Source organism: Vibrio rhizosphaerae, assembly GCF_024347095.1.
Lineage (GTDB): Bacteria > Pseudomonadota > Gammaproteobacteria > Enterobacterales > Vibrionaceae > Vibrio > Vibrio rhizosphaerae.
In genome coordinates this window covers 3,458,325-3,506,364 of sequence record NZ_AP024903.1, presented here as the reverse complement: position 1 = coordinate 3,506,364, position 48,040 = coordinate 3,458,325, and the positions used below count along the sequence as shown (strand labels likewise).

Annotated in this window: 42 protein-coding genes, 4 tRNA genes, 3 rRNA genes and 1 riboswitch (1 of these 50 running past the window's edge); of the genes, 44 read left to right on the top strand and 5 right to left on the bottom strand. The window is 45.9% G+C overall.

The features are described 5' to 3' along the window. Positions 1–397: 397 nt before the first annotated feature. The 10 genes from OCV37_RS15265 (at position 398) to OCV37_RS15220 (ending at position 8,347) form a co-directional block, all read left to right on the top strand. Positions 398–1,147 carry an amino acid ABC transporter substrate-binding protein gene (locus tag OCV37_RS15265; RefSeq protein ID WP_038180450.1) on the top strand — a complete coding sequence of 250 codons (750 nt, stop codon included), beginning with the start codon at positions 398–400 and terminating at the stop codon, positions 1,145–1,147. A gap of 167 nt (positions 1,148–1,314) precedes the next feature. Next, complete coding sequence (locus OCV37_RS15260) at positions 1,315–1,986, top strand: amino acid ABC transporter permease (RefSeq protein WP_038180452.1); 672 nt, start codon at positions 1,315–1,317, stop codon at positions 1,984–1,986. Next, positions 1,983–2,720 (top strand): amino acid ABC transporter ATP-binding protein, encoded by a 738-nt coding sequence (locus OCV37_RS15255; RefSeq protein WP_038180455.1) that lies wholly within the window; start codon positions 1,983–1,985, stop codon positions 2,718–2,720. The genes OCV37_RS15260 and OCV37_RS15255 overlap by 4 nt, the downstream gene beginning before the upstream one ends. Positions 2,721–3,016: 296 nt before the next feature. Then, a complete protein-coding gene (gene rpmH / locus OCV37_RS15250) occupies positions 3,017–3,151 on the top strand; it encodes a 50S ribosomal protein L34 (RefSeq protein ID WP_005378825.1) in 135 nt (44 codons plus the stop codon). A 45-nt stretch (positions 3,152–3,196) separates the two neighbouring features. Then, entirely contained in the window at positions 3,197–3,520 is a 324-nt protein-coding gene (rnpA, locus tag OCV37_RS15245) for a ribonuclease P protein component (RefSeq protein WP_051680481.1), read from the top strand. Then, positions 3,487–3,744: a membrane protein insertion efficiency factor YidD gene (gene yidD / locus OCV37_RS15240; RefSeq protein WP_074374016.1), complete on the top strand. Its 258-nt coding sequence runs from the start codon at positions 3,487–3,489 to the stop codon at positions 3,742–3,744. The genes rnpA and yidD overlap by 34 nt, the downstream gene beginning before the upstream one ends. Before the next feature lie 2 nt (positions 3,745–3,746). Next, on the top strand, positions 3,747–5,375 hold the full coding sequence (gene yidC / locus OCV37_RS15235; protein WP_038180461.1) for a membrane protein insertase YidC: 1,629 nt from the start codon (positions 3,747–3,749) through the stop codon (positions 5,373–5,375). A 133-nt stretch (positions 5,376–5,508) separates the two neighbouring features. Further along, positions 5,509–6,870: a tRNA uridine-5-carboxymethylaminomethyl(34) synthesis GTPase MnmE gene (gene mnmE, locus OCV37_RS15230; RefSeq protein ID WP_038180463.1), complete on the top strand. Its 1,362-nt coding sequence runs from the start codon at positions 5,509–5,511 to the stop codon at positions 6,868–6,870. 417 nt (positions 6,871–7,287) lie between these two features. Next, positions 7,288–7,854 (top strand): hypothetical protein, encoded by a 567-nt coding sequence (locus tag OCV37_RS15225; RefSeq protein ID WP_038180466.1) that lies wholly within the window; start codon positions 7,288–7,290, stop codon positions 7,852–7,854. Position 7,855: 1 nt separating this feature from the next. Further along, positions 7,856–8,347 (top strand): hypothetical protein, encoded by a 492-nt coding sequence (locus tag OCV37_RS15220; protein ID WP_038180470.1) that lies wholly within the window; start codon positions 7,856–7,858, stop codon positions 8,345–8,347. A gap of 64 nt (positions 8,348–8,411) precedes the next feature. Here the strand turns inward: OCV37_RS15220 and OCV37_RS15215 are convergent, their stop codons facing one another. Both OCV37_RS15215 and OCV37_RS15210 read right to left on the bottom strand, forming a co-directional pair. Further along, positions 8,412–8,906, bottom strand: a complete 495-nt coding sequence (locus OCV37_RS15215) for an Hcp family type VI secretion system effector (RefSeq protein ID WP_038180473.1) — start codon at positions 8,904–8,906, stop codon at positions 8,412–8,414. Positions 8,907–9,147: 241 nt separating this feature from the next. Continuing rightward, on the bottom strand, positions 9,148–9,324 hold the full coding sequence (locus tag OCV37_RS15210) for a hypothetical protein (protein WP_157634943.1): 177 nt from the start codon (positions 9,322–9,324) through the stop codon (positions 9,148–9,150). 728 nt (positions 9,325–10,052) lie between these two features. On the opposite strand from OCV37_RS15210, the gene mioC reads away from it, so the two are divergent. The 15 genes from mioC to glmU all read left to right on the top strand — a co-directional run bounded on the left by mioC (position 10,053) and on the right by glmU (position 24,014). Continuing rightward, positions 10,053–10,493 carry an FMN-binding protein MioC gene (gene mioC / locus OCV37_RS15205; protein ID WP_038180546.1) on the top strand — a complete coding sequence of 147 codons (441 nt, stop codon included), beginning with the start codon at positions 10,053–10,055 and terminating at the stop codon, positions 10,491–10,493. 747 nt (positions 10,494–11,240) lie between these two features. Further along, on the top strand, positions 11,241–13,136 hold the full coding sequence (gene mnmG, locus OCV37_RS15200) for a tRNA uridine-5-carboxymethylaminomethyl(34) synthesis enzyme MnmG (protein ID WP_038180476.1): 1,896 nt from the start codon (positions 11,241–11,243) through the stop codon (positions 13,134–13,136). A gap of 1 nt (position 13,137) precedes the next feature. Then, a complete protein-coding gene (gene rsmG, locus OCV37_RS15195; protein ID WP_038180480.1) occupies positions 13,138–13,770 on the top strand; it encodes a 16S rRNA (guanine(527)-N(7))-methyltransferase RsmG in 633 nt (210 codons plus the stop codon). 15 nt (positions 13,771–13,785) lie between these two features. Beyond that, positions 13,786–14,559, top strand: coding sequence for a ParA family protein (locus OCV37_RS15190; protein ID WP_038180483.1), 774 nt, complete (start codon positions 13,786–13,788; stop codon positions 14,557–14,559). Positions 14,560–14,579: 20 nt separating this feature from the next. After that, positions 14,580–15,473 carry a ParB/RepB/Spo0J family partition protein gene (locus OCV37_RS15185; protein ID WP_038180487.1) on the top strand — a complete coding sequence of 298 codons (894 nt, stop codon included), beginning with the start codon at positions 14,580–14,582 and terminating at the stop codon, positions 15,471–15,473. A gap of 148 nt (positions 15,474–15,621) precedes the next feature. Then, positions 15,622–15,990 carry an ATP synthase subunit I gene (locus OCV37_RS15180; protein WP_038180488.1) on the top strand — a complete coding sequence of 123 codons (369 nt, stop codon included), beginning with the start codon at positions 15,622–15,624 and terminating at the stop codon, positions 15,988–15,990. 12 nt (positions 15,991–16,002) lie between these two features. Then, on the top strand, positions 16,003–16,785 hold the full coding sequence (atpB, locus tag OCV37_RS15175) for a F0F1 ATP synthase subunit A (RefSeq protein ID WP_038180491.1): 783 nt from the start codon (positions 16,003–16,005) through the stop codon (positions 16,783–16,785). A gap of 50 nt (positions 16,786–16,835) precedes the next feature. Beyond that, the gene (gene atpE / locus OCV37_RS15170) at positions 16,836–17,078 is read left to right on the top strand and encodes a F0F1 ATP synthase subunit C (protein WP_038180493.1); all 243 of its coding nucleotides are present in this window, start codon (positions 16,836–16,838) and stop codon (positions 17,076–17,078) included. A 71-nt stretch (positions 17,079–17,149) separates the two neighbouring features. Beyond that, a complete protein-coding gene (gene atpF, locus OCV37_RS15165) occupies positions 17,150–17,620 on the top strand; it encodes a F0F1 ATP synthase subunit B (protein WP_038180496.1) in 471 nt (156 codons plus the stop codon). 14 nt (positions 17,621–17,634) lie between these two features. Then, on the top strand, positions 17,635–18,168 hold the full coding sequence (gene atpH / locus OCV37_RS15160) for a F0F1 ATP synthase subunit delta (protein ID WP_038180498.1): 534 nt from the start codon (positions 17,635–17,637) through the stop codon (positions 18,166–18,168). 13 nt (positions 18,169–18,181) lie between these two features. Further along, a complete protein-coding gene (gene atpA, locus OCV37_RS15155) occupies positions 18,182–19,723 on the top strand; it encodes a F0F1 ATP synthase subunit alpha (protein WP_038180549.1) in 1,542 nt (513 codons plus the stop codon). Between the two features lie 44 nt (positions 19,724–19,767). Next, on the top strand, positions 19,768–20,634 hold the full coding sequence (gene atpG, locus OCV37_RS15150; protein ID WP_038180501.1) for a F0F1 ATP synthase subunit gamma: 867 nt from the start codon (positions 19,768–19,770) through the stop codon (positions 20,632–20,634). Positions 20,635–20,668: 34 nt separating this feature from the next. Next, positions 20,669–22,072 carry a F0F1 ATP synthase subunit beta gene (gene atpD / locus OCV37_RS15145; RefSeq protein ID WP_038180504.1) on the top strand — a complete coding sequence of 468 codons (1,404 nt, stop codon included), beginning with the start codon at positions 20,669–20,671 and terminating at the stop codon, positions 22,070–22,072. A gap of 18 nt (positions 22,073–22,090) precedes the next feature. After that, on the top strand, positions 22,091–22,513 hold the full coding sequence (locus OCV37_RS15140; protein WP_038180507.1) for a F0F1 ATP synthase subunit epsilon: 423 nt from the start codon (positions 22,091–22,093) through the stop codon (positions 22,511–22,513). Between the two features lie 142 nt (positions 22,514–22,655). Then, positions 22,656–24,014, top strand: coding sequence for a bifunctional UDP-N-acetylglucosamine diphosphorylase/glucosamine-1-phosphate N-acetyltransferase GlmU (gene glmU, locus OCV37_RS15135; protein WP_038180510.1), 1,359 nt, complete (start codon positions 22,656–22,658; stop codon positions 24,012–24,014). An 89-nt stretch (positions 24,015–24,103) separates the two neighbouring features. On the opposite strand, the gene fadA is transcribed toward glmU, so the two are convergent. Together fadA and fadB are read right to left on the bottom strand one after the other, a co-directional pair. After that, positions 24,104–25,273, bottom strand: coding sequence for an acetyl-CoA C-acyltransferase FadA (gene fadA, locus OCV37_RS15130; RefSeq protein WP_038180551.1), 1,170 nt, complete (start codon positions 25,271–25,273; stop codon positions 24,104–24,106). A 4-nt stretch (positions 25,274–25,277) separates the two neighbouring features. After that, complete coding sequence (gene fadB, locus OCV37_RS15125; RefSeq protein WP_038180512.1) at positions 25,278–27,461, bottom strand: fatty acid oxidation complex subunit alpha FadB; 2,184 nt, start codon at positions 27,459–27,461, stop codon at positions 25,278–25,280. 198 nt (positions 27,462–27,659) lie between these two features. On the opposite strand from fadB, the gene OCV37_RS15120 reads away from it, so the two are divergent. From OCV37_RS15120 to thiH, 19 genes are all read left to right on the top strand, one after another. Then, positions 27,660–28,289, top strand: a complete 630-nt coding sequence (locus OCV37_RS15120; RefSeq protein ID WP_038180517.1) for a YigZ family protein — start codon at positions 27,660–27,662, stop codon at positions 28,287–28,289. Positions 28,290–28,311: 22 nt separating this feature from the next. After that, positions 28,312–29,769 (top strand): TrkH family potassium uptake protein, encoded by a 1,458-nt coding sequence (locus OCV37_RS15115; protein ID WP_038180521.1) that lies wholly within the window; start codon positions 28,312–28,314, stop codon positions 29,767–29,769. 11 nt (positions 29,770–29,780) lie between these two features. After that, positions 29,781–30,308, top strand: coding sequence for a menaquinone-dependent protoporphyrinogen IX dehydrogenase (gene hemG, locus OCV37_RS15110; protein WP_038180524.1), 528 nt, complete (start codon positions 29,781–29,783; stop codon positions 30,306–30,308). A gap of 487 nt (positions 30,309–30,795) precedes the next feature. Then, positions 30,796–32,337 (top strand): 16S ribosomal RNA (locus OCV37_RS15105). Positions 32,338–32,439: 102 nt separating this feature from the next. Continuing rightward, positions 32,440–32,515 (top strand) — tRNA-Glu (locus OCV37_RS15100). Positions 32,516–32,532: 17 nt separating this feature from the next. Then, a tRNA-Lys gene (locus OCV37_RS15095) sits at positions 32,533–32,608 on the top strand. Positions 32,609–32,637: 29 nt separating this feature from the next. Then, a tRNA-Val gene (locus tag OCV37_RS15090) sits at positions 32,638–32,713 on the top strand. A 493-nt stretch (positions 32,714–33,206) separates the two neighbouring features. Next, positions 33,207–36,095: ribosomal RNA gene (locus OCV37_RS15085) — 23S ribosomal RNA — on the top strand. An 85-nt stretch (positions 36,096–36,180) separates the two neighbouring features. Further along, positions 36,181–36,296, top strand: a 5S ribosomal RNA gene (gene rrf, locus OCV37_RS15080). Together the 16S, 23S and 5S rRNA genes with 4 tRNA genes alongside form the textbook arrangement of a ribosomal RNA operon. A gap of 163 nt (positions 36,297–36,459) precedes the next feature. Continuing rightward, positions 36,460–36,536 (top strand) — tRNA-Asp (locus tag OCV37_RS15075). Between the two features lie 782 nt (positions 36,537–37,318). Next, positions 37,319–38,734, top strand: coding sequence for an MFS transporter (locus OCV37_RS15070; RefSeq protein ID WP_051680841.1), 1,416 nt, complete (start codon positions 37,319–37,321; stop codon positions 38,732–38,734). Between the two features lie 11 nt (positions 38,735–38,745). Further along, on the top strand, positions 38,746–39,687 hold the full coding sequence (locus OCV37_RS15065) for a glycoside hydrolase family 43 protein (RefSeq protein ID WP_038185294.1): 942 nt from the start codon (positions 38,746–38,748) through the stop codon (positions 39,685–39,687). A 446-nt stretch (positions 39,688–40,133) separates the two neighbouring features. Then, positions 40,134–40,517, top strand: a complete 384-nt coding sequence (crcB, locus tag OCV37_RS15060) for a fluoride efflux transporter CrcB (protein ID WP_038185297.1) — start codon at positions 40,134–40,136, stop codon at positions 40,515–40,517. A gap of 44 nt (positions 40,518–40,561) precedes the next feature. Next, a riboswitch (TPP riboswitch) is annotated at positions 40,562–40,660 on the top strand. 150 nt (positions 40,661–40,810) lie between these two features. Continuing rightward, a complete protein-coding gene (gene thiC / locus OCV37_RS15055; RefSeq protein ID WP_038185298.1) occupies positions 40,811–42,772 on the top strand; it encodes a phosphomethylpyrimidine synthase ThiC in 1,962 nt (653 codons plus the stop codon). A 34-nt stretch (positions 42,773–42,806) separates the two neighbouring features. Then, entirely contained in the window at positions 42,807–44,324 is a 1,518-nt protein-coding gene (thiE, locus tag OCV37_RS15050) for a thiamine phosphate synthase (RefSeq protein WP_261888107.1), read from the top strand. Further along, complete coding sequence (locus OCV37_RS15045) at positions 44,308–45,237, top strand: HesA/MoeB/ThiF family protein (protein WP_038185301.1); 930 nt, start codon at positions 44,308–44,310, stop codon at positions 45,235–45,237. The genes thiE and OCV37_RS15045 overlap by 17 nt, the downstream gene beginning before the upstream one ends. Position 45,238: 1 nt before the next feature. Then, positions 45,239–45,445 (top strand): sulfur carrier protein ThiS, encoded by a 207-nt coding sequence (gene thiS, locus OCV37_RS15040; RefSeq protein ID WP_038185304.1) that lies wholly within the window; start codon positions 45,239–45,241, stop codon positions 45,443–45,445. Between the two features lie 4 nt (positions 45,446–45,449). Beyond that, entirely contained in the window at positions 45,450–46,250 is an 801-nt protein-coding gene (locus OCV37_RS15035) for a thiazole synthase (protein ID WP_051680846.1), read from the top strand. A gap of 1 nt (position 46,251) precedes the next feature. After that, the gene (thiH, locus tag OCV37_RS15030; RefSeq protein WP_038185310.1) at positions 46,252–47,364 is read left to right on the top strand and encodes a 2-iminoacetate synthase ThiH; all 1,113 of its coding nucleotides are present in this window, start codon (positions 46,252–46,254) and stop codon (positions 47,362–47,364) included. Between the two features lie 354 nt (positions 47,365–47,718). Here thiH and choV read toward each other — a convergent pair whose 3' ends face one another. Continuing rightward, a protein-coding gene (gene choV, locus OCV37_RS15025) for a choline ABC transporter ATP-binding protein (RefSeq protein WP_038185321.1) crosses the window boundary here: on the bottom strand, positions 47,719–48,040 show its 3' portion. The gene runs 893 nt beyond the window's last position; 322 of the gene's 1,215 nt are visible here — the last part of the coding sequence; the start codon falls outside the window, past its right edge; it ends in the stop codon at positions 47,719–47,721.

The following is a 48,040-nucleotide window of genomic DNA, read 5'->3' as shown; positions in this document are numbered from 1 at the left end:
TGTTCCCTCACTCTGATTAGATGATCGATAAAGACTGGCAATTCTACCTGTTGATCTTCAAGATCTCCAGTAATTGATCGTCAATCCTGTAAACTAGATCCAAGTTATTCACAATTTTTGGCCATTTTATTCTTGGATCATCCCTAAATGTCCCTGATTTACCCACACAGACATCCACAAAACAAAGATCTTACAAAGTTATCCCCAGATTAATATATTGTCGCTTCAATGGGGAATGACGGATAAATTGAGTCAGATAAAAAGCATAGCAAAGAAATAAACCATATGAGTATAGACACACATAGTGATGATAGGTTATGACCCATAACTTATGGTTATTTCTTTTGTTATGCTATATATCATTAAAATAAGCGCCTGATAGATTTTGGAGATCAACATGAAGAAATGGTTTATTGCTGCAATTGCGGCCCTCGCTTTTACAACAATTAACGTCCATGCAGCAACCGAAGTGAAAGTCGGTATGTCTGGCCGCTACTTCCCGTTCACGTTTGTCAAACAGGATGAACTCCAAGGGTTTGAAGTTGATCTATGGAAAGAAATAGGCAAACGTAATGATTATCAAGTGAAATTCGTTACAGCCAGCTTTTCCGGGCTGTTTGGCCTGCTGGAAACCGGACGCATCGATACCATATCGAACCAAATCACCATCACAGACGCCCGTAAACAGAAATATCTCTTTTCTGCACCGTATGTCATTGATGGCGCACAAATCGCCGTACGTAAAGGCAACAATACCATTCACAATTTAGAAGATCTGAAAGGCAAAACCGTTGCCGTTAACTTAGGATCAAACTTTGAACAGCTGTTGCGTCAGCACGATAAAGACCATCAGATCAACATCAAAACTTATGACTCAAGCTTTGAACAGGATGTTGCTCTGGGTCGGATCGATGCCTTTGTGATGGATCGTCTTTCGATTCTGGAAGTGATTCAAAAATCAGGGTTACCGCTTCAACTGGCAGGAAAACCATTCGAAACTATTGAGAATGCCTGGCCTTTCCTCAATAATGAAAAAGGTAAGAAGCTTCAGGGTGAAGTGAACAAAGCGCTTGCAGCGATGCGTGCCGACGGCACACTGAGTAAAATTTCACAAAAATGGTTCGATACCGATATCACTCAAAGATAACGCACGATCGCCATGAGACCTGAGGGTTCATGACAACATTTTAAGCCCACTGTCCAGATCGCACAGTGGGTTTATTTTTAAATACACACCAATGCATTGACACCAATATTCAGGAATCACTGCCGTTGTCGGTTCTTGATTCCCAGATAAAAAAGAAGACATACATTATGGGTTTTGATTTTCAATATATGCTGGGGCTGATGCCAATTCTGCTCAAATACCTCAGCATTACCATCGAGTTAGCCTGTTGGGGCATGGTGCTTGCCATCATTTTATCGGTCATCATTGCGAATATTCGCGTCTTCCGCATTCCTGTTTTTGATCAGATTTGCCAACTTTATATCAGCTATTTTCGAGGCACCCCGCTGCTGGTTCAGCTGTTCCTCTTTTATTATGGCTTACCGCAGATTTTCCCCGTGATGACCGGTATGGACGCATATAGTGCTGCGATTCTTGGTCTGGCTCTTCACTTTTCGGCCTATATGGCAGAAACCATTCGCGCTGCGATTACAGGGGTAGACCGAAGCCAAATGGAAGCAAGTCTGTCCATCGGCATGACCACGGTGCAATCGATGCGCCGGATTATTCTGCCGCAAGCCAGCCGAATCGCCTTACCCTCGCTGATGAACTATTTCATCGATATGATTAAATCTACTTCATTGGCATTTACACTCGGGGTTGCTGAAATCATGGCGAAAGCACAAATGGAAGCCTCTTCCAGCTTTCATTATTTTGAAGCTTTCCTCGCCGTCTCTTTCATTTACTGGGGAATCACCATTATCCTGACCCGAATTCAGAGCTGGGCAGAACACAAACTCAATAAGGCGTATATGAGATGATCAAGTTAACTAATATTCATAAACGTTTCGGAAAGAGTGAAGTACTCAAAGGGATTGATCTTCAAATCAATCGCGGGGAAATCATTGTCATCATCGGATCGAGTGGCACCGGTAAATCAACGTTGTTGCGCTGTGTCAACTTTCTCGAGAGTGCCGACCAAGGCACGATTACCATTGATAATGTCAGTGTCGATAGTACTCACCCAAATAAAGAAGATGTTCTGGCACTGAGACGCAAAACCGGATTCGTGTTTCAAAACTATGCCCTGTTTGCTCATCTCACCGCAAAACAGAACATTGCAGAAGGGTTGATCACTGTCCGGGGCTGGAAAAAAGATCAGGCTTACGAGCGTGCTCAGCAGATTCTCAATGATATCGGGCTTGGGGATAAAAGTGATCAGTATCCGGCATCACTTTCCGGCGGTCAGCAACAGCGTGTTGGGATCGGGCGGGCCATGGCGCAGGAACCAGAACTGCTGTTATTTGATGAACCAACATCGGCGCTCGACCCAGAGTGGGTGGGCGAAGTGCTGAGTTTGATGAAGAAATTGGCCCAGGATCATCAGACCATGCTGGTGGTCACCCATGAAATGCAATTTGCCAAAGAAGTCGCAGATCGTGTGATCTTTATGGCTGAAGGAAACATTGTTGAACAAGGATCTCCACAGGATATATTCGATAATCCACAGGATATCCGCTTGCAAAAATTCTTAAATCAGGTTGGGATCGAATAAGGATCCTTGAGATTTTATCCGTACAACGTATAATCGCCCGACCAAATTGAAATGAAGCATGACATCCTGCCAATTTACTTCTATGTCGGTCGGCAAAACCGAAATAAAAGGCAATTGATAAGCCAGAGATTCAGGGGCTTCGTTTCCCCAATTATTGACACCTTCGGTGGCAGTGATTACAATTCCGCCTCTTTGTTGCAAGGCGTCGGAATTTTTCCTCTTGAAAAAGAGGCAGACAGAACCCAACGCCGGGTTTAACAAGAACCTAGAAACTACTGATCAGTAAGGTAAAAACAATGAAACGCACTTTTCAACCTACAGTTCTGAAGCGCAAACGTACTCACGGTTTCCGTGCTCGTATGGCAACTAAGAACGGTCGTAAAGTAATTAACGCACGTCGTGCGAAAGGCCGTGCACGCCTGTCAAAATAATCTGAATTTATTTTGAACAAGTACGCTTTTCGTCGGGAGTTACGTTTGTTAACTCCCGAACACTACCAACACGTATTCCAGCAAGCCCATAGTGCTGGCTCGCCTCACTTTACCATCATTGCCCGTAAAAACGCTCTTTCCCACCCAAGACTGGGATTAGCCGTTCCGAAAAAACAGATAAAAACTGCCGTTGGCCGCAATCGTTTTAAGCGACTTGCACGGGAAAGTTTTCGCCTGAAGCAGCACGAATTACCACATAAAGACTTTGTCGTGATTGCCAAAAAAAGCGCTCAGGAACTCAGCAATGAGGAAATAACAAAGCTGTTTGATAAACTATGGCAACGCCTGTCTCGCCCTTATCGTGGTTAGTCATTGGACTGATTTATCTCTACAGGTGGCTGATTAGCCCTCTGTTAGGACCACGTTGTCGCTTTACACCAACCTGCTCTCGATATGCGATTGAAGCATTGAAAGCTCACGGTTTTGTAAAAGGATGTTGGTTATCAGGCAAACGTCTATTAAAATGCCACCCTCTGAATGAAGGGGGCTATGACCCCGTTCCACCTAACCCAAGACAAGACAGAGATAAATAACGATGGATTCTCAACGTAATATCCTGTTAATCGCTTTGGCGCTGGTTTCTTTCTTACTGTTCCAGAAATGGCAAGTAGCACAGAACCCTGCCCCAACTGCGGTTGAGCAGACACAATCAAGTAGTTCAGTCCCTGCTGCTCCTCCAGGCTCAGATGAGTTTGAACCGGTATCAACGCAGGATGTTGCAGGAAAAATAGTGACCGTGAAAACGGACGTCCTCACTCTTGCCATCAATACGGTCGGTGGTGACGTTATCTCTGCGAAACTGAATAAATACTCTAAAGAGCTGAATTCAGACCAACCTTTTGCGCTGCTGAAAAAGAACAATGATTTTCAGTTTATCGCGCAAAGCGGCCTGATTGGCCCACAAGGGATCGATAAGAGCAATAGTCGTCCGACTTATCAAGTTGCCCAAAGCAGTTATCAACTGACTGATGGTCAAGACGAAGTTCGTGTCCCGTTGACTTATCAAGCGAACGGCATTACCTACACCAAAACATTCACCCTGAAACGGAACAGCTATGCGATTGATGTTGATTTCAATGTCAATAACCAGTCAGGCCAGAATGCTGCTGTCGGGATGTATGCACATCTGCGTCAGACTCTGGAAGCGACCGGTAGTAGCTTTGCCATGTCAACTTATCACGGTGGTGCTTACTCGACCGAAGAGACCCGCTACAAAAAATTCAGCTTTAGTGACATGAAAGATCACGCTCTGAACCTTACCTTAAACAATGGTCAAGGCTGGGCAGCGATGATCCAACACTATTTTGCTGCAGCATGGATTCCGCGTCAGGCACCGGATACCAAACTATTTTCTCGGGTAATGGCTAACCGTAATCTCGGTGACATCGGTATCCGCGAACCAAACCGGACCATCGCAACTGGCGAAAGCACCGACTTCAATGCCACTTTATGGGTTGGCCCGAAACTGCAAGACCAAATGGCAGCGACGGCACCAAATCTGGATCTCGTTGTGGATTACGGCTGGTTATGGTTTATTGCCAAACCACTGCATAGCCTGCTTTCCTTCATTCAGAGCATTGTCTCTAACTGGGGTATCGCAATTATCTGTCTGACCTTTATTGTTCGTGGTGTGATGTATCCGCTGACTAAGGCTCAGTATACTTCCATGGCTAAAATGCGCATGCTGCAACCGAAATTGCAAGCAATGCGTGAACGCATTGGTGATGACCGCCAACGCATGAGTCAGGAAATGATGGCTCTCTATAAATCAGAGAAAGTGAACCCGCTGGGCGGCTGTTTCCCGATTCTGCTGCAAATGCCGATCTTCATCTCGCTCTACTGGGCTCTGATGGAATCTGTTGAGCTCCGCCACCAGCCGTTCTTTGGCTGGATTCATGACTTATCTGCCCAAGACCCATACTACATCCTGCCACTTTTAATGGGTGCCAGTATGTTTATGTTGCAGAAAATGAGCCCGACAACAGTGACCGATCCGATGCAACAGAAGATCATGACCTTTATGCCAGTCGCATTTACGGTCTTCTTCCTGTTCTTCCCATCCGGTCTGGTCCTGTACTGGTTGGTCTCAAACATCGTCACTCTGATCCAGCAAATGTTGATCTACAAAGCGCTGGAGAAGAAAGGTTTACACTCGAAGAAGTAGACCAGAGTCATGAGAAAAGAGGCGGCCAAAGGGTCGCCTTTTTATTAGCGGCTGATTACAATGCGCATCATACGATCCATCATGACAGTCCATGATGAATATTGCCTTTTTTGACTGAACAGACCAATTCACTATGACTACAGACACAATCGTTGCACAGGCAACACCGACAGGCCGTGGTGGTGTCGGAATTATTCGAGTATCCGGACCGAAGGCGGCTGACGTCGCCCAAGCGTTGACCGGCAAAACCCTCCGGGCCCGATATGCAGAATATCTTCCCTTTCAGGATGAAGACGGTACCCAGTTAGATCAGGGCATTGCTTTGTTTTTCCCCAACCCTCATTCATTTACCGGTGAAGATGTACTGGAACTGCAAGGCCATGGGGGCCCTGTTGTCATGGATATGCTGATTCGCCGGATTCTGACCATTCCCGGCATTCGCACTGCACGCCCGGGAGAGTTCTCCGAACGCGCGTTCCTCAACGACAAACTGGATCTCGCACAGGCAGAAGCCATTGCCGATTTAATCGATGCCAGTTCAGAACAGGCCGCCAAATCCGCATTACAATCGCTGCAAGGGCAATTCTCGACCCGAATTCATACCTTGGTTGAGTCATTAATCCATCTGCGAATCTATGTCGAAGCTGCGATTGATTTCCCAGAAGAAGAGATCGACTTTCTGGCAGATGGGAAAGTCGCCGCAGATCTGCAAACGATTATTGATAACCTAAACATGGTCCGGCGGGAAGCCAGCCAAGGCGCTCTGATGCGTGAAGGTATGAAAGTCGTCATTGCCGGACGACCCAATGCCGGCAAATCAAGCCTGCTCAATGCACTCTCCGGTAAAGAGTCCGCGATTGTCACAGATATCGCCGGAACCACCCGGGACGTGCTGAGAGAGCATATCCACATTGACGGTATGCCACTGCACATTATCGATACCGCAGGGCTGCGGGAAGCATCCGATGAAGTCGAACGCATCGGGATTGAGCGCGCCTGGGATGAAATCAAACAAGCGGATCGCGTTTTGTTCATGGTGGATGGCACCACAACCGACGCAACCGATCCGAAAGAGATCTGGCCAGATTTCGTTGATCGTCTCCCGGAGAACATCGGAATGACCGTGATCCGTAATAAAGCCGATCAAACCAACGAACCGATGGGGATCTGCCACGTCAATGCACCCACATTGATCCGCCTGTCAGCCAAAACCGGCGAAGGGGTCGAAGCCCTGAGAAGCCACCTGAAAGACTGCATGGGATTCACCGGTAGCCAAGAAGGCAGCTTCATGGCCCGCCGCCGCCACCTCGATGCCTTAGATAAAGCCGCCGAACACCTCGCCATTGGTCAGCAACAACTCGAAGGCTACATGGCCGGAGAAATCCTCGCCGAAGAACTGCGCATCACCCAGCAGCATCTCAATGAGATCACCGGTGAGTTTAGTTCTGATGACTTACTGGGACGGATCTTTTCGAGTTTCTGTATCGGGAAGTAAAGTCGCTTTTTAATCAGAGAAACGAGTAAAACCCTTCACAACAAATCAAGCCAATTATGGTCATTTTGGAATTTTGTTTATGAATCGGTTTTACTCCCTTTTACATACCTTTGCTTCATGCCTTGTTGCTTGCTATTCATGCCCAGTCAAAAAGTCCCATTACAAACAATTAAAAACTATCTATTCAATAAAATTAGAGCATTCTCCGGCACAATATCTCATCATAAAAAGAAAATGAAACTGAATGTATAATTAACTAAGTGATAAATTTAGAATAATTCCTCTCCAAGTCAGTGAGGCATCTATGGTGTCATCCCTTCAAGCCTGACCTTATAGGTTTTCTCCAAATAAACAACACCACGAAAATCGTATAAAGCAAAAAATCAACAACCCCATCATTCTGAGGACAACAACCAAATGAAAAGCGGTCGGTATTGGGTAACATGGGCAAATTCACATGCAAAGAATAGCCAGAGTGTTGAGGATCTTGAAGCTGGATTCAAAGCCAACGCCAAAGCTTTTATCAAAGCATTAACCGATGCTGGTGCAACCGTGAAAATATCAACGACCAAAAGAAGCGCCAAACGAGCCTATCTGTTTCACTGGTCGTGGAAAATTTCACAGGGGAAATGCAAGCCATCAGAAGCTAAAAAAATGTCTGGGGTTGATATTCAATGGGATCATAACGATCTGGCAAAAAGTAAGGCCGGTGCTCTGGAAATGGTCAAAGGGTTTGGGTTAGCCGTTCCTCCCAGAAGTATTTATCCACCTTCACTGACAAGTAATCATATTGCTGGAAAAGCTATCGATATGACCATTACATGGAGTGGTACAATCACGATCAAGAAAAACGATGGTACTGGTGTTAAAGTGACTTATATGAAAAATGTCAATGATAATACGGTATTGCACACTGTTGGAGCGTCTTATAGTGTTAAAAAGCTAAAAAGTGACGCACCACACTGGTCATATAATGGAAGATAAAATGAAACAATTATTACGCTTCAGCACTGTTTTGTTACTCACATCCTGCCATGCAATACCAGAAAGCAATCATCACTCTGGTTTTCATGATATTGGCTGGATGCATGGTAAATGTCTGGCGATCAAAAATTCAAAACTGAAATTACCTGTTGAAGTCACTGTCGTTCATCTGGAAAACAACAATCAAATCACCCAGGGCCATGTCATCAATAAGGCCACATCGGCTGACAACTGTTATGCGCTAACAGAAGACAGAAAACAAATAAATATCAACAACGGCTATAGTTTTTATCAGGTCAGTTCAGAGAGTGATATTGGCTTGGCAATCGGACTGATTCATATTCCTGAGCCCAAAAAGTATAGTTACCATTACTGTACAACCAGCGAAGGAATTCAATACTCGATGAAACTTCAGGGAAACAGTGTCTGGCAAGGGTATTACTATATTGGCTATGATTCAGAAGAAACCTGCTCAGATGAAGTCAATCTCTAATCATACCTTCACGAGCCGCATATTTTGCATCGACTCCATACAAAGAGCAGGTGCAAAAATCGGTTTATTCCAGCCAACCGCCTTGATCCCAGTTATCATATCCTATCGTTCCGCTTATGTTATGCCGCCAAATAATCTCCTTATAGCTTAATTCAAGGACTTCATTCATCTCTTCTTTATGATCAATAACGGTGTGAGGAAGTTTAAAACTGATTCCTGTAATCACTGCTTTTTTCAATTCAATAGAATAAAATTTTTCGTTATATCCCTGCTCATTGGTTCTGAAGAAGTCAATCACACAATCCAAATATTCTTGTTTAGCAAATGCAGTCGATAGTAGGGGGCTGGATTTATCAATATTTTTGATAATTTGAATCGGATGATGTGTCTTCCCGTGTTGGCCCTGATCTTTAAACATATTTTGTTCACAAGCCAGAATGGTAATTTCATCAGTATGAGTTTCCTGATATTTATTTCCCATTGAATCTTTGGTGTTACAACCACTGGAAATCACCCCTTGCTTCTCACCATTAACCGTCATATATGCTATATGTGCCATCTGCTCATACCCACCATTATGTAAATAATGAAATATGATGACTAACAGGAATGCTGTCTATAACTTCTTTATGCAATTAGTTTCAAATTGATTTTGTACCAAAATTTTACACATACAAATCAGTTGATTATCAATAATATTTCTGACGCTATTTACTTTTGATTAAGCAGCCACAGTAAAATCAGATCTTCATCCTTACACATAATAAAGGAGAGCCCAGCTCTCCTTTTGCTTTTCAGTGTTACACCCCATCCTCTTGCTGTAACTGCATTTCATCAAAGGTAATCAGGTTATTGAGGTACAACAGCACCTCTCGCAGTTCATGCTGATTGGTTCCGGCATCGGTACACAGGCCGAGAAAATCGATCAGATAACCTCGGGCGGTCAGCGGTAAATTAGGGGTAAATTGCGCAGGCATATTGGCCTCCTTTGTGATGGTTGGATATTCACCACCAAGGAGGTCCGAATCTCTGGAGGTGGTGAGCTGAACGGGTTCGAACTACCGTCACAAAGGAAACGGCCTGACCGAAGCCAGCCTCATTCAGCCCACCATTATTATTCAATATAGGTGAAGCCACACATAATAAAGCCAGCAACCGCTGTCGTCTATGTACCTTTATGATCAATGCGGGGTTCGAATCCCGACGCCGGAGATCACCGACGTGTGTTCAGCTTAAACAGCAGCGGGGGTTGCCGCGACGCCCTAAAGAGAAATATTTGTTCTGACTCGCAGAAAGTCATCCTTTGGCCAACATCTTCATTACCTATTTTTACGAGTGATTTCACGGTCTGAGGGTGATCGATGTTCACCATTCAAAACTATACCTCTCAGGAGTCGATTAACGGATCAAGTGCATGATCGATGAAATCCCCAACAGAGCAATGGTGATGATCATGAACAGTTACCCACAAACCACACACATCACTATACAAGTTATCTCCCAGATCGAATCTTACGACTGCACACGGGTTGATCCCATGCTATCCACACAATATACAGTTGTGTCTTTCTTTCCCGCTTCGGTTTGATTACTCTTATGCCTACGTTTTGTTGCTCGACACATATTGCAGACATGCATTGAGTCAGTCGGTTGAATCAGAAGCAACACATTCCATTAGTGAAATACCATTGTGAAGAGGATGAATATGATCCATATCATTACGGGGAGCACGCTCGGCGGCGCTGAATATGTCGGTGATCATCTTGATGAACTATTACAACAACAAGGCCATAAGACCGAGATCCATAACCAGCCGAATTTCGCGGATATCCCGGCAGAAGGCATTTGGCTGATCATTACATCGACACACGGAGCGGGTGAATATCCGGATAATATTCAACCCTTTATCCGCGCACTTCAGGATACCCCGCCCAGAACGGACAAATTATCTTTTGCTGTTGTCGCGATCGGTGATTCCAGCTATGACACATTCTGCGCCGCAGGAAAACATGCCTACGAGCTGCTGCTCGATATCGGGGCAACCCCGCTGACAGACTGCTATACGATTGATATTCTTGAACATCCGGTCCCGGAAGATGCCGCCGGAGAATGGCTCACACAGCATCTGGCACAATTCAATGAATGACGGGTTGTGTATAACAAGTTACTCACAGGGTAGTCGAAACTGCCCTGAAATCATGTCCCCTGCTTTTCCACATTAAGCATCACAAAAGCTCCATCGCAGAGAAACGGTTTTTTATCTCTCATAACACATCTCTTTTATACCGGTCATGATGATATCAAAACGGAAATAATCACTGATGCGGCATCTATTGATAGACAGACAGCTTGTAACTGCCGTTAAATATAAAATCAGTTGCTTAAAATAATCGCTTAAAATCACTCGCCATTGATAAGATGATTAAAATTCAGGCGTTTCTTGTTACTTCAGGCAGCTTTGAAACCAGAAGCCATGACCAGAAATAACAACGAAAGGGACCCATTGATTTATTTTTGAGCGTTTTATTCTGTGGATAAGTATAGAAAGATCCAGTGAAGAAGCTATAGTTATCCAAATAATAACTTATCACTATGCGGAGGGGTGTGAATAAGTGCCATTTTTGATCCCAGCTAATCCTCGATCTGATCAACGTTTGATCACAAAAACTGATCGTCCCGAACTTAATGATCCAACTGATCATTTTAGGTTTATCCACAAAGATCCGCTTCCCTAATAGTAGATCTAATAAAAGATCTATATAAAGATCTTATATATTTATATTGTTCAAAGATCATCTGCAAAAACACGAAATCAATTTTCTAACGGAGATAAAAAAGGTAGAATGCTGCTCCTTTAATTTCTTATACGGATCTGAATATCTGAGGTCGGTTCATGCTTTATCACGAAAATTTTGACGTCATTGTGGTTGGTGGCGGTCACGCTGGAACGGAAGCCGCTCTCTCCTCTGCACGCACAGGACAAAAAACATTACTTCTGACGCATAATATTGATACGTTAGGACAGATGTCATGTAACCCTGCCATTGGCGGGATCGGAAAAGGACATCTGGTCAAAGAAGTTGACGCTTTGGGCGGTTTGATGGCTCAGGCGATCGATCATGCAGGTATTCAGTTCAGAACTCTGAACGCTTCAAAAGGGCCGGCAGTTCGGGCCACTCGGGCTCAGGCAGACAGAGCGTTATACAAAGCTTATGTTCGTCACGCACTGGAAAATGCGCCGAATCTGACGTTGTTTCAGCAAGCTGCTGATGATCTGATCGTTGAACAGGATCGTGTCGTGGGTGTGGTAACCCAAATGGGTCTTAAATTCCACGCTAAAGCGGTTGTCCTGACGGTCGGAACATTCCTCGGCGGTAAGATCCACATTGGTATGGAAAACTATTCTGGTGGCCGTGCTGGTGATCCACCGTCGATCGCTTTAGCACAACGCCTGCGTGAATTACCATTCCGTGTTGATCGTTTAAAAACGGGAACACCACCGCGGATTGATGCTCGTTCGGTTGATTTTTCTCAGCTTGCGGTTCAGCACGGTGATGATCCTACGCCTGTATTTTCGTTTTTAGGTCATCGTGATCAACATCCGCGTCAGATTCCTTGTTATATCACTTATACCAATGAGAAAACGCATGATGTGATCCGCAATAATTTGGATCGCAGCCCCATGTATGCGGGTGTAATTGAAGGGATCGGGCCGCGTTACTGTCCGTCAATCGAAGATAAAGTGATGCGTTTTGCTGATAAAAATAGCCACCAGATCTTCATTGAACCGGAAGGATTAACCACCACAGAATTATATCCAAACGGAATCTCCACCAGCTTACCGTTTGATGTGCAGGTGCAAATCGTGCAATCGATGCAAGGGTTTGAAAATGCACATATTGTTCGTCCCGGTTATGCGATTGAATATGACTTTTTTGATCCGCGTGATTTAAAACAAACCTATGAAACCAAATTTATCCAAGGTCTGTTCTTTGCCGGGCAGATCAACGGAACCACCGGTTACGAAGAAGCGGCAGCGCAAGGTTTGATGGCCGGTTTGAATGCGAGTTTGTACGCTCAAGAGAAAGAAGGTTGGAACCCGCGTCGTGATCAAGCCTACATGGGTGTTTTGATCGATGATCTTTCAACACTCGGGACCAGTGAACCTTACCGGATGTTTACCTCACGTGCGGAATACCGCTTGTTACTCCGTGAAGATAATGCTGACTTGCGTTTAACTGAAAAAGGCCGGGAACTCGGTCTGGTGGATGATATACGCTGGGCTCGTTTCAACCAGAAAATTGAAAATATGGCGCGTGAACGTCAACGGCTGAAAGACATTTGGGTCAATCCAGAATCGGCGGGCGTTGAAGCATTGAATGAGATGCTTAAAACACCGATTTCCAGAGAAGCAAGTGGTGAAGATTTATTACGTCGCCCGGAAATGACCTATGATTTACTGACGAGTTTGCCGCAGTATTCACCAGCGTTAGATGATCGTCAGGCCGCCGAACAGGTTGAAATTCAGGTCAAATACGAGGGGTATATTCAACGTCAGCAAGACGAAATCGAAAAATCACTGCGTCATGAGAATACCAAACTGCCGGTTGACCTCGATTATAGCCTTGTGAAAGGCCTCTCGAATGAAGTTGTGATTAAACTCAATGCGGCAAAACCGGAGACGGTTGGGATTGCTTCCCGGATTTCGGGCATTACGCCGGCAGCTATTTCTATTTTGTTGGTTTATCTCAAGAAAAATGGAATGCTTAAGAAGGGAGAAGCGGCATAACATGGCAACGCTGGCTGCCCGTCTGACGCAGTTGATCGCGCAGACGGATCTCACGGTAAGTGAACATCAGATGGATCTTTTGCTCGGATATGTTGAGCGATTGAATAAATGGAATAAAGCTTATAATTTGACGTCGGTGCGCGATCCGGAAGACATGTTGGTGAAACATATCATGGATAGTATCGTTGTCAGCCCTCACTTACTGGGTAATCGCTTTATTGATGTCGGTACAGGGCCGGGATTACCCGGTATTCCACTTGCAATTATGAACCCGGATAAGCAATTTACGTTGCTCGATAGCTTAGGTAAGCGTATCCGGTTTATTAAGCAGGTGGTTTATGAATTGGATATTCGTAACGTGACGCCGGTTCAAAGCCGGGTTGAAGATTTCCTGCCTGAAGATAAATTTGATGGTGTGCTCAGCAGAGCATTTGCTTCCATGATAGATATGGTAAATTGGTGTCACCATCTTCCGAAAGCGGATGAGGGCGTTTTTTTGGCATTGAAAGGACAAATACCGCATGATGAGATAGATTTGCTTCCTGAATGGTGTTTTGTGACGGATATCCAATCTTTAGCCGTTCCTGAACTCGAAGGTGAGCGTCATCTTGTAATCTTATCGCGCAAGGAATAGACAACGAGGCATGCCGTGGGAAAAATAGTAGCAATCGCCAACCAAAAAGGTGGTGTTGGTAAAACAACAACTTGTGTCAATCTTGCTGCCTCGATGGCAGCAACGAAACGTAAGATATTAGTGATTGATCTTGATCCGCAAGGCAATGCAACGATGGCAAGCGGTGTCGATAAATATCAGATTGATTATACCGCTTACGATTTATTGGTTGAGGAAGTCCCGTTTCAGGAAGTGGTCTGTCAAAAGACGACTGGCCGTTATCATCTGATTGCTGCCAATGGTGATGTGACGGCGGCAGAAATCAAACTGATGGAAGTTTTTGCCCGCGAGGTCCGGTTGAAAAATGTTCTGGCTTCAGTTCGTGATAACTATGATTTCATCTTTATTGATTGTCCTCCCTCTCTTAACCTCCTTACAATCAATGCGATGGCTGCGGCGGATTCTGTTTTAGTACCAATGCAATGTGAGTATTTCGCGCTTGAGGGATTAACGGCCCTGATGGATACCATTAGTAAGTTGGCAGCTGTCGTGAATAGTAATCTGAAAATCGAAGGGTTACTGAGAACGATGTACGATCCTCGTAATCGACTCTCCAATGAGGTATCCGATCAATTAAAACAGCACTTTGGTGATAAAGTGTACCGTACCGTTATCCCACGTAATGTTCGTCTTGCTGAGGCGCCGAGTCATGGTAAACCCGCCATGTATTACGATAAATATTCTGTGGGTGCCAAGGCCTATCTTGCGTTAGCTGGTGAGATGTTGCGCCGGGATGAAGTCATTGCATAACCAAAAAGGAATCCGCTTACATGTCTAAACGTGGTTTGGGAAAAGGCTTGGATGCGTTGCTTTCGACAAGTTCTATGGCAAGAGAAAAGCAACAAGTAGCGACTCAAAGTCAAACGATGTCATCTGATGGTGAACTCGCTGAGATTTCTATTACCCACCTGAGACCCGGTGTATACCAACCCCGGAAAGATGTCTCTCCGGAAACATTGGAAGAGCTGTCGGCTTCGATTCAGGCGCAGGGAATCATCCAACCGATCGTTGTGCGGCCGATTGATAACGGAAACTATGAAATTATCGCCGGAGAACGGCGGTGGAGAGCTGCCAGACACGCAGGCTTGAAGCAAGTTCCTTGTTTAGTCAAACATGTGGAAGATCGTGCGGCCATTGCAATGGCTCTGATTGAGAATATTCAGCGTGAAGATCTGAATGCGATTGAAGAAGCTCAGGCGCTGGAACGGCTGCAAGATGAGTTTAAGTTAACCCATCAACAAGTGGCTGATGCGATTGGTAAATCGCGTACCACGGTGACGAATTTATTACGCCTGAATCAGCTTGACGATATTGTTAAGACATTGGTTGCTGAGAAAAAGTTAGATATGGGTCATGCGCGTGCGCTGCTCATGCTCGAAGGCGAAGTTCAGACGGAAATCGCCAGTCAGGTTGCGAAAAAACAGTTAACCGTTCGCCAGACAGAACAATTGGTGAAAAAAGCACTGTCACCGAAGCCTGAAACACAGAAACCTATTGTAACGAATCATGCATTGAATTTATCGGATAGATTGGGTGAAATGCTGCAGGCTAAAGTTTCTGTGAACCTTTCTGATAAAGGGCAAGGGAAAATCACCATCAGTGTTGCTGACAGCCAAGCTTTGGAAGAAATATTGCAGTCATTGACTGCAAAACTAGAGTCATAATCCCGTAGAACAGAAATGTTTATTTTTGCAATCATTGATTTACATTTTATGGGTTTTTGTGATGTATCTAGAGGAATTGTAGGTCCGGCTTTATTGTAAAAGGTAAAGGCGGATGTATAATCGGCCTATAGTTAACGGGTGGTAACTTATGTTAAATAAATGGTTTATTCTGTCATTTTCGTGGCAGTTAGCCTTTTTTATAGTATTAGCTACCATTGTCGGCTATGTGCTGGATGAGAAAAGTGGTCTGTCCGCTTTTCTTGGGGGACTTACGTACACCGTACCTTCACTATTGGCGAATTTATATATGCATAGAAAATTGGACCGCGAAGACAATGCGGGTCTGGATGTGGGTCGTGCATATATGGGCAATCTATACAAATTAATGATGACCGCTGGCGTTTTAGTGTTTATTTTTAGGGAAATTGACATAAATGCCGGGGTTCTTATTGTGTCTTATTGTCTGGCAAGTGTGGTGCAGTTCGTAACGTCATTTTTTTCAATCAACCGTGAATAGATAGGATATTCAATGTCTGGTTCAGGTGAAACCACTCTAACCTCTCAAGAATATATCTCTCACCACCTGACCTTTTTAAGTTCAGGGGAAGGCTTTTGGAGTCTAAACATTGACTCAATGGTCATCTCTGTGCTTTTGGGGGCTGGCATGCTTTGGCTCTTTTTCCGAGTTGCCAAAAATGCAACAAGTGGTGTCCCCGGGAAACTACAGTGTTTCATCGAGATGATCGTTGAATTCGTAGACGGGACCGTCAGAGATGTATTCAGCGGAAAAAGTGCGTTAATTGCTCCATTGGCGATAACCATTTTCGGATGGGTGTTCCTGATGAACTTAATGGACTTGATCCCGGTAGATTTTCTTCCTCATGCAGCAAGCTTAGTTGGAATCCACTACCTTCGTGTCGTTCCTTCTGCCGATGTCAATATTACGCTATCGATGGCGTTGGGCGTCTTTGTTTTGATTCTGTTCTACAGCTTCAAAATTAAAGGGCCAATCGGGTTTGCAAAAGAGCTAACACTGCAGCCATTCAATCATTGGGCGTTCATTCCAATCAACTTGATTTTGGAAGGGGTGACTTTGATTTCGAAGCCGGTATCACTGGGTCTTCGTTTGTTCGGTAACATGTATGCGGGTGAATTGATCTTTATATTGATTGCCGGATTGTTACCGTGGTGGTCACAGTGGGTGTTGTCAGTGCCTTGGGCTATTTTCCATATACTGATCATCACATTACAAGCATTTATCTTCATGGTGTTGACGATAGTTTATCTATCTCAAGCTTCTGAAGATCACTAATTCAACTTAATCAATCAGAAACTCAATTAGTATAAAACTTGGAGTCAATAATGGAAAACTTGAACATGGATCTGCTGTATCTTTCAGCGGCAATCATGATGGGCTTGGCAGCGATTGGTGCAGCAATTGGCATCGGTATGTTGGGTGGTAAGTATCTTGAAGGTGCTGCGCGCCAGCCAGATCTTATCCCACTTATCCGTACTCAGTTCTTTATCGTGATGGGTCTTGTGGACGCGATTCCTATGATCTCTGTTGGTCTAGGTTTGTACGTCATGTTTGCGGTTGCCGGCTAAGTTAGCACATTCATTGTGTCTAGAAATTGGCTGGTGTTTTTAATTATTTGCAAACATAGAAGGAGTCTGCGGTGAATATAAACGCAACTCTGCTAGGTCAGGCTATTGCGTTCGCTCTCTTTGTTTGGTTCTGCATGAAATATGTATGGCCACCATTGATGGCAGCGATTGAAGAACGTCAGAAAAAAATTGCTGACGGTCTATCAGCTGCTGAGCGCGCTGAGAAAGACCTTGATCTAGCGAAAGCGAATGCTTCTGAACGTATCAAAGAAGCCAAGCAAGCAGCGGCTGAAGTTATTGAACAGGCGAACAAACGAAAAGTACAAATTCTTGATGAAGCGAGAGATGAAGCCATTGTTGAGCGGAATCACCTGATTGCTCAGGCTGAAGCTGAAATTGAGTCTTTGCGTATTCGTGCCCGAGATGACTTACGTAAACAGGTTGCTGCGCTTGCTGTGGCTGGAGCTGAGAAGATTCTTGAGCGTTCTATTGATAAAGATGCGCATAAAGATATTCTCGATAGCATTACTGCGAAACTTTAACTAGGGGGGCGCAAATGTCTGATTTGACAACAATAGCACGCCCCTATGCTAAAGCAGCATTTGACTTTGCGGTGGAAAAAGGGCAACTCAACCAATGGGGTGAGATGCTTACTTTTGCTGCGGAAGTGACCAAAAACGAACAAATCCATGAGCTTTTGAATAGTTCAATGGCTGCCGATAAGTTGGCAGAAATTTTTGTTGCGGTTTGTGGTGAACAGTTTGATGAATACGGTCAGAACCTGCTTCGGGTGATGGCTGAAAATGGGCGTTTAAGAGCGCTCCCTGATGTTTGTGAACTGTTTTTTGTGTTGAAAAAAGAGCATGAAAAACAGGTGGAAGTGAGCGTTGTTTCTGCAACGGAGCTTTCCGCAGAACAAAAAGCAGAGATCAGCAGCAAACTGGAGCAGCGCCTCGAGCGCAAAGTTCAGCTGAATTGCAGTATAGATGAGGCCCTACTCGGTGGGGTAATTATTCGAGCCGGAGACTTAATCATCGATAACTCAGTACATGGCCGTTTGAGCCGTCTGAGCGATGCATTACAGTCTTGATGGGGATTGGAGCATGCAACTTAATTCCACGGAAATTAGCGATCTAATTAAACAGCGTATTGAACAATTCAATGTTGTTAGTGAAGCTCGCAATGAAGGTACTATCGTCTCGGTAAGCGATGGTATTATCCGCATCCACGGCCTGAAGGACGTGATGCAAGGTGAAATGATCGAATTACCGGGTGGCCGTTATGCCTTAGCACTTAACCTTGAGCGTGACTCGGTTGGTGCGGTTGTAATGGGCCCGTATGCCGACCTTAAGGAAGGCACAAAAGTTACAGGTACAGGTCGTATTCTTGAAGTACCGGTTGGTCCTGAAATGCTTGGTCGTGTGGTAAACACACTGGGTGAGCCTATTGATGGTAAAGGTCCGATTGATGCGAAATTAACTTCTCCGGTAGAAGTGATTGCACCTGGTGTTATCGATCGTAAGTCGGTTGATCAACCTGTTCAAACTGGTTACAAATCTGTTGACTCAATGATTCCTATCGGTCGGGGTCAGCGTGAGTTGATTATCGGTGACCGTCAGACTGGTAAAACAGCGATGGCGATTGATGCGATTATCAACCAGAAAGATTCAGGTATTTATTCTATTTATGTTGCGATTGGACAGAAAGCTTCCACGATTGCCAACGTTGTGCGTAAGCTCGAAGAGCATGGCGCATTAGCGAACACAATCGTTGTTGTTGCTTCTGCTTCTGAATCTGCGGCACTGCAATATCTGGCGCCTTATGCCGGATGTGCAATGGGTGAATACTTCCGTGATCGTGGTGAAGATGCACTGATCGTTTATGATGATCTGTCAAAGCAAGCTGTTGCTTATCGTCAGATCTCTCTACTATTGAAGCGCCCACCGGGCCGTGAAGCATTCCCTGGGGATGTATTCTACTTACACTCTCGTTTGCTTGAGCGAGCATCGCGTGTCAGCGAAGGGTATGTAGAAAAATTCACGAATGGTGAAGTGAAAGGTAAGACCGGTTCTTTAACTGCACTACCTATCATTGAAACACAAGCTGGTGACGTTTCTGCATTTGTACCGACAAACGTAATCTCGATTACCGATGGTCAGATCTTCCTGCAAACAGAATTGTTTAACGCAGGGGTTCGTCCGGCTGTTGACCCGGGTATCTCGGTATCTCGTGTGGGTGGTTCTGCTCAGACGAAGATTATCAAGAAACTCTCTGGTGGTATCCGTACGGCACTCGCACAGTATCGTGAATTGGCGGCGTTTGCTCAGTTCTCTTCTGATCTGGATGATGCGACGAAGAAACAGCTGGATCATGGTCAGAAAGTAACTGAACTGATGAAGCAGAAGCAGTATGCACCAATGTCTGTTTTTGATCAGGCACTGGTTATCTTTGCTGCCGAACGTGGCTATCTTGGAGATATTGAGTTAAATCAACTCCTTAACTTTGAGGCCGCATTACTGTCGTTCGCTCGTAATCAATATGCTGATTTAGCAGCTGAGATCAACAAGACTGGTGCTTATAACGATGACATCGAAGCGCAGCTGAAGAAGCTGGTCGATGAGTTTAAAGCAACTCAAACTTGGTAATCAAAGTCGGTGGCTTGACTGCCACCAACTAATGGAGAGTGACGATGGCCGGCGCAAAAGAGATACGTAGTAAAATCGGGAGTGTGAAAAGCACTCAGAAGATTACGAAAGCGATGGAAATGGTAGCGGCTTCTAAAATGCGTCGTAGTCAAGATGCAATGGAGTCTTCCCGTCCATACGCGGAAACAATGCGTAAAGTGATCGGTCATGTGGCAAACGCAAATCTGGAATATCGTCATCCGTATCTGGAAGAGCGTGAAGCCAAACGTGTTGGTTATATCATCATTTCTACTGATCGTGGATTATGTGGTGGCTTGAACATTAACCTGTTCAAAAAAGCCCTGCTGGATATGAAATCCTGGTCAGAAAAAAATGTTGACGTTGAGTTAGCCGTGATTGGTTCAAAAGCGACAGCATTTTTCAAGAACAGCGGTGCTAAAGTGGCTGCTCAGACTTCAGGATTAGGAGATTCTCCTTCTCTGGAAGATTTGATTGGCTCTGTGAATGTCATGCTGAAAAAATATGATGAAGGTGAGTTGGATCGCCTCTATGTTGTGTTTAACCGTTTTGTGAACACCATGGTGCAAGAACCAACGATCGATCAATTGCTACCTTTGCCTAAATCAGACAGTAAAGAAGTCAAACGTGAGCATTCATGGGATTACCTTTATGAACCTGAACCAAAGCCTCTACTCGATATGTTGTTGCAACGTTATGTAGAGTCTCAGGTTTATCAAGGAGTTGTCGAGAATCTTGCTTGTGAGCAAGCGGCTCGAATGGTTGCTATGAAAGCTGCAACTGATAATGCGGGTAACCTGATTGAAGATCTGGAACTTGTGTATAACAAAGCGCGTCAAGCGGCAATTACACAAGAACTGTCGGAAATCGTGGGCGGCGCAGCTGCGGTTTAAGTGAAGGTCAAATAAATAGTTTAGAGGATTAACGATGGCTACAGGTAAGATCGTACAGATCATTGGTGCAGTAGTCGACGTAGAGTTCCCACAGAGTGAAGTACCAAGTGTTTACGATGCTCTGAATGTTGTCGATGCGAAAGAACGTCTGGTTCTTGAAGTGCAGCAACAACTAGGCGGTGGCGTGATTCGCGCCATCGTGATGGGTAGCTCGGATGGTTTACGTCGTGGAATGACAGTTGAAAATACTGGCGCTCCAATCTCAGTACCTGTCGGTACTAAAACGTTAGGTCGTATCATGAACGTTTTAGGTGATGCGATTGACGAACGTGGTGATATCGGTGCAGAAGTAACGTACTCAATTCACCGTGAAGCGCCAAGCTACGAAGAACAGTCAAGTGCGACTGAGCTTTTAGAAACAGGTGTAAAGGTTATTGACTTGATTTGCCCGTTTGCGAAAGGGGGTAAAATCGGTCTGTTCGGTGGTGCAGGTGTTGGTAAGACCGTCAACATGATGGAATTGATCAATAACATCGCACTGCAACACTCAGGTTTGTCTGTATTTGCCGGGGTAGGTGAGCGTACTCGTGAAGGGAACGACTTCTACTTCGAAATGCAGGAAGCGGGTGTTGTTAACATCGAGAAGCCTGAAGAATCTAAGGTAGCGATGGTTTACGGTCAGATGAATGAACCACCGGGCAACCGTCTGCGTGTGGCTCTGACTGGTTTGACTATGGCGGAGAAATTCCGTGACGAAGGTCGTGACGTACTGCTGTTTATCGATAACATCTACCGTTATACCCTCGCGGGAACAGAAGTATCAGCCCTGCTGGGCCGGATGCCTTCTGCGGTAGGTTATCAGCCGACACTGGCAGAAGAAATGGGTGTTCTGCAAGAACGTATCACGTCAACCAAAACAGGTTCTATCACGTCTGTACAGGCGGTATATGTACCAGCGGATGACTTGACTGACCCATCTCCAGCGACAACATTTGCTCACTTGGATGCAACGGTTGTATTGAACCGTAACATCGCGGCAATGGGCTTGTATCCAGCGATTGACCCGCTTGATTCAACGTCACGTCAGCTTGATCCACTCGTTGTTGGTCAGGAACATTACGATATTGCTCGTGGTGTTCAGTCAACACTTCAACGCTATAAAGAGTTGAAAGATATCATTGCGATTCTGGGTATGGATGAGCTTTCTGAAGACGATAAGCTGGTGGTTGCTCGTGCACGTAAGATCGAGCGTTTCCTGACTCAGCCTTACCACGTTGCTGAAGTATTTACTGGTGACCCGGGAATTTACGTTCCTCTGAAAGAAACCCTGCGTGGTTTCAAAGGTCTCCTTTCCGGTGAATATGATGACGTTCCTGAACAAGCGTTTATGTACTGCGGTGCAATTGATGACGCTGTTGAGAATGCGAAGAAGCTATAAGGCTGACTAGGAGGCGATATGGCATCAATACCCTTTCATCTGGATGTCGTTAGTGCTGAGAAGAAAATTTTCTCTGGCATGGTTGAAACATTTCAGGTGACCGGTAGCGAAGGTGAACTTGGTATTTACCATGGTCACGCACCGCTTCTGACCGCTATAAAGCCTGGTATGGTGCGTATTGTGAAGCAGCACGGCCACGAAGAAATTATTTATGTTTCTGGTGGGATAGTGGAAGTTCAGGCAAGTACCTCTACGGTACTTGCTGATACAGCCATTCGTGGTGAAGATCTAGACGCAGCAAAGGCGGAAGAAGCCAAACGTCGTGCTGAAGAAAATATTCAGAATCAGCAAGGCGGGATGGACTTCGCGCAGGCGGCCAGTGAACTGGCTAAAGCCATTGCTAAGCTACGAGTAATCGAGCTGGTTAAAAAACGTCGTTAATTAATCATTGATGACGTTCCAAAAAGGCGACTTTCTGTCGCCTTTTTCGTTTTTCTGCAAAAATGATTGCCGATGATTTAACTATTGGCGATTTCCCGTATAAAATCAGAACTCTCTTTCCGACTCAGTATAAAGGTAGACCATGAAATTCAGTGCCGTGATTTTAGCCGCGGGAAAAGGAACCCGGATGTATTCTCAGTTGCCCAAGGTTCTTCATACTCTGGCAGGTAAACCCATGGTGAAACATGTGATTGATACATGTCAGGGGATTGGTGCGCAGCAAATTCATCTGGTTTATGGTCACGGAGGCGAGTTGATGCAACAACAGTTATCGGCCGAATCCGTGAATTGGGTATTGCAGTCGCAACAATTAGGGACTGGTCATGCCGTCGATCAAGCTGCACCTTATTTTCAGGATGATGAGCAGATCATTGTTTTATATGGTGATGTACCGCTGATTTCGGAAGAGACTATCGACAATTTACTGGCTTCACAGCCACAAGGCGGGATCGCGTTATTAACCGTTGTTTTAGACAATCCCACAGGATATGGAAGAATTGTCCGTCACAATGATACTGTCGTTGCTATTGTTGAGCAAAAAGATGCTTCAGAAGCAGAGCTCGCGATCCAAGAAGTAAATACCGGTGTGATGGTCGCTTCCGGGAACGATCTGAAACGTTGGTTATCTGGATTAGAAAATAATAATGCTCAGGGTGAATATTATCTGACGGATGTGATTGCGGCTGCTCATGCAGAAGGCAGAGCGATTCAGGCAGTTCATCCGCTTGATCCGATGGAAGTTGAAGGGGTCAATGATCGTGTTCAGCTGTCTCGTTTGGAAAGAGCTTATCAGCATTCGCTGGCGAATAAACTTTTAACACAGGGCGTGATGCTTCGCGATCCGGCTCGATTTGATCTCAGAGGTCAATTGCAGTGCGGTTATGATGTTGAGATCGATGTGAATGTCGTGATTGAAGGCAGTGTTTCGCTGGGCAATAACGTGATTATCGGCGCTGGTTCGGTATTGAAGGATTGTGAAATTGATGACAACACCATCATTCGTCCGTACAGCGTCATTGAAGGTGCGACTGTCGGAGAAATGTGTACCGTCGGACCGTTTACTCGTTTGAGACCGGGTGCTGAGTTAAAAGATGATGCACATGTCGGTAATTTTGTTGAAGTGAAAAATGCACGTTTAGGCCAAGGTTCGAAAGCCAATCATCTTACTTATCTGGGCGATGCGGAAATCGGTGATCGCGTTAATGTAGGTGCCGGGGTGATTACCTGTAACTATGATGGTGCGAATAAACATAAAACCGTCATTGGTGATGATGTCTTTGTCGGATCTGATTGTCAGCTGGTGGCGCCGGTCACGATTGAAGATGGGGCAACCATTGGTGCCGGGACAACATTAACTCGCAATGTTGCTCAAGGTGAATTAGTGATTACCCGGGCGAAAGAACGTCGGGTTGAAGGCTGGCAGAGACCGGTGAAAAAATAAGAACGCTAGAGATATACATCAGTGAAAAGGCTCCAATGAGGAGCCTTTTTCGTTGGGGGAAGATTACTGCTGATGGGGATTGTGGCTGATCAGCGGACGCGCTCAAAAATCGTCGCAATACCTTGCCCCATACCGATACACATGGTTGCCAGTCCGAACTGGGCATCCTGATGTTCCATTACATTTAATAGTGTTGTGGATATTCTGGCCCCTGAGCATCCCAGCGGGTGACCTAATGCTATCGCGCCGCCCCATAGGTTCATTTTATCATCAAAGCTATCCATCAATTCAAAGTGTTGAATACAAGAAAGCGCTTGTGCGGCAAAAGCTTCATTCAGTTCAATGACTTCGATATCGTGCAAAGATAATCCGGCTCTTTTTAGTGCTTTACGGGTCGCAGGGACCGGGCCTATACCCATTACGGAAGGTTCGCATCCTGCGACAGCCATTGCCCGAATTTTCGCCCGGATCGGTAATCCGAGCTGTTGTGCCTTTTCTTCGCTCATCACAATCATTGCCGATGCTCCATCTGATAAGGCCGAAGAAGAGCCGGCTGTGACAGTGCCGCTGGCCGGGTCGAAAACCGGTTTGAGCGAGGCAAGAGCCTCGAGTGAAGCATCGCGACGAATAACTTCATCTTCTTGCAGAGATATCAAAGCGCCTTGTTCGTTGTGGCCTTGGGTCGGTACGATTTCCCGCTGAAATAATTTTTGCTCCGTTGCCTGTGCTGCTCGCTGATGGGAGCGCAGGGCAAATTGATCTTGTGCGTCTCGACTAATCTGATTTTGTTTGGCCAGCATTTCAGCCGTCAGCCCCATCATCCCAGCTGCTTTCGCCGCATGTTTACTCAGGCCGGGATGCATATCAATACCATGTGTCATCGGCACATGCCCCATATGTTCAACACCACCGATGAGGCAAATATCGGCATCGCCGACAGACACCGATCTCGCAGCATCATGCAAGGCCTGCATCGATGAACCACACAGTCGATTCACTGTGACGGCACCGATTTCAAACGGCAGTCCGGCCAGAACAGCGGCATTACGCGCTATATTCATTCCCTGTTCGAGGGTTTGCTGAACACATCCCCAATAGATATCTTCGATATCAGTCAACGGAATTTGTGGGTTACGTTGAATCAGGGATTGCATCAAATGTGCGGATAGTGTTTCTGCACGAGTATGGCGAAACACCCCTTCTTTCGATCGGCCCATCGGTGTACGGATACAATCTACGATCACGGCTTGCTTACTCATACGCTTATCCTCTCTCTGATTCTGATTTTTCATGGTGGATGGGATAGAAAACTCTTGCTTCACGAACCATCACTTCAAGAGATTTCGGGACGTGATAGAGTTCTCCTAAACGCTGATATGACTGAGCCGTTTGGATATATTGTTGTATCCCGATTGTATCGAGATAACGGCAAACACCGCCTCTGAACGGTGGGAATCCGAGCCCGTACACGAGGGCGATGTCTGCTTCCGCAGGGGAGAAAACAATATTTTCCTCCATACAAAGAATGACTTCATTCATCATCGGAATCATCATGCGATCGATGATCATTTGTTTGTCTGTGACTGGCAATGGTTCTTTCGATGGGTAGACCAGTTGATGAATGTCCGACGACAATACTTTCTGGTTCCTGCCGCGTTTATCCGTATAGTACTGATAAAAGCCTGCGCCAGTTTTCTGGCCGAATTTTTTCGCTTCATAGAGCCGGGTTATGATGTTATCCGGGGAGGCTTTCATTCGGGTCGGGTAGGCTTGGCAGATTACCTGCTGTGCGTGATAAGCGATGTCGATACCGACGACATCGAGCAAATAGGCAGGCCCCATTGGCCAGCCAAAATCTTTCTCCATGATTTGATCAATTTGGACAAAGTCGTACCCTTCATCAAGTAACTGACAAAAGGCCAGAAAATAAGGAAAGAGAACGCGGTTGACAAAAAATCCCGGACAGTCGTTAACGACAATCGGTGATTTGCCCATATGGGCAGCAAAAGCGACAACCGTATTAATGGTTTCGTCACTGGTTTCTTTGCCGCGGATAATTTCAACCAGCGGCATTTTATGTACCGGGTTAAAGAAATGCATGCCACAGAATTTTTCAGGCCTTGATAAGCCCGCAGCCAGCTGGGTGATCGGAATGGTTGAGGTATTTGAGGTCAGAATGGTATTCGACGTAACTTTTTCTTCCAGTTCTTTGAGAACGGATGATTTGATTTTAGGGTTCTCTACGACAGCTTCAACGACGACATCCACTTCTTCGATACCGGTATAGTTGAGTGTCGGGCGAATCGAAGCCAGAGTATTGGCCATGTCCCGGGGAGATAGCTTACCTCGCTTCACGCCTTGCTCCAACAGTTGCGCGGTATGATCCATCCCCAGATTCAGGGAGTCAGGTACAATATCTTTTAAAATCGCAGGAATCCCTTTGATCGCGGATTGATAGGCAATACCGCCACCCATCACCCCGGCACCAATGACAGCACTGTGATTGATGGGGTGGGTGAGCGACTGTTTGGCTGTTTTGGCGAGGCCTTTAATATACTGGTCATTGAGATAAATACTGACCAATGCGGCTGCCTGATCCGATTTTGCCAGTGTGACAAAGTTCTTCCGCTCGATATCGAGTGCTTCATCCCTGGATAGCGTTGCTGAGGACTCGATCGTCTCAATCGCTAAAAATGGTGCCATGTAGTGAGTACTTACTTTTTGATGCGTCATTCCCTTAGCTGTCGAGAAGACCATCAAACGTTCTACGGGAGATAAAGCAAGCGGTGCACCTTTTTCCTGTCTTACTCTCTTCCAGTCAATCCGGTTGTGGATTGCATCGTCGAGTGTTTGTCTTGCGGTTGCGACCAGTGCTTCTTCTGTCGTGATCGCATCAACAAATCCGACAGCCAAAGCCTGTTCTGCATTGAATATTTTTGCCTGAACAATCGCTTCTAAGGCATTATCTGCACCGATTAATCTTGGCAGGCGAACACAGCCTCCGAATCCGGGCATAATGCCGAGTCTTGTTTCTGGCAGGCCGATTTTTGTTGTTTGGGCTGCAACCCGGAAATCAGTAGCGAGTACACACTCACACCCACCACCCAAGGTATAGCCACGTATTGCTGAGACGGTCGGTACCGGTAGATCTTCAAGCTTACAGAAAATTTGGTTAGCATCGTGAAGCCATTGTTCCAGCGCCTCACTCGGATACTGGAATAAACCTAAAAACTCATTGATATTGGCCCCGACAATAAAGCTCTCTTTGTCGGATGTCAGTATTAAGCCAGTAAGTCCCGGAAAGTCTAGGATTGCATCCAATGCTTTATCCAGATAGCTCAGGGTTGCCGTGTCAAGTGTATTGACCGACTTAGGTGTGCAAAACTGCAGCTCAAGGATACCGCCTTCTATTTCCTTTACCTGCAATGTCTTTGACTGAAAGATCATGAATTATCTCCTGACATGCATTTGTAGTGAGTCAACTGGTACGATGACTTGTTTTTATATTCAAAAAGTGTGGCTACAAGTTGAGATAACTGCAATAAATGAAAAGATAAATTCCGTTTTTTTAGATCCGCAGCACTTTTCTTCATGGTCGTGATAGACTGTCACGCCTGTTTGATTTGATGTGATACTAAATATTCAATGAACGATCAGCCTTATGCGATTCCGGCCACTTCCGTACGTTATGATGAAGAGATCAAAAAAAGTCTGTTTATGACTTTTCTGCACCATACGCCCGGGGTTGAGTCTGCCAAGGCCTTTATTGAGCAGATCAAACATCAATACCCCGATGCGAGACATCACTGCTGGGCGTTTATCGCAGGACGCCCTGATGATTCGATGGCGTGGGGGTTTAGTGATGATGGTGAACCTTCAGGTACTGCGGGAAAGCCAATTTTAGCGCAGTTGTCAGGCGCAAACGTTGGCGAAATTACAGCCGTGGTTGTACGTTATTATGGTGGTGTGAAGTTGGGAACCGGTGGATTAGTCAAAGCCTATGGTGGTGGCGTTCAACAAGCGCTTAAGCAACTTCAAACTATCGAAAGAAAAATCACCAAGACATTAAACTTGGCGCTAGACTATGGATTGATTCCTTTGGCTCAATCCGTTATTCAGCAATTTGGCGCTCAGGAGCGCGAAGCACAGTATCTTCAACACGTTGTTATCACGATTGAGATTGAAGTTCGATATATCGAAGAGTTTATCCAAGTGATAACCAATAAAAGTAGTGCAAGAGTGCTTGTCAGTTCAGATGATGAATTAAACAACTAAGGTCAGAATCAGCCATACCATCATGCAATTTCGTTCTATTATCCGTATAGTCGGATTACTCCTTGCCTTATTCAGTGTTTCTATGCTGGCGCCTGCGCTGGTGGCTTTGATCTATCGTGATGGTGCCGGTGTCTCGTTTGTTACCACTTTCTTTGCTTTGCTCTTCTGTGGGGCGGCGATCTGGTTCCCGAATCGTCATCATAAACATGAATTAAAATCCCGTGATGGCTTTCTGATTGTGGTTTTATTCTGGACTGTTATCGGCAGTGCCGGTGCGATCCCATTCTTTATTTCCGAAAATCCAAGTATTTCTTTGACAGATTCTTTTTTTGAATCCTTTTCTGCCCTGACAACGACCGGAGCTACGGTCATCGTCGGCTTAGATGAGTTGCCGAAAGCGATTTTATTCTATCGACAGTTTCTGCAATGGTTCGGTGGGATGGGGATCATCGTGCTGGCAGTTGCGATTCTTCCGGTGCTTGGGATCGGGGGAATGCAGCTCTATCGGGCTGAAATCCCCGGCCCGGTTAAAGATACCAAAGTCACTCCTCGTATTGCCGAAACAGCAAAAGCACTTTGGTATATCTACCTGGGTATCACGGTTGTGTGTGCTTTTTTATACTGGCTCGCGGGGATGACTTTCTTTGATGCGATATGCCATAGCTTTTCAACGATTGCGATCGGTGGTTTTTCGACACACGATGCCAGTATGGGTTACTTCAATAGTCAGGCGATTAATCTGATTACGGTTGTTTTTCTGCTGATCTCTTCTTGTAATTTTACCTTGCATTATGCTGCTTTTGCTTCTGGTGGTATTCACCCGAAGCTTTATTGGAAAGATTACGAATTCAGAACGTTTTTGTTTATTCAGGCCATCTTGTTCGTCACTTGTTTTTCCGTCTTATTACTCCATCAGCAATATGACTCGGTTGCCGAAGTTTTTGATAAAGCACTATTTCAGAGTGTATCGGTTTCAACGACAGCAGGATTTACGACCACCGGATTTTCTGATTGGCCGCTTTTTTTACCCGTTTTATTGCTGTTCTCTTCATTTATTGGGGGATGTGCGGGATCCACTGGTGGTGGATTGAAAGTGATCCGGATTCTGTTGTTAACCTTGCAAGGTGGGCGGGAAATGAAACGTCTTGTCCATCCACGGGCCATTTATCCGATCAAATTAGGAGATAAAGCTTTATCTCCTCGAGTCATTGATGCGGTATGGGGATTTTTTTCCACTTATGCGCTGGTCTTCGTTTTATGTATGTTGGCTTTAATCGCAACAGGTATGGAAGAGTTAAGCGCATTTTCTGCTGTGGCCGCAACATTGAATAACCTTGGCCCCGGGTTGGGGGAAGTTGCTGTCCATTTTGGTGATGTGAATGACAAAGCAAAATGGGTACTTATTCTTTCGATGTTATTTGGGCGATTAGAAATCTTTACATTGCTCGTTCTGTTCACTCCTGCATTTTGGCGTAATTAAGAGGAATATTTGTGAAGAAAATTCTCTGTCTGTATTCAACCCGAGAAGGACAGACTAAAAAAATTGTTGAACATATTGTTGCACAGCTTGATGGCTATGAGAGCGAGTTCGTTGATCTGCATCTGCATCCCAAATTAAATTTAGCACTTTACGATAAAGTGTTGATTGGTGCTTCAATTCGGTATGGCCGACTCCATCAGTCACTTTATCAATTTATCGATCATCACGCTCGTCAGTTAGACGAAGCAAACGCCGCTTTTATATGTGTCAACTTAACCGCACGGAAAGAAGAACAAAAAAAAGATACGCCTGAAGGCAGTGTTTATATTCAGACTTTTTTGCGTCAATCAGTCTGGCAGCCGAAACTGATTGGTGTTTTTGCTGGAGCGTTACGTTATCCGCGCTATCGTTTTTTTGACCGCATGATGATCCGTCTCATTATGAAAATGACCGGTGGTGAAACTGATACATCAAAAGAAGTCGAATATACAAACTGGCATAAAGTCGATCTGTTTGCGCAGAAATTTAAAGATATGTAGATAAAACAGACGGATTGAGTGAAAAGTGATCGCTTGTGGGCGGCGTGATTACTGTTTTTAAAAAACTTAGTAAAAAGGGCTTGCCAATCGGAAGACGATGCCTATAATGCCCCTCGCTGACACGGGATAGCGGAGAGAAATCCCCGGTTGTGTAAGCCCGGTCTTCACCGGAGAATAAATCTGAAAAAAGTGTTTGACACCAAGATTTATCTCGCTAGAATGACCGCCTCTTCAAACGGAGAACGTTGTGAAGAAAGCTCTTTAACAATATAGACCAATCAATCTGTGTGGGCACTCGTCGATAAATATCCAAAAAGATTTTATCAATGAATCGAGTGACCAAATCAAGTTGAATACAGGCAACTGTTATTTAATAAGAGCACAGTCAATTCAACATTACTTATGTAATGTCACTTTTTGCTTCTGCTCTTAAAGCAGAGACAAAAAGCAGTATTCATTGAGCCGACACATCGTGTCACCAAAACTTTAATTGAAGAGTTTGATCATGGCTCAGATTGAACGCTGGCGGCAGGCCTAACACATGCAAGTCGAGCGGAAACGAGAGAAAGCTTGCTTTCTCGTCGTCGAGCGGCGGACGGGTGAGTAAAGCCTGGGAAATTGCCCTGATGTGGGGGATAACCATTGGAAACGATGGCTAATACCGCATGATGTCTACGGACCAAAGAGGGGGACCTTCGGGCCTCTCGCGTCAGGATATGCCCAGGTGGGATTAGCTAGTTGGTGGGGTAATGGCTCACCAAGGCGACGATCCCTAGCTGGTCTGAGAGGATGATCAGCCACACTGGAACTGAGACACGGTCCAGACTCCTACGGGAGGCAGCAGTGGGGAATATTGCACAATGGGCGCAAGCCTGATGCAGCCATGCCGCGTGTATGAAGAAGGCCTTCGGGTTGTAAAGTACTTTCAGCAGTGAGGAAGGATGTAGTTTTAACAGAGCTGCATTTTGACGTTAGCTGCAGAAGAAGCACCGGCTAACTCCGTGCCAGCAGCCGCGGTAATACGGAGGGTGCGAGCGTTAATCGGAATTACTGGGCGTAAAGCGCATGCAGGTGGTCTGTTAAGTCAGATGTGAAAGCCCGGGGCTTAACCCCGGAGTTGCATTTGAAACTGGCAGGCTAGAGTACTGTAGAGGGGGGTAGAATTTCAGGTGTAGCGGTGAAATGCGTAGAGATCTGAAGGAATACCGGTGGCGAAGGCGGCCCCCTGGACAGATACTGACACTCAGATGCGAAAGCGTGGGGAGCAAACAGGATTAGATACCCTGGTAGTCCACGCCGTAAACGATGTCTACTTGGAGGTTGTGACCTAGAGTCGTGGCTTTCGGAGCTAACGCGTTAAGTAGACCGCCTGGGGAGTACGGTCGCAAGATTAAAACTCAAATGAATTGACGGGGGCCCGCACAAGCGGTGGAGCATGTGGTTTAATTCGATGCAACGCGAAGAACCTTACCTACTCTTGACATCCAGAGAAGCCGGAAGAGATTCTGGTGTGCCTTCGGGAGCTCTGAGACAGGTGCTGCATGGCTGTCGTCAGCTCGTGTTGTGAAATGTTGGGTTAAGTCCCGCAACGAGCGCAACCCTTATCCTTGATTGCCAGCACTTCGGGTGGGAACTTCAGGGAGACTGCCGGTGATAAACCGGAGGAAGGTGGGGACGACGTCAAGTCATCATGGCCCTTACGAGTAGGGCTACACACGTGCTACAATGGCATATACAGAGGGCGGCTAACTTGCGAGAGTGTGCGAATCCCAAAAAGTATGTCGTAGTCCGGATTGGAGTCTGCAACTCGACTCCATGAAGTCGGAATCGCTAGTAATCGTAGATCAGAATGCTACGGTGAATACGTTCCCGGGCCTTGTACACACCGCCCGTCACACCATGGGAGTGGGCTGCAAAAGAAGCAGGTAGTTTAACCTTCGGGAGGACGCTTGCCACTTTGTGGTTCATGACTGGGGTGAAGTCGTAACAAGGTAGCGCTAGGGGAACCTGGCGCTGGATCACCTCCTTACGTAAAGATATTTTGGATGAGTGTCCACACAGATTGATTTGGTTTATAACAGAGCGCGTTGCGATGTGATTTTTCGGATGAAAGGTCATTAAGCAAGACAATGTCCCGTTCGTCTAGAGGCCTAGGACACCGCCCTTTCACGGCGGTAACAGGGGTTCGACTCCCCTACGGGATACCACTTCTTTTGAGAAGTCCGGGTCGTTAGCTCAGCTGGTAGAGCAGTTGGCTTTTAACCAATTGGTCACAGGTTCGAATCCTGTACGACCCACCATTTTCCTCTTTTGAGGGACGCCTGAAAGTGGGCGATTAGCTCAGTTGGGAGAGCACCTGCCTTACAAGCAGGGGGTCACTGGTTCGAACCCGGTATCGCCCACCACTTTCTAACTATTTTTGGCTCAGCAAACTCAGACCAGCGGTTTAACCGATGTGGTGCGATGTTGTGGCGCTGAAAGTCATTAGAAAGTGTGGCTTGAATGCTCAAGCGTACATTTTGCTCTTTAACAATTTGGAAAGCTGACAAAATAATGTTTGTTTCTTTGGAAACAGATAATTATTTGTAAAAGTTCTCAATACTTTCTCGAAAGAGAAAGACCAACACAATCAAGTGTTCTTGGGAATACACAGGCAACTGTGTATTCAAATTGAGTCCGGCAAAACCAAGTCACACACTCATGTATAAAATATTGTGTGACACCTAATTAGTTGATGATATCAACCCTTAGGTTTTTGCGCTGAGGATTTTTGCCTGAGACAAGGCAGCAAGAAGGATGTCGCAGGGCGCTATCGTCTGATAGCAACCAAGCAGCCTTCGATGCTAACGCCGTATTCAGGGAAAAAGACCAAGCAAAAAAGACTTCTTCGGGTTGTATGGTTAAGTAATTAAGCGTACACGGTGGATGCCTTGGCAGTCAGAGGCGATGAAGGACGTACTAACTTGCGATAAGCGCAGATGAGGCAGTAAGAGCCACTTGAGTCTGCGATTTCCGAATGGGGAAACCCAACTGCAGCAGCAGTTATCATTAACTGAATTCATAGGTTAATGAGGCGAACCGGGAGAACTGAAACATCTAAGTACCCCGAGGAAAAGAAATCAACCGAGATTCCGAAAGTAGCGGCGAGCGAAATCGGACTAGCCCTTAAGCTTTGATAACGTTAGGTGAAGTGTCTGGAAAGGCACGCAATAGAGGGTGATAGCCCCGTAACCGAAGGCGTTATGAGAGTGAAAACGAGTAAGGCGGGACACGTGATATCCTGTCTGAAGATGGGGGGACCATCCTCCAAGGCTAAATACTCCTGACTGACCGATAGTGAACCAGTACCGTGAGGGAAAGGCGAAAAGAACCCCTGTGAGGGGAGTGAAATAGAACCTGAAACCGTGTACGTACAAGCAGTAGGAGCCTCCTTTGTGGGGTGACTGCGTACCTTTTGTATAATGGGTCAGCGACTTATATTCAGTGGCAAGGTTAACCGATTAGGGGAGCCGTAGCGAAAGCGAGTGTTAACTGCGCGTTTAGTCTCTGGATATAGACCCGAAACCGAGTGATCTAGCCATGGGCAGGTTGAAGGTTGAGTAACATCAACTGGAGGACCGAACCGACTAATGTTGAAAAATTAGCGGATGACTTGTGGCTAGGGGTGAAAGGCCAATCAAACTCGGAGATAGCTGGTTCTCCCCGAAAGCTATTTAGGTAGCGCCTCGGACGAATACTACTGGGGGTAGAGCACTGTTAAGGCTAGGGGGTCATCCCGACTTACCAACCCTTTGCAAACTCCGAATACCAGTAAGTACTATCCGGGAGACACACGGCGGGTGCTAACGTCCGTCGTGGAGAGGGAAACAACCCAGACCGCCAGCTAAGGTCCCAAATTACAGCTAAGTGGGAAACGATGTGGGAAGGCTCAGACAGCTAGGATGTTGGCTTAGAAGCAGCCATCATTTAAAGAAAGCGTAATAGCTCACTAGTCGAGTCGGCCTGCGCGGAAGATGTAACGGGGCTAAGCTGTAAACCGAAGCTGCGGCAATGTACTTTTGTATATTGGGTAGGGGAGCGTTCTGTAAGCCGTTGAAGGTGGATTGTAAAGTCTGCTGGAGGTATCAGAAGTGCGAATGCTGACATGAGTAACGACAAAGGGGGTGAAAAACCCCCTCGCCGGAAGACCAAGGGTTCCTGTCCAACGTTAATCGGGGCAGGGTGAGTCGACCCCTAAGGCGAGGCCGAAAGGCGTAGTCGATGGGAAACGGGTTAATATTCCCGTACTTGTTGTGAATGCGATGGGGGGACGGAGAAGGCTAGGTGGGCCTGGCGACGGTCGTCCAGGTTCAAGTGCGTAGGCTGTAGAGTTAGGCAAATCCGGCTCTACGATAGGCTGAGACACGATGTCGAGTCACCAAGGTGATGAAGTCATTGATGCCATGCTTCCGGGAAAAGCCTCTAAGCTTCAGTTCACAAGAAATCGTACCCCAAACCGACACAGGTGGTCGGGTAGAGAATACCAAGGCGCTTGAGAGAACTCGGGTGAAGGAACTAGGCAAAATGGTACCGTAACTTCGGGAGAAGGTACGCTCTTGCTGGTGAAGTCCCTTGCGGATGGAGCTGATGAGAGTCGCAGATACCAGGTGGCTGCAACTGTTTATTAAAAACACAGCACTGTGCAAAATCGTAAGATGACGTATACGGTGTGACGCCTGCCCGGTGCCGGAAGGTTAATTGATGGGGTTAGCTTAGGCGAAGCTCTTGATCGAAGCCCCGGTAAACGGCGGCCGTAACTATAACGGTCCTAAGGTAGCGAAATTCCTTGTCGGGTAAGTTCCGACCTGCACGAATGGCGTAATGATGGCCACGCTGTCTCCACCCGAGACTCAGTGAAATTGAAATCGCTGTGAAGATGCAGTGTACCCGCGGCTAGACGGAAAGACCCCGTGAACCTTTACTACAGCTTGGCACTGAACATTGAGCCTACATGTGTAGGATAGGTGGGAGGCTTTGAAGCAGTCACGCTAGTGATTGTGGAGCCGACCTTGAAATACCACCCTTGTATGTTTGATGTTCTAACTTGGCCCCATTATCTGGGGTGAGGACAGTGCCTGGTGGGTAGTTTGACTGGGGCGGTCTCCTCCCAAAGTGTAACGGAGGAGCACGAAGGTGGGCTAATCACGGTTGGACATCGTGAGGTTAGTGCAATGGCATAAGCCCGCTTAACTGCGAGAGTGACGGCTCGAGCAGGTGCGAAAGCAGGTCATAGTGATCCGGTGGTTCTGAATGGAAGGGCCATCGCTCAACGGATAAAAGGTACTCCGGGGATAACAGGCTGATACCGCCCAAGAGTTCATATCGACGGCGGTGTTTGGCACCTCGATGTCGGCTCATCACATCCTGGGGCTGAAGTCGGTCCCAAGGGTATGGCTGTTCGCCATTTAAAGTGGTACGCGAGCTGGGTTTAGAACGTCGTGAGACAGTTCGGTCCCTATCTGCCGTGGGCGTTGGAGAATTGAAAGGGGCTGCTCCTAGTACGAGAGGACCGGAGTGGACGAACCTCTGGTGTTCGGGTTGTGATGCCAATCGCATTGCCCGGTAGCTAAGTTCGGAATCGATAACCGCTGAAAGCATCTAAGCGGGAAGCGAGCCTTGAGATGAGTTCTCCCTGGCGCTTCAAGCGTCCTGAAGGGTTGTTCGAGACTAGAACGTTGATAGGCAGGGTGTGTAAGCGCTGTGAGGCGTTGAGCTAACCTGTACTAATTGCCCGTGAGACTTAACCATACAACACCGAAGGGGTTTTGTGGCTCAATAAGAACGATTGATTGTGTAGAGAACAGAAAGACGGCTTTCCGAATTAAAGAATTTGCTTGGCGACCATAGCGTTTTGGACCCACCTGATTCCATGCCGAACTCAGTCGTGAAACGAAACAGCGCCGATGGTAGTGTGGGGTCTCCCCATGTGAGAGTAGGACATCGCCAGGCTTTATTTGCAGTTTGTCTACTGAAGCTTGATGCTTTTGATAGCTGCGATGCTCATGTGCGTTTGCACACTGCGCGTCTCGCTTCAAAATCCTCATCGCACAGCGACAAACTTCTAAATAAAGCGGTTATTGGTAAGACTTTATTTAGAGAGAAATACCTCAGTGGAGCGGTAGTTCAGTTGGTTAGAATACCGGCCTGTCACGCCGGGGGTCGCGGGTTCGAGTCCCGTCCGCTCCGCCACTTGTTTTAAGACCTCAGCAGTAATGCTGGGGTTTTTTTGTATCTGGCGGTGAGATATATCATTATTGTGATTGGCCGGTCAGGTGGCACGGTCGTTCAGTGAGTGGTTTTGTTTTTTTAAAAGCGGCGGTCTGCCACGCTGCCGTGAGGCCATCGTGGGTTCGAGTCCCGTCCGTTTATCCGTTTAGCAATGGCCACTTGTTTAAGACCTCAGCAGTAATGCTGGGTTTTTTTCGTATCTGGCGATGAGATATATCATTGTGATTGACCGGTCAGGTGGCACGGTCGTTCAGTGGGTTGGCTTTGTTTTTAAAAGCGGCGGTCTGTCACGCTGCCGTGAGGCCATCGCGGGTTCGAGTCCCGTCCGTTTATCCGTTTAGCAATGGCCACTTGTTTAAGACCTCAGCAGTAATGCTGGGGTTTTTTCGTTTCTGGCGGCGGAATGAGTTTCTTTTATTGTATTCAGTAATGATTGCTCTTGCTCTGAAGTCTTAGTTATACGAATAAGGTTTTTTTGCGTTGGGTTGTTTGTATGCGATTGAAATCAGAGGAATAACAGTCAGGGGGTTGGATTGTTATTTCAGGTAAACCCACGCTCTCAACCAACAATAATGATATAAAAACATTCGTTTTAGTAAGAATAGCTATATCGATGGACATATCCGCTGAGTTATAGAATTTGCATATTATGCAGCTGATAGCATTAATGGTTCAGATAATAATTTGGGGTCGAAATGACGAAGATACCTAATTTTATTTCTATCTGAACGAGGTCAGTGACTATGTATCGATTCAAACTCTCTGTACTTGAGAAAGTTGGATTTGGCTCAGGAGATATGGCGGTCAATGTGGTGATTTCATCGATGATGCTGATTATCACATTTTTCTATACCGATATCTTCGGCATTAAAGCCAGCGATCTGGCGATGTTATTCATTGTGGTTCGTCTGATTGATGCTGTGACGGATCCAATCATGGGTATGATAACGGATAAAGTAAATACCCGTTGGGGCCGCTATCGCCCTTATATGCTGTTTTTATCGATTCCCTTTGGTATTTCGGTGTTCTTGACCTTTAGTACGCCAGATTTGGCTTACAACGGGAAATTAGCCTATGCCTATGCGACCTATATTTTGGTCACCGTGATGTTTACCGCTGTCACGATCCCATATATTTCCTTAATTAGTGTGCTGACTGATGATCCGAAAGAAAAGCTATCGGCAAATGGATATCGGTTATTCTTTGCCAAAATTGCCGCGTTTCTGGTGACGATCATTGTGCCTTTACTGTCTGAAAAGTGGGGCAGTGACAATATTCAATTGGGTTATCAGTATGCGATGGGACTGATGGCTTTCATGGGGACATTACTGTTCTTATTCTGCTATTTCACCACGACAGAACGAATTGATTATGTCATCGAGAACAAGCCATTTACCCAACAACTGAAATCACTGATCCACAATGATCAGTGGGTGATTTTATGTTTGGTTTGTATCACGGGGACGGTTGGCTATACGGTGCGAGGATCGGTTGCTGCTTATTATGCCAAGTATTACCTCGGAGGTGATGCTGCGACGATCTCAGCTTTTCTTGCGACAGGCGTTGTCGCTGCAATTCTGGCCATGGTTGCATCAACTTGGATAACCAAATACTACTGCAAGATTAAATTATTTCGTTATAGCCAAATCGCCGTGATGCTACTGAGTGCTGTGCTCTATTTCTCTGTCGGACCATCTGATATGGCCCTCGCTTTTATTCTCTATTTTCTGCTGTCTTTCATTGTTGATTTACATGCACCGATATTCTGGTCAGCCATTGCTGAAGTAGTTGATTATGGTGAATTTAAACAGGGTCAGCGAGTCTCTGGTTTATCGTTTGGCGGTATTTCATTCTGTCAAAAGTTTGGGATGGGAATTGCCGGAGCAATTGTCGGATGGCTACTGACCTTCTTCGATTATGTACCGAATCAGGCGCAGTCAGATTTTTCATTGACCGGCATCGCATTAATGCTGACGCTGATTCCCGGTATTTTTCATCTGATTATGGGGCTTTTGATGTTTAAATATAAAGTGACTGACAACTATTACAACGCCATGATTCATCACGGGAAAGAGGTACCGGAAATGGGTGATGGTATCGGTGGTATAGCAGAGCAGGCACCTTTATCTGTTCCGGTAAAATCAGTTGCGGCAAAGTGAGGTAATCAATCATGGCATTGAAGATAAAAAACCCAGTGATTGAGCAGCGAGCCGATCCTCATGTCTACCTTCATCATGATGGATACTATTATTTCACAGCATCGGTTCCTGAGTATGACCGTATCGAGCTGAGAAGGGCAAAAACACTTGCCGGGCTGGCAGAAACGCATGAAATCGTGACGGTTTGGCATAAGCCTGATCATGGTCCTTACTCCGAGTTAATCTGGGCACCGGAGATCCACGCGATTGACGGCAGTTGGTACATTTACTTTGCTGCGGCACCCAGCAGGGAAATTAAGGATGGCTTATTTCAGCACCGGATGTATGCCATTGGTTGTCATGGAGAGAACCCGCTGACGGAGCCGTGGACGTTTTGTGGACCGATCGATTCTGGCATCGATTCATTTTGTCTGGATGCGACAACGTTTGCACATCGTGGGACGCGGTATTATGTCTGGGCACAAAAGGAACCGACCATTGCTGGCAATTCTAATTTATATATTGCTGAAATGCTGTCACCGACAACATTAAAGTTACCGGCCAGTCGTCTGTCGATCCCTGAGTTTGACTGGGAGGTTCAGGGCTTTATGGTGAATGAAGGTCCGTACATTTTGATTCGTCATGGGAAAGTCTGGTTGACCTATTCCGCCAGTGCTACCGATGAGCGCTATTGTATGGGACTTTTACAAGCTGATGAAAATGCGGATTTACTTGACCCGGCCAGTTGGCACAAATCGCCAAACCCAGTGTTTGTCACCAATGCGGACAAGCATGTTTTCGGGCCAGGACACAGCTGTTTTACCAAAGATGAGCAGGGGCATGATATTTTGGTTTATCATGCCCGTGATTATACAGAGATTGACGGTGACCCGTTGTGGGACCCGAACCGCCATACCCGAATGAAGCCGGTTGTCTGGGATGGTGATCAGCTGGTTCTGGGTCAGGCTGAATAATGAATTGGATCGGTGTTGAATCGCAAGAGCAACACCGATACGACGAAAGACCGGTGTCTGTCTTGCTTGGAATTGAGGAATCGACTTCGATATAAATTAACTGAGTTGATTCCTCAGTGACATGTCACTCTGATGTTCGGAGCGGATTTATATTTTTGATCTTCTTCATCTCACACAGTACCATCATTTTATTCATCTCCCTCAAATCACAGATAATGAGTTGTGTAGTATAGACAGTCATTGTATATCGGCACTTGTATGCGTTGAGATCCTGACTTAGGTATCAACTATATGATAATTGATGAATATAAAATCGGGTTAAGTACAGGATTAAAGCAATAAAGTGACTCCTGTAACTTTTTTATGGTGTGAATTTATCTAAGGCCCAGTGCTCTTATTTTTAATGGTAAAAAGGGTGTCACTCGGTCTTTTTTGAGGAAATGATGATGAGTCAGTTCTCTATACTTGGCTTTATAGCCTTTGGGGGCGCATTTGGTGCTTGCTCTCGTTATTTAATTTCAGAGCTTTGTGCCTTTTTATTTGGTAAAGGTTTTCCTTATGGAACGCTGACAGTGAATATTTTAGGCTCCTTGATGATGGGGCTTTTAATTGCCGCAATTCAGGAACAGCTAATTTCCGTTGAGCCATGGCGTCAAATTATCGGATTGGGATTCTTAGGTGCTTTGACTACCTTCTCTACGTTCTCAATGGATAATGTCTTGCTAATGCAGCAGGGAGCATTTCTCAAATTTGGCCTGAATATTTTGTTGAATGTGGTTTTGAGTATTTCTGCGGCGTGGGTTGGGTTTCAACTGCTCACGAAGAGTTAAATCGTTTTTTTACTTTGTTTAATAAAAGCCATTCTCTATAATGTTTTTACTTGTCGGAGTGCCAAAAGGCTGAGACCGTTCATTCGGGATCCGTTGAACCTGATCAGGTTAATACCTGCGAAGGGAACAAGAGAGAATATTCAGGCTATATTTCATTTCATCACAGCCTCTCTATTGTCCGAAAATCTGTCTGTATGTCGTTTTCTTGATCATACGACAATCGATTTTCACCTCTTGTCTCTGCATCCTTCCGTCAAGCATTTCTTTCTTAACCATTTACTGGAGAAAAATGCATGTCGAGCCGTAAACAATCCAGACTGGAAGCTAAACAGTTTATTGAAAACATCCAGTCAACACCTTACCCCAATTCAACCAAAGTCTATGTACAGGGATCCCGGACCGATATCCGGGTACCGATGCGAGCGATTCAACTGGCCGATAGTCTGGTCGGACAATCCAATGATGGCCCACGCTATGAGCCCAACGAAGCGATCCATGTTTATGATACATCTGGGGTGTACACCGATCCTGAATATACCGTTGATGTTTATCAGGGGTTGCCTCCGTTAAGACAGCATTGGATAGAAGCGCGGTCTGATACACAAGTCATTGATCAAATGACCTCTCATTATGCGCGTGAGCGTCTGGCGGATCATACGCTGGATACGTTGCGCTATGGTCATCTACCACGTATTCGTAAGGCATTGTCCGGCCATTGTGTGACTCAGCTCCATTATGCCCGTCGCGGAATCATAACACCTGAAATGGAGTTTATTGCGATTCGTGAGAACATGCAGCGGCAGCAGTATCGCGATGAACAGTTGAATTTACAGCATCCGGGAGAGAGCTTCGGTGCGCATTTACCTGAGGCGATCAGTGCTGAATTTGTCCGACGTGAAGTTGCAGAAGGGCGGGCGATTATTCCTGCCAATATCAATCACCCTGAATCTGAACCGATGATTATCGGGCGTAATTTTCTGGTCAAAGTGAATGCCAATATTGGTAATTCTTCGGTCACATCATCGATTGAAGAAGAAGTCGAGAAACTTGTCTGGTCTACGCGTTGGGGGGCTGACACGGTGATGGACCTGTCAACCGGACGTAATATTCATGAGACAAGGGAATGGATTCTGCGTAATAGTCCGGTTCCGATCGGTACGGTTCCAATGTATCAAGCACTGGAAAAAGTAAACGGTGTTGCCGAGAATCTGACTTGGGAAGTGATGCGAGATACATTGATTGAACAAGCAGAACAAGGCGTTGATTACTTCACCATTCATGCCGGCGTCTTGCTGCGTTATGTGCCGATGACTGCGAAACGAGTGACAGGAATTGTCTCTCGCGGTGGTTCTATCATTGCCAAGTGGTGTCTGGCCCATCATGAAGAAAACTTTCTCTATACCCATTTCCGGGATATTTGTGAAATCTGCGCTCAGTATGATGTTTCGCTTTCGTTAGGTGATGGGCTTCGGCCCGGTTCGGTGGCGGATGCGAATGATGAAGCCCAGTTCTCTGAACTCAGAACATTGGGAGAACTGACTAAAATTGCATGGGATTATGATGTTCAGGTGATGATTGAAGGCCCCGGACATGTACCGATGCACTTAGTTAAAGAGAATATGGAAGAACAGTTGCGCCACTGTTCGGAAGCTCCATTCTATACGTTAGGCCCGCTGACGACTGATATTGCACCGGGATATGACCATATTACGTCGGGGATTGGTGCCGCCATGATTGGTTGGTACGGTTGCGCTATGCTCTGTTATGTCACCCCGAAAGAGCATCTCGGATTACCTAATAAAGACGATGTAAAAACCGGATTAATCACCTACAAAATTGCCGCTCATGCAGCGGATTTAGCGAAAGGGCATCCCGGTGCACAGATTCGAGACAATGCTCTGTCAAAAGCCCGGTTCGAATTCCGCTGGGAAGACCAGTTTAATCTGTCGCTAGATCCGGTGACTGCTCGTGCTTTCCATGATCAGACATTGCCTCAGGAATCGGGAAAGGTCGCTCATTTTTGTTCAATGTGTGGTCCTAAGTTCTGTTCGATGAAGATCTCTCAGGAAGTCCGCGACTATGCCAAAGCTCAGCAAAATGAACATCCGGCCCAAGAGCAAGATGTCCCTATTCAGATGCTAGACGACCCCTCAGATCGCGAGCGACTGGCCGGTATGAAACAGAAATCTCAGGAGTTTAAAGCTCAGGGTTCAGCACTTTATCGCCTTGCTCAGTCTGCTGATCAGGAGGAGTAGTATGATTGGGATAACTATCTCAGGAGTCTCTTGTTTGGCCGAACAACTCACATCGGTGAAGGTTAATCTTCACCGTGTGTTGAAGCTGGCACAAGCCGCAGGGCTGGCCAAGCCAGATCATCATTTACAGTTTGATGCTGATCCATATCGTCATGGCTTGTGCATTCATTTGGAGCAAGGTCGTTTCAGAACCGATCGTTTAAATCGTTTAAAGGGAAGTCGTTTCGCACACGGTGAGCTGAGTAATCATGGTGTACTGCTGATGACTGATGAGCCGCAGCAAATCATGATATCTGCCCGGCAACAGGTTATTCAGCAACACGATCTTATTCAGCAACACTATCACGTCCGCTATTGTGAGCAAATCCAAGGTTGTGAGCTCACATATGATGCTAATCATCTGCAGGTTCAGCAAGGTGAACAACAGACAAAAGTAAAAGCGGGAATGACTGCTCATATTGTTGTCGCGTTTTCACCACAGTCAGATGCGCCACATTCGGAATTATGGCGGGTAGGGAGCAACGTTTATTCGCTTTCTTCTGCCACATTTTCCACTGATCTAGCGACTTCCAGCGAGTTAGTGACGGATATTTTAGATTTAGAGACGGACCGGGCTGAAGACTCCCAACAATCATTGATGGTTCAACATTTGGCTTGGTTGATTGGTTCGCTGATTTTTGACTTTCCACTGGCAGATGCTTTAGTTATTGCCCGGGCTGCTATGAATGTTTCACGTGAAACATGGCCCCAAGATATACATGCATTTCCTGCCGTCTCGTCCACTGATGTATCTATGTCTGATCTACATCAGTCACCATGCAATATTCAATCTGGGATGATTCCATTTAAAGCAATTCATCGTGTAGATTTTTCGCTGTATCCGGTGGTCGATGATGTCACATGGATCGAACAATTACTCCGACTTGGGGTAAAAACGGTTCAGTTGCGGATTAAAGATCCACAGCAACCAGACCTTGAGCAGCAAATTAAACAAGCAATCTTGCTGGGTAAAAGATATCAAGCTCAAGTGTTCATCAATGATTATTGGCAACTGGCGATCAAACATCAGGCGTTTGGTGTCCACCTAGGGCAAGAAGACTTGCACACAGCAGATATTCAAGCGCTCCGTCATGCTGGCATTCGTTTAGGGATTTCTACCCACGGCTATTGGGAGATTCTTAAGGCACAACAAATACTGCCGAGTTATATCGCGCTCGGACATATCTTTCCGACTCCAACGAAGCAAATGCCTTCTTTACCGCAGGGGCTTGCACGGTTGCGACTTTATCAGCAACTCATCGATGCTATCGCACAGACGCAACAACGTGAAATTCCTACCGTTGCGATTGGTGGGATCGATTTAGATAACGCTGCAAGTGTTTTAGCGCAGGGCGTTACCAGTGTTGCGGTCGTCCGTGCGGTGACGCAAGCGACAAATATGGGAAGCGCTGTTGATGCATTTCAGCAGTTGTTTCAGTTAAGGAAAGAAAACTTTTTCGCAAGAAAAACATCTTTTCAGTGCGGGGAGGAAGACCATGTCATTACTCGATGATGATATATTTCTCCGCTATCAGCGGCAGATTGCTTTGCCAGACATCGGAGAAACTGGCCAATGTGAATTGAGTAAAAAGCATGTGCTAATCGTTGGTTGTGGTGGATTGGGGACGACGGTTTCATTGTTCTTGGTCGGTGCCGGAATCGGCTCGATCGTTTTGGTGGATCATGATGCTGTTGAGATCAGCAATCTGCACCGGCAAATTGCTTACCGGGAATCTGATATCGGAACGCAAAAAGTACATGCGCTGGCCAACCAACTTCGAGCACTCAATCATAACTGCCGGGTGCGTACTATCGATAAAAATACCATCGGTGAAGCTAAAAAAAGCGATAAAGATAATAAAAATAAAGAGAGGGATGCGCAGCTACAACTGGAGATCATGCTGGCGGATGTTGTGGTTGATTGTAGTGACAACTTTCCGACCCGTCATCAAATCAACCGTATCTGTTATCAGCAGAAAACGGTGCTTGTTACTGCCTCTGCGATCGGGTGGAACGGGCAATTATCCGTGCATCGTTTCTTGCGTGATTCACCTTGCTATCGCTGCTTAGTAGGGGAAACAGCAGAGCTTTCTGCTCGACGGTGTCAAGATGCCGGGGTGCTTGGACCGGTTGTCGGAACGATGGCATCGCTACAGGCTCTGCAAGTGATTCAAGAATTACTCCGGAATATCGACCCGAACTCATCTTTAACGACCCACCCGTGTGCCCGAATGCCATCTTCAAATTCGCGGCCTTTACAGGCAAATGACCAAGTGACCCCGAATGGCAATATGGCTGAATTTTTCCATTTTGATGGTCGAAGGATGCAGCTGACGTCGTTGCGCTATGAAAAAGATCTGCACTGTCCCGTCTGCCGCCACTCGGTTGATGCACAGGATAACAGTTCTCGTCAGAAGGATGGATGACATGAATATCCAGATCATACTGAATGAAACCATTTATACATTTCCTGCTGGTATTACGTTAGCACAAGTGATCAGCCAGCTTCATTTACCTGAACAAGGGTGTGTTTTTGCACTGAATGAGCAAGTGATCGCTAACAGCCGATGGTCACAGGTGATGCTTAATGACGGTGATCAGATTTCGCTCTTTCAGGTCATCGCCGGAGGTTAAATTGATGAAAACAGCAATATCTACAACAGAGAAGACACCCCTCAAAATTGCTGACAGGATATTTGAATCCCGTCTCTTTACCGGTACTGGTAAATTTGCCAGTGCTGAGATGATGGTGAAAGCCATTCAAGCTTCGGGTTCAGAAATGACGACGATGGCACTGAAACGGCTCGATCTGCAAAATTCAAATGACAATATTTTGTTGCCATTACAAGCATTAAACATACACTTTTTGCCCAATACTTCCGGGGCAAAGACTGCAAAAGAGGCCATATTCGCTGCGCACTTAACCCGAGAAGCACTGGAAACTCATTGGATCAAACTCGAGATTCACCCGGACCCTAAATATTTACTGCCGGACCCGATTGAGACATTGCATGCCGCCGAACAACTGGTGAACGATGGGTTTACGGTTCTGCCTTATTGCCATGCTGATCCTGTTTTGTGTAAACGTCTTGAAGAAATTGGCTGTGCTGCGGTGATGCCACTTGGTGCACCGATTGGTTCAAATCAGGGGTTAGTTGCCAAATCTTTTCTGGAAATCATCATTGAACAAGCCAATGTGCCGGTGGTGGTGGACGCTGGCATTGGCCTGCCATCACATGCTGCTCAGGCAATGGAAATCGGAGCTGATGCGGTATTAATTAATACCGCGATTGCCAGTGCTGCCGATCCGTTGATGATGGCCAAAGCTTTCAAGTTTGCCGTTGAATCGGGGCGGATGGCCTATGAAGCCGGTGGTGGCGTTGAATCTTTTCATGCGGTGGGAACCAGTCCGTTGACTCAATTTTTAGGGGAGATATGAGATGAGCTTTCTGGATGTTTTCCACCAATTCGATTGGGATGATGTACGTCTTTCGTTGTACAGCAAAACATCAGCCGATGTGGTGCGTGCATTGAGGAAAACCAAGCGGTCATTGGAGGACTTTAAGGCGCTGATTTCTCCGGCAGCTGAACCTTTCCTTGAGCAAATGGCCCGCCAATCGATGGCGCTGACTCGGAAACGGTTTGGCAATACAGTGGGATTTTATATTCCACTGTATCTCTCCAATCTGTGTTCGAATTCGTGTACCTATTGCGGTTTTTCAATGGAGAACCGGCTGAAACGAAAAATCCTTAACCATCAGGATATCGAGACTGAAATTGCTGCAATTAAGCAAATGAAGTATGACAATATTTTATTGGTGACCGGTGAGCATGAAACGAAAGTGGGTCTATCCTATTTTGAGCAAGTGGTCCCGTTGATTAAACGTCATTTTAATTATGTTGCCATGGAAGTTCAGCCACTGGATGAGTCTGCATACGTACGGTTAAAAGCATTGGGGCTAGATGGTGTCATGGTTTATCAGGAGACCTATCACCCTTCAACCTATGCACAGCATCATTTACGTGGCAACAAAACCGATTTTGAATATCGTTTATTAACACCGGATCGGCTGGGTAAAGCCGGTATCGATAAGATCGGGTTGGGGGCGTTGATTGGGCTGGATGACTGGCGAACGGATATTTTTCACGTTGCTCTGCATCTTGCCTATCTGGAAAAAACATATTGGCAGTCTCGCTATTCAATTTCTTTTCCTCGCTTACGGCCCTGTGCTGGTGGTGTTGAGCCGGTCTCGGTCATGACTGATCGACAACTGGTACAAACGATTTGTGCATTTCGTCTATTTGACCCTGAAGTTGAATTATCACTTTCGACCCGTGAATCGCCGAACTTCAGAGATAATGTGGTGCCGCTCGGTATTACAGCTATCTCTGCCGGCTCGAAGACACAACCGGGAGGATATGCCGATCATACTTCAGCGTTAGAGCAGTTTAGTGTGAGTGATGACCGATCGGTGGAAGAAGTCGTGCAAGCGGTGATACATAGAGGATTAGAACCGATATGGCATGACTGGCATGCTATTTTTTCTGGATAATGTTTCACGTGAAACATCTATGGCTTATTTCTTATGTCGGCGATCACTTTCCGTTATTCTATTTTTCGTTGTTCAATCATACACCCAATTAGTTGGGTTGAATTTTTATAGTTGGGCTGAGTTTTGAAGCTCGTTTGTCGTAGGCGTGCTGAAAAGCTGAAAAAGGAATGAAAATTGTACGTGTACGACTTGTACGAAAAGGTATAGAAAGAAATAGGAAGAGAAAAAGATAAAAAGAAGAAGAGAAGGCTCAATCATTGTTTAAGTGAAACCTTCTTTTCTTCTTTTCGTTTTCAGTTCGACAACTTTTTAGTCAGTTTGGTTTTAGTTCGGCAGCATTAAAACATATCAGGCTTATGCTGCTTTTGACTCATTGTATTTACCCAGTAGGGCATGATAGAAGTTATCATCGTTGAGAATGCCAACCAGCTTATTATTCTCGACTAAAATAATCGGATGACCGGTATGGTAGCGAATTTCAATCGCATCACGCATCTCTATATCCGGTGACGCCAGGATAATGGTGTGCTTATTCAATGAGCTAATATCAAGGCTCTTATCCCATTTGACCGTCTTAATCGATTCTGGACCTTGAGCGACTAGTCTTCCGTTTTTATTCTCCAGCCATAAATCACTTTGTTGGCAGATCTGCCAGCGTCCTGACTGTTGCGTTAGT

Bases quoted from the DNA above. Each gene is read 5' to 3' on its own strand.
- OCV37_RS15265 (WP_038180450.1), top strand. From the start codon at position 398: ATGAAGAAATGGTTTATTGCTGCAATTGCGGCCCTCGCTTTTACAACA.
- OCV37_RS15260 (WP_038180452.1), top strand. From the start codon at position 1,315: ATGGGTTTTGATTTTCAATATATGCTGGGGCTGATGCCAATTCTGCTC.
- OCV37_RS15255 (WP_038180455.1), top strand. From the start codon at position 1,983: ATGATCAAGTTAACTAATATTCATAAACGTTTCGGAAAGAGTGAAGTA.
- rpmH (WP_005378825.1), top strand. From the start codon at position 3,017: ATGAAACGCACTTTTCAACCTACAGTTCTGAAGCGCAAACGTACTCAC.
- yidD (WP_074374016.1), top strand. From the start codon at position 3,487: ATGGCAACGCCTGTCTCGCCCTTATCGTGGTTAGTCATTGGACTGATT.
- yidC (WP_038180461.1), top strand. From the start codon at position 3,747: ATGGATTCTCAACGTAATATCCTGTTAATCGCTTTGGCGCTGGTTTCT.
- mnmE (WP_038180463.1), top strand. From the start codon at position 5,509: ATGACTACAGACACAATCGTTGCACAGGCAACACCGACAGGCCGTGGT.
- OCV37_RS15225 (WP_038180466.1), top strand. From the start codon at position 7,288: ATGAAAAGCGGTCGGTATTGGGTAACATGGGCAAATTCACATGCAAAG.
- OCV37_RS15220 (WP_038180470.1), top strand. From the start codon at position 7,856: ATGAAACAATTATTACGCTTCAGCACTGTTTTGTTACTCACATCCTGC.
- OCV37_RS15215 (WP_038180473.1), bottom strand. From the start codon at position 8,906: ATGGCACATATAGCATATATGACGGTTAATGGTGAGAAGCAAGGGGTG.
- OCV37_RS15210 (WP_157634943.1), bottom strand. From the start codon at position 9,324: ATGCCTGCGCAATTTACCCCTAATTTACCGCTGACCGCCCGAGGTTAT.
- mioC (WP_038180546.1), top strand. From the start codon at position 10,053: ATGATCCATATCATTACGGGGAGCACGCTCGGCGGCGCTGAATATGTC.
- mnmG (WP_038180476.1), top strand. From the start codon at position 11,241: ATGCTTTATCACGAAAATTTTGACGTCATTGTGGTTGGTGGCGGTCAC.
- rsmG (WP_038180480.1), top strand. From the start codon at position 13,138: ATGGCAACGCTGGCTGCCCGTCTGACGCAGTTGATCGCGCAGACGGAT.
- OCV37_RS15185 (WP_038180487.1), top strand. From the start codon at position 14,580: ATGTCTAAACGTGGTTTGGGAAAAGGCTTGGATGCGTTGCTTTCGACA.
- OCV37_RS15180 (WP_038180488.1), top strand. From the start codon at position 15,622: ATGTTAAATAAATGGTTTATTCTGTCATTTTCGTGGCAGTTAGCCTTT.
- atpB (WP_038180491.1), top strand. From the start codon at position 16,003: ATGTCTGGTTCAGGTGAAACCACTCTAACCTCTCAAGAATATATCTCT.
- atpE (WP_038180493.1), top strand. From the start codon at position 16,836: ATGGAAAACTTGAACATGGATCTGCTGTATCTTTCAGCGGCAATCATG.
- atpH (WP_038180498.1), top strand. From the start codon at position 17,635: ATGTCTGATTTGACAACAATAGCACGCCCCTATGCTAAAGCAGCATTT.
- atpA (WP_038180549.1), top strand. From the start codon at position 18,182: ATGCAACTTAATTCCACGGAAATTAGCGATCTAATTAAACAGCGTATT.
- atpG (WP_038180501.1), top strand. From the start codon at position 19,768: ATGGCCGGCGCAAAAGAGATACGTAGTAAAATCGGGAGTGTGAAAAGC.
- atpD (WP_038180504.1), top strand. From the start codon at position 20,669: ATGGCTACAGGTAAGATCGTACAGATCATTGGTGCAGTAGTCGACGTA.
- OCV37_RS15140 (WP_038180507.1), top strand. From the start codon at position 22,091: ATGGCATCAATACCCTTTCATCTGGATGTCGTTAGTGCTGAGAAGAAA.
- glmU (WP_038180510.1), top strand. From the start codon at position 22,656: ATGAAATTCAGTGCCGTGATTTTAGCCGCGGGAAAAGGAACCCGGATG.
- fadA (WP_038180551.1), bottom strand. From the start codon at position 25,273: ATGAGTAAGCAAGCCGTGATCGTAGATTGTATCCGTACACCGATGGGC.
- fadB (WP_038180512.1), bottom strand. From the start codon at position 27,461: ATGATCTTTCAGTCAAAGACATTGCAGGTAAAGGAAATAGAAGGCGGT.
- OCV37_RS15120 (WP_038180517.1), top strand. From the start codon at position 27,660: ATGAACGATCAGCCTTATGCGATTCCGGCCACTTCCGTACGTTATGAT.
- OCV37_RS15115 (WP_038180521.1), top strand. From the start codon at position 28,312: ATGCAATTTCGTTCTATTATCCGTATAGTCGGATTACTCCTTGCCTTA.
- OCV37_RS15070 (WP_051680841.1), top strand. From the start codon at position 37,319: ATGTATCGATTCAAACTCTCTGTACTTGAGAAAGTTGGATTTGGCTCA.
- OCV37_RS15065 (WP_038185294.1), top strand. From the start codon at position 38,746: ATGGCATTGAAGATAAAAAACCCAGTGATTGAGCAGCGAGCCGATCCT.
- crcB (WP_038185297.1), top strand. From the start codon at position 40,134: ATGAGTCAGTTCTCTATACTTGGCTTTATAGCCTTTGGGGGCGCATTT.
- thiC (WP_038185298.1), top strand. From the start codon at position 40,811: ATGTCGAGCCGTAAACAATCCAGACTGGAAGCTAAACAGTTTATTGAA.
- OCV37_RS15045 (WP_038185301.1), top strand. From the start codon at position 44,308: ATGTCATTACTCGATGATGATATATTTCTCCGCTATCAGCGGCAGATT.
- thiS (WP_038185304.1), top strand. From the start codon at position 45,239: ATGAATATCCAGATCATACTGAATGAAACCATTTATACATTTCCTGCT.
- OCV37_RS15035 (WP_051680846.1), top strand. From the start codon at position 45,450: ATGAAAACAGCAATATCTACAACAGAGAAGACACCCCTCAAAATTGCT.
- thiH (WP_038185310.1), top strand. From the start codon at position 46,252: ATGAGCTTTCTGGATGTTTTCCACCAATTCGATTGGGATGATGTACGT.